This is a genomic window from Agromyces sp. NPDC058484, from assembly GCF_042720415.1.
GTDB lineage: Bacteria > Actinomycetota > Actinomycetes > Actinomycetales > Microbacteriaceae > Agromyces.
Genome location: NZ_JBHXMP010000010.1, coordinates 1 through 56,311, shown reverse-complemented (window position 1 = coordinate 56,311; position 56,311 = coordinate 1). Strand labels below are relative to the sequence as shown.

Genomic DNA, 56,311 nt, shown 5'->3' with positions numbered 1-56,311 from the left:
CGCGCGGGGGTCTCGATCCGGTGCGGACACTGCAGAAGTACGGCGAACGGGTCGCGATGGTGCACCTCAAGGACTATCGCATCGGGCAGCTCGCGCCCGACGCGTTCGCCGCGCTGTCCCGGGGCGACTTCGCCGCCTTCCAGGCCGCGTTCGCCGGGGTCGTGCAGTTCGCCGAGGTGGGGGAGGGCAATCTCGACTTCGCCGCGATCATCCCTGAAGCGGTTCGGATCGGCGCCCGCTACCTGTTCGTCGAACAGGATGACCTGTATGGGCGCACGCCGCTGGAATGCCTGCAGACCTCGTACGACAACCTCGTGGCGCTGGGCTTCGGAGAGTTGTTCCGACCGCAGGAGCTGGGCGCGGGGTGACCCGATCTCCCCAGCGCTCTGCCCGAGACCGACTTCAGGAGACTTGATGCATCTTCAGCTCGACCCAGACCGGCTGCTTCCCGTCGATCCAGAGACGAGGGCGATCGCTCGGGATCTCTACGAAAGCGTGGAGCACCTGCCGATCCTCTCGCCGCACGGGCACGTCGCGCCGTCACTGCTGTGGGATGATGCACCGTTCAGCGACCCGGCGAGCCTCTTCATCACCTACGACCACTACGTGACGCGGCTCCTGCATGCGGCGGGCGTCGACCTCGGGCGGCTCGGCGTGGGAACGGCGCAGGGCGCAGACCCGCGCACGGCCTGGCGGTTGTTCTGCGAGAACTGGCACCTCTATCTCGGAACGGCTTCCGGGTACTGGCTGGCTCACGAACTCGTCACCCTGTTCGGCATCTCGACCGAGCCGTCCGCGGAGTCCGCCGACGTCATCTACGACCTGATCGCGGGCCGGCTGGACGATGACGACTTCCGCCCCCGGGCGCTGTTCGACCGGTTCGGAATCGAGGTGCTCGCGACGACGGACGATCCCATGGACGACCTCGAGGTGCACGCCGCGCTGGCTGCGGACCCGACGTTCACCGCACGTGTGCTGCCGACCTTCCGTCCCGATGCCTACCTGGATCCGACCTCGCCGGCCTTCCCCGGCAGCGTCGAGCGTCTCACCGCATCCGCCGGGGCGGCTATGGACGACTTCGCAGGCTACCTCGCCGCGCTGCGGGAGCGCCGGGCGCACTTCATCCGGCACGGTGCGGTGTCGGCCGATCACGGCGTGCGTGAACCCCTCACGCTCGCCCTCGACGCATCCGATGCGGCGGCGCTGTACCGCGGGGCGGTCGCGGGCACGCTCGACGCTGATCAATCGCGCGCGTTCACCGCGCACATGCTGTTCCAGATGGCGCGGATGAGCGTGGACGACGGCCTGGTGATGACGATCCATCCGGGGGTGCAGCGCAATCACTCCACCTCGACGTTCGATCGTTTCGGGCCCGACACGGGGCACGACATCCCGATTGCGACGGAGTACACGAACAACCTCCGTCCGCTGCTGGAAGCGTTCGGCCTGGAGAAGGACTTCCAGCTCATCCTGTTCGGCATCGACGAGACGGTGTTCTCGAGGGAGGTTGCGCCGCTGGCCGGCTTCTACCCCAGTGTCTTCATCGGCGCACCCTGGTGGTTCCTGGATGCTCCGGATGCCGTGCACCGCTTCCGCTCGGCGGTCACCGAGACCGCCGGTTTCTACCGCGGGTCCGGGTTCATCGACGACACGCGAGCCTTCCTCTCCATACCCGCTCGGCACGACATGGCGCGCCGACTCGACGCCGGGTTCCTCGCGCGGCTGACCCGCGAGGGGCGGCTGACGCATGCCCAGGCCGAACGCATCGTCGTCGACCTCGTCGACGCCATTCCGCGGAAGGCGTTCAAGCTATGAGAACGACTCAGGAATTCCGCACGACCCGGCTGTCGCGGGCGGCGCTCGCCGGCACGGGTGCCGCTGCGTCTTCCGCGCCCGTGCGCATCGTGCACGTCGGCCTCGGCGCGTTCGCGCGAGCACACCAGGCCTGGTACACCGCGCAGGTCGACGAGCGCGGCGAGTGGGGCGTGGCGGCGTTCACCGGCCGCAGCGCCACCGTCGCCCGGCAGCTGGCCCCGCAAGACGGTCTCTACAGCGTCATCGAGCGGTCCGCCGACGGTGACGACATCCACATCGTGACCAGCGTCGTCGAGGTCGACGACGGCGCCCGGGTCGACCGGTTCGTCGAGCTGGTGACGGCGCCCGACACGGCGATCGTGACGCTCACCGTCACCGAGCCGGGATACCGACTGCTGGCAGACGGAACACCCGATCCCGACGACAGTGCTCTCGCCGCAGACGTTCAGATGCTCCGGAAGGCCCTGGCACGCCCGGAACCGACGAACGTCGACCTCGGCAGCGCCCCGACGACGGCCCTCGGCCGCCTGGTGCTCGGGCTCGCCGCGAGGCGACGCGCAGGATCGGGCGCGATCGCCGTCGTGCCGTGCGACAACATGCCCGACAACGGTCCGTTCGTGCGCCGCGGCGTCGTCGAGCTCGCCCGCGCCGCGAGCGCCGATGACGCGGCGTGGATCGAGGAGAACGTCTCGTTCGTCTCGACCTCGGTCGACCGGATCACGCCGCGCACCACCGACGCAGACATGGCCGCGGTGACGGACCGGACCGGGTGGATCGACGCCTCGCCCGTGGTCACGGAGCCGTTCCACGACTGGATCCTCAGCGGGAAGTTCCCGGCGGGACGGCCCGAATGGGAGCGGGCCGGAGCGCGCTTCGTCGACGACATCGAGCCGTTCGAGCGTCGCAAGCTGTGGCTGCTCAACGGCTCGCACAGCCTGATGGCGTACACGGGTCTCGTGCGGGGCCATGCCACGGTTGCCGAGGCCATCGCCGATGAGGTCACGCGCAGCGAGGTGCTCGCGCTGTGGGGCGAAGCCGCACGCCACCTTCCGCGCGAACTCCTGGATCTCGATTCGTATCAGAGAGCCCTGCTGGAGCGGTACGAGAATGCGCGCATCGAGCACCGACTCGAGCAGATCGGGATGGAAGGCGTGGCGAAGCTGCGGGTGCGGATCGTGCCGGTGGCTCGGGCCGAGCGCGACGCAGGTCGCGGCGCAGAGGCATCCGCTGTCGCCATCGGAGCCTGGATCGCGCTGATCCTCGCTGGTCGTGACCTGCCCGATGCGCAGCGCGACACCGTCCTCCGCGCCGCTGCGGCGGAGGATCCCGTGCATGGTCTCGTCACCGTGCTCGACCCGCAGCTCGCCGACGACGTGATGTTCCTCGATGCGGTACGCGCGGTCGTGAGCGAGTTGTCATGAATATCGTCGTGAACAGAAATGGCAATCGCTTGCCAAGAAGGCCTGCGCATGGTTGGATGAAACCTCGAGCGAACCTTCCGACGCTCGCCGCATCATCGCCCTGAGGAGAGAATTCAATGCTGAAGCCCCGCTCCACCGCCACGCGCGAACTCGTCCGCCTCGACGGCCTATGGCGTTTCGCGCTCGACTCGAACGTCGGGAAGACGCCATGGACGGCGATCCTCGACACGACGCTCGAGGCGCCGGTGCCGGCGAGCTACAACGACCTCTTCACGGATGCCGCGATCCACGACCACGTCGGGTGGGTGTGGTACCAGCGCCCTGTGCGTGTGCCGCGCGGATGGGCCGGGGAGCGGGTGTTCGTGCGGCTGGACGCGGCGACCCACGAGGGACGCGTGTACGTCGACGATCAGCTCGTCGCGGAGCACGTCGGCGGCTACACGCCGTTCGAGGCCGACATCACCGACCTCGTGCGTCCGGGCGAGGAATTCCGCCTCACCGTCGGGGTGAACAACGTGCTGACGAACGAGACGATCCCACCGGGCAGCGTGAAGGTCGACGAGAAGGGCCGCAGGAAGCAGACCTACCTGCACGACTTTTACAACTACGCGGGCCTCGCCCGATCCGTCTGGCTCTACAGCGCGCCGGCCACCCGGGTCGACGACATCACCGTCGTGACCGACGTCGAGGGCTCGACCGGTCTGGTTCGCTATGACATCGTCACCACGACCGATGCAGACGTGCGGGTGCGGATCCTGGATGCCGAGGGCGTCGAGGTAGTCACCGCCGAGGGTGCGACCGGCGTCGTTCGCATCGACGACGTGAGGCTCTGGCAACCCGGCGCAGCGTACCTCTACGAGCTGGTCGCCGAGGTGCTCGAGGGCGCTGAGGTGGTCGACAGCTACCCGCTGGCGATCGGCGTGCGCACCGTGCAGGTCCGGGGCAACCAATTCCTCATCAACGGCGAGCCCTTCTACTTCACCGGCTTCGGCAAGCACGAGGACACCGCCGTGCGGGGCAAGGGCCATGACGACGCCTATCTCGTGCACGACATCGAGCTGATGAAGTGGATGGGGGCGAACTCGTTCCGCACCTCGCACTACCCCTATGCGGAAGAGGTGCTCGAGTACGCCGACCGCCAGGGCATCGTGGTCATCGACGAAACCGCGGCCGTCGGACTCAACTACTCGATCGTCGGCGGATTCCTCGGGGGGCCCGTCGTGCCGACATTCGGCCCCGACTCGGTCAACGAGAAGACGGGCGAGGCGCACGCTCAGGCCATCCGCGAACTTGTCGCCCGCGACAAGAATCACCCCAGCGTCGTGATGTGGTCGATCGCCAACGAGCCCGACTCGAGCGTCGACGAGGCCCGCGAATACTTCGAGCCGTTGGCCGCTCTCACACGCGAACTCGACCCCACACGCCCGGTCACCTTCGTCAATGTCATGCTGGCTACGGTCGGCAAGGACAAGATCGCGGATCTCTTCGACGTGCTGTGCCTGAACCGCTACTACGGCTGGTACATCGACACCGGCGACCTCGAGGCCGCCGAAGCCCACCTGGAGGCCGAACTTCGAGGCTGGGAGGCCATGTACGGCAAGCCGATCATCATGACCGAGTACGGCGCCGACACCGTCGCCGGCCTGCACTCCGTTCTCGATCAGCCCTGGACGGAGGAGTACCAGGTCGCGTACCTGGACATGAACCACCGCGTGTTCGACCGGATCGAGTCGTTCGTCGGCGAGCAGGTGTGGAACTTCGCCGACTTCCAGACCGCGGCGGGAATCATTCGCGTCGACGGAAACAAGAAGGGCGTGTTCACGAGGGACCGCAAGCCCAAGGCCGCTGCGCACGCGCTGCGCGCCCGTTGGACCAAGCTCGAGAAGTAGCATCCGCACAGCACGATCACCTGGAGCATCATGATCATCGACAAAGCCGACGTCATCGTTACGAGTCCCGACCGCAACTTCGTCACGTTGAAGCTCACGACCGATGACGGTCTCACCGGCCTGGGCGATGCCACTTTGAATGGTCGGGAGCTGGCCGTGGTCGCCTACCTGACCGAGCATGTGGTGCCGCTGCTGATCGGGCGCGACGCGCATCGGATCGAGGACACGTGGCAGTTCCTGTACCGCAGCGCGTACTGGCGGCGCGGGCCGGTGACGATGGCGGCGATCGCCGCGGTCGACATGGCGCTGTGGGATCTGAAGGGCAAGGCGGCCGGCCTGCCGGTGTACCAGCTGCTGGGCGGTGCATCGCGGACCGGGCTGCTGGCGTACGGGCACGCATCGGGCAAGGATCTCGACGAGCTGTTCGACAGTGTGCGCGAGCATCAGGAACAGGGGTACAAGGCGATCCGGATCCAGACCGGGGTTCCGGGGCTGAAGTCGATCTACGGTATCGCGTCGAACGCGACGTACGAGGCGAACACGGGCGTGCGGTACGACCACGAGCCCGCGCAGCGGGGGGCGCTGCCGAACGAGGAGGACTGGGACACCCGCAGCTATCTGCGGCACGTGCCCACGGTGTTCGAGGCCGTTCGGAACGAGTTCGGTCCCGAGCTTCCGCTGCTGCACGACGGCCACCACCGGATGACGCCGATCCAGGCCGCCCAGCTGGGCAAGTCGCTCGAGCCGTACGACCTGTTCTGGCTGGAGGACTGCACGCCCGCCGAGAACCAGGAGGCGCTGCGGCTGGTGCGCCAGCACACCACCACGCCGCTCGCGCTCGGCGAGATCTTCAACACGGTGTGGGATTACCAACAGGTCATCCGCGAGCAGCTGATCGACTACGTGCGTAGCGCGGTGACGCACACCGGTGGCATCACGCACCTGAAGAAGGTGCTCGATTACGCGTCGCAGTACCAGATCAAGTCGGGTATGCACGGCCCGACCGACATCTCGCCGGTGGGCATGGCCGCGGCGATGCACCTGGGCCTGGCGATCCACAACTTCGGCATCCAGGAGTACATGAAGCACGGGCAGAAGACCGACCAGGTCTTCCAGCAGTCGTTCACCTGGCAGGACGGCATGCTCCACCCCGGCGACAACCCCGGCCTCGGCGTCGAGCTGAACCAGGACGAAGCCGGCAAGTACCCGTACGAGAAGGCGTACCTGCCGTACAACCGACTCGCCGACGGCACCGTCCACGACTGGTGAGACCGTGCCTGACGACAAGAACGTGAGCCCGGCACCACGGGTCGTGGTGATGGGCGTCTCGGCGTCGGGCAAGTCGTCGGTGGGCAGGGCGCTGGCAGAGCGGCTGAATGCGTCGTTCGTCGATGCGGACGATCTGCATCCGCGGGCGAACGTCGAGAAGATGACGGCGGGCATCCCGCTGGACGACGCCGACCGGGCGCCGTGGCTGGAGGTCGTCGCCGAGCGGCTGGCATCGACCACCGGCGGAAGGGGAACCGTCGTCGCCTGCTCCGCCCTGAAGCGCGCCTATCGCGACCGGCTCCGCCAGTCGGCACCCGACACGGTCTTCGTGCATCTGACGGGATCCGCCGCGATGCTCGGTCTCCGTGCCGGCGACCGCAACGGTCATTTCATGCCGATGAGCCTGCTGCAGTCGCAGTTGGATACGCTCGAAGCTCTCGGTGACGATGAGGCCGGGTTCGCGCTCGATGTCGCCGAATCGGTGGCCGAACTCGCACGCGAGGCGGCGGAGCGGATCGCATGAAGGGGCGCAACAGATGCTTTCGGACACGATGACCGGTCCGGCGTTCGACAAGGCCGACGAGATCCTCGCGCGGATCCGCGAACGCGGCGGTGCAGCGACGATCTACGACATCGCCGAACTGGCGGGGGTGAACCCGTCCACCGTGTCCCGGGCGCTCGGCAAGCCCGGCCGTATCAGCGCCGCCACCGCGGAGAAGGTGCACAAGGCTGCGGCGCGACTCGAGTTCCGTGCGAACCCCATGGCGCGGGCACTGCAGACCGGCCGGACCCGCATGCTGGGACTGGTCGTCGCCGACATCACCAACCCCGTCGTGTTCGACATCGTCCGAGGTGCCGAGGCCGAAGCGGCCGCCGCCGGCTACACGCTCGTGATCGCCGAGTCGCAGGAATCGAGCCTGAACGAGGCCGAGGCGGTCGAACGGCTGCTGCCCAGCGTCGACGGCCTCGTGCTCGCCACCACCCGCATGGCGGCGGACAGCATCGACGAGGTCGCCCAGCGCAAGCCCGTGGTGCTCATCAACCGAGCCCTCGACGGAGTCGAGAGCGTGCTGCCGGATGTCGAGACCGGAGTGGAGGAGATCCTCGACCATCTCGCCTCGCTCGGGCATCGGTCGGTCGCCTACCTCGCCGGCCCCTCGACGTCGTGGATCAGCGCTCGGCGCTGGTCGGCCATCCTCGCCGCCGCTGAGCGGCGCGACGTCGCCATCGTCGAGATCGGTCCGAATGCGCCGACGATCGCGGGCGGGCGCGAAGTGCTGCGCCGCGTGATCGCCTCGCGCACGACCGCCGTCATCGCGTTCAACGACCTCATCGCAATCGGCCTCATGCAGGAGGCCGCGACACAGGGGATCGTGGTGCCCGACCGCCTCAGCGTCATCGGCTTCGACGACATCTTCGGAAGCGAGCTGATCGTGCCGGCGCTCACGACGGTGCGCACCGACCTCGTGACGGCCGGACGATGGGCCGTGAAGCTGGCCCTCGACGGCGTGACCACGACGGCGAGCGACGACTCGCACGTGCCGCCGCTCGGCCTCCTGCCGACGGAACTGGTCGTGCGGGGATCGAGCGGCGCCGCGCCGACGCACCGATGACGCTGCCAGGATGCCGCCAGGCCTGATGCGGCCCGTCGCGGCCCGCCGCCGTACCGCAGGCGTGATCTCGCGACGACGCCAGACGATGACGTTCGCCCGGTCGAAGCCGCGGCGGCAGAGGCCGCAGCTCAGGAGGCGCCGAGGTTCGCGGTGGCGGAAGTGCTCGTGCGCCGCGGGGCAGCGACCCACGACACCGAGATGCGCCTCGCGGTGTAGTTGCACAGCCCGGCCCGCTTCTTGGCGTTGTCGAAGCCGAAGCTCCACACGTCGGGATCGAGATGCAGCGCGATCAGGGGTTCCGGCGCACCTGAAGCGTCGGCCGGCGAACTCGCCTCAGCGGCCCGGGACCCGTTGTGCGACGTCGCCACGCAGGCGGGCTCGCCACCGTCTCCGCCGTGGTTCGCCGAGATCGATCAGCCGTCGATCGCTCAGTGCTTCGTGAGGAAGACCGAGCGCGCTGGCGGCGGGGAGGGCACCGCCGTGGCATCCGTCACCACCGGGGCACCCGCGACGAAGCGGCGAAGCTCGTCGCCGTCGACGAGCTTCGCCGGTGCGGGATCGCTCGCGAGGCGCCGCGGCATCCCGGCGAACGGCGGTTCGTCGTGCGAGGCGTACATGACGACGTTGCCGAAACGCCGGCCCTTCAGCATCGACGTGTCGGCGGCGATGGCGACGTGCTCGAAGACGTGCGAGAGCGTCGCCACCTGCGATCGGGCGAACGCGAGCCCCGCGCCGTCGGCGACGTTCACCGCGGCGATGCCGCCGGGTGCGAGCCGCGGCGACACGAGCTCGTAGAACTCCACGCTCGTCACGTGCGCGGGTGTGCGCGCCCCCGAGAAGATGTCGACGACGGCGACGTCGACCGCGCCGTCCAGGCCGTGCGGCAGCTTCTGCAGCACCTCGCGCGCGTCGCCATGACGCACCCGCACCTGCGTGCCGCGCGGCAGCGGGAGGTGCTCGCGCACGAGATCGACGAGTTCGGACTCGAGCTCGACCACCTGCTGGCGTGATCCCGGGCGGGTCGCCGCGACGTAGCGGGGCAGGGTCAGCGCGCCGCCGCCGAGGTGCACCGCGGTGATCGGCTCGCCCGCGGGCCGCACGAGATCGATCGCGTGGCCGATGCGCCGGACGTACTCGAAGCCGAGCCAGTCGGGGCGGTCGAGTTCGACGTGCGACTGCGGCGTGCCGTCGACGTAGAGGGTCCACGAGCCCGGAGCCTGTCGCGACTCCTCGAGGCGCGCGAGGTGGCCGCTCACGGCGAGTCGGCGTTCGAGGTCTGACACGGATGCCACGCTACCCGCGCCCTGGGCGGTCACGCGCCATCCACCCGTGCCGTGCCGAGGGTGCACGTCTCGCCCTCCTTCGGGCGGCGAGTGCACTCTCGGTGACGGCCACGGCCCGTGCCCGCCGTGTCAGGCGCGCCGGCACGGGTGCCCCGGCGTGCGGGGTCGAGGCTCCTCAGCACGCGCCCCGCAGCGCCGCGTCGAGTCGGTGCCCGGTGAGCACGGCAGCCGGGAACGGACCCGCTTCGGCGAGCTTATCGGCAAGCCCGACCGGCAGGCCACCGGGCGCGGCGACGAGGATCGCGTTGCCCTCCTCCGCGCCCGAGAGCACCGAGGGGTCGCTGGCGACGAGCAGCTCGGCGGACGGGTCGGCGCGGGCGAGGGCGCGTGCCTGCGCCCGCAACCGCGTGAGTCCGGGCGCGTCGGCCACGTTCACCACGACGAGTCCGCGGGGAGCGAGGAGCCCGAGGCATCCGCTCATGAACGACACCTCGTCGACGAAGGCCGGAGCCTCGAGGCGCGCGTAGAGGTCGACGATGACGACGTCGACGGGCGGTCGCGTTGCAAGTGGTGCGAGCACGTCACGGGCGTCGGCGACCAGCACCTCGATTCCGGATGCCGCGGCCAGCGGCAGCCGCGAGAGCACCGCCCCGACGAGCTCGGCATCGTGGTCGACGACGACCTGCCGGGATCCGGGCCGGGTGGCGGCGATGTACCGGGCGAGGGTGAACGCGCCGCCGCCGAGATGCACCGCCGCGACCGGCTCGCCCGCCGGCCGCATCGCGTCGATCACGTGGCCGATGCGCCGGACGTACTCGAAGAAGAGCCGGGTCGGATCGGCGGGGTCGACATGCGACTGCGCGGCGCCGTCGACGAGCAGCGTCAGGCCCGACGGCGAGAACACGTCGGCCTCGAACTCGATGCGGGGACGCGCCATGCCTGCATCGTGCCACGCGTCCGCCTCTCGGGGTGCCTTTCGGCCACGAACGCTGGATGTCGGCGCAGATCATGGCCGGAACACACCCTTCGAGCACGCAGCGCGGCCGCAGCGAAGCGAGGTTATACCCGACATTCGCGAAGAGGTCAAGAATCAAGCTGGACATGGCGGGCCGGATGGCATATAGTTGATCTTTGCGCTCCCAGACCCACCATGCCTTCATATTGCGGTCGGCTTCGCGTGCCGGGGTTCATGACCTCGAGCATCCGCATACGTCTGAGGGGTATCACCACTCTCCGCTACCGACAGTGAACCGGCCCGACGGGGCCGATGGAGGTTAATTCACTTGGCTGCTGCGCGCAACGCGACCACGCCCACCCCCAAGAACGGACGCGGTGCAAGCCGCCTCTCGTTCGCAAAGGTCACGGACACCCTCACCGTACCCGACCTGCTCGCCCTTCAGACCGAGAGCTTCGACTGGCTCGTCGGCAACGATGCGTGGAAGGCGCGCGTCGAGGCGGCGGCCGAAGCGGGTCGGAAGGACCTGCACGAGACCACTGGCCTTGAAGAGATCTTCGAGGAGATCTCCCCGATCGAGGACCTCGGCGAGACCATGCAACTCTCGTTCACGAACCCCGAGCTCGAGCCGCCGAAGTACACGATCGACGAGTGCAAGGAGAAGAGCAAGACCTTCTCCGCCCCGCTCTACGTGAACGCCGAGTTCATGAACCACCTCACCGGTGAGATCAAGACGCAGACGGTGTTCATGGGCGACTTCCCCCTGATGACCCCCAAGGGCACGTTCGTCATCAACGGCACCGAGCGCGTCGTCGTGTCGCAGCTCGTGCGTTCGCCGGGCGTCTACTTCGAGCGCACCCCCGAGAAGACCAGCGACAAGGACATCTACTCGGCCCGCGTCATCCCGAGCCGTGGGGCATGGCTCGAGTTCGAGATCGACAAGCGCGACCAGGTCGGCGTGCGCATCGACCGCAAGCGCAAGCAGTCGGTCACCGTGTTCCTGAAGGCCCTCGGCCTCACGAGCGAAGAGATCCTGGAGGAGTTCGCCGGCTACGAGTCGATCGCGCTCACCCTCGAGAAGGACAACATCCTCACCAAGGAAGAGGCGCTGAAGGACATCTACCGGAAGCTCCGTCCGGGCGAGCAGGTCGCCGCCGAGGCCGCTCGTGCGCTCCTCGACAACTTCTACTTCAACCCGAAGCGCTACGACCTCGCCAAGGTCGGCCGGTACAAGATCAACAACAAGCTCGGCCTCGAGGCGCCGCTCACCGACTCGGTGCTGACCGTGCAGGACATCGTCGCCACGATCAAGTACCTCGTCGCCCTGCACGACGAGCGCGACACGCTTCCGGGCCGTCGCGGCGGCAAGGCGGTCGACATCCGCCTCGATGTCGACGACATCGACAACTTCGGCAACCGTCGCATCCGCGCGGTCGGCGAGCTCATCCAGAACCAGGTGCGCACCGGCCTCAGCCGCATGGAGCGCGTCGTGCGCGAGCGCATGACCACGCAGGACATCGAGGCGATCACGCCGCAGACCCTGATCAACGTGCGACCCGTCGTCGCGGCGATCAAGGAGTTCTTCGGCACCTCGCAGCTGTCGCAGTTCATGGACCAGAACAACCCGCTCGCGGGCCTGACCCACAAGCGCCGCCTCTCGGCGCTCGGCCCCGGCGGCCTCTCGCGCGACCGCGCCGGCGTCGAGGTGCGAGACGTGCACCCCTCGCACTACGGCCGCATGTGCCCGATCGAGACGCCGGAAGGCCCGAACATCGGCCTCATCGGCTCGCTCGCGTCGTTCGCCCGCATCAACTCGTTCGGCTTCATCGAGACGCCGTACCGCAAGGTCGTGAAGGGCAAGGTCACCGACCAGATCGACTACCTCACCGCGATGGAGGAGGACGACTACATCGTCGCCCAGGCCAACGCGCCGCTGAAGGCCGACGGCCACTTCGTCGAAGACCGCGTCCTCGCCCGCAAGAAGGGCGGCGAGGTCGACCTGTTCCCCGCCGACGAGATCGGCTACATGGACGTCTCGCCGCGCCAGATGGTGTCGGTCGCGACATCCCTCATCCCGTTCCTCGAGCACGACGACGCGAACCGCGCCCTCATGGGTGCGAACATGCAGCGCCAGGCGGTCCCGCTGCTCCGCAGCGACTCGCCGTTCGTCGGCACCGGCATGGAGGGCTACGCCGCCATCGACGCGGGTGACGTGATCACCGCCGACAAGGCGGGCGTCGTCGCCGAGGTCTCGGCCGACTCGGTCACCGTGCAGCTCGACGAGGGCGGCACGCAGACCTACTACCTGCGCAAGTTCGACCGCTCGAACCAGGGCACGTCGTACAACAACCGCGTCGTGGTCAGTGCGGGCGACCGCATCGAGACCGGCGAGGTCGTCGCAGACGGTCCCGCGACCGACAACGGCGAACTCGCACTCGGCAAGAACCTGCTCGTCGCGTTCATGCCGTGGGAGGGCCACAACTTCGAGGACGCGATCATCCTCAGCCAGAACCTCGTGAAGGACGACGTGCTCAGCTCGATCCACATCGAGGAGTACGAGGTCGACGCGCGCGACACCAAGCTCGGCAAGGAGGAGATCACGCGTGATCTCCCCAACGTGAGCCCCGACCTGCTGGCCGACCTCGACGAGCGCGGCATCATCCGCATCGGGGCAGAGGTTCGCCCCGGCGACATCCTCGTCGGCAAGGTCACCCCGAAGGGTGAGACCGAGCTCTCGGCCGAAGAGCGTCTGCTCCGCGCGATCTTCAACGAGAAGAGCCGCGAGGTGCGCGACACGTCGCTGAAGGTGCCCCACGGTGAGCAGGGCACGATCATCGGCGTCAAGGTGTTCGACGCGCAAGACGGCGACGACGAGCTCGGCTCGGGCGTCAACCAGCGCGTGGTCGTCTACATCGCCCAGAAGCGCAAGATCACCGAGGGTGACAAGCTCGCCGGCCGCCACGGCAACAAGGGCGTCATCTCGAAGATCCTGCCGGTGGAGGACATGCCGTTCCTTGCCGACGGCACTCCGGTCGACGTCATCCTGAACCCGCTCGGCATCCCCGGTCGCATGAACTTCGGCCAGGTGCTCGAGACCCACCTCGGGTGGGTCGCCAAGCAGGGCTGGAAGGTCGAGGGCAACCCGGCCTGGGCCAAGAAGCTCCCGAAGGGCGCGCACGAGGCGGCGCCCGGCACGAAGGTCGCAACCCCGGTGTTCGACGGCGCGCTCGAGGAGGAGATCGCGGGCCTGCTCGACTCGACGCTCCCCAACCGCGACGGCGAGCGACTCATCGACTCGAGCGGCAAGACGCAGCTCTTCGACGGCCGCTCGGGTGAGCCCTTCCCGTACCCGGTCTCGGTCGGCTACATGTACATCCTGAAGCTGCACCACCTCGTCGACGACAAGATCCACGCTCGCTCGACCGGCCCGTACTCGATGATCACCCAGCAGCCGCTCGGTGGAAAGGCGCAGTTCGGCGGCCAGCGCTTCGGCGAGATGGAGGTGTGGGCCCTCGAGGCCTACGGCGCCGCATACGCGCTGCAGGAGCTCCTCACGATCAAGTCCGACGACATCCTCGGCCGCGTCAAGGTGTACGAGGCGATCGTCAAGGGCGAGAACATCCAGGAGCCCGGCATCCCCGAGTCCTTCAAGGTGCTCATGAAGGAGATGCAGTCGCTGTGCCTGAACGTCGAGGTGCTCTCGGCCGACGGCACGGCCGTGAGCCTGCGGGACACCGATGACGAGGCCTTCCGCGCGGCGGAGGAGCTCGGCATCAACATCTCCGCGCGCTTCGAGTCGTCGAACATCGACGAGATCTGAACCCGGCCAGAACGACGACAGAGACTTTCTAGGAGAGAAATTGCTCGACGCAACCACTTTTGACGAGCTTCGCATCGGTCTGGCCACCGCCGACGACATCCGTCGCTGGTCCTACGGCGAGGTCAAGAAGCCCGAGACCATCAACTACCGCACGCTCAAGCCCGAGAAGGACGGCCTCTTCGGCGAGCAGATCTTCGGACCCTCCCGCGACTGGGAGTGCGCCTGCGGCAAGTACAAGCGCGTGCGCTTCAAGGGCATCGTCTGCGAGCGCTGCGGTGTCGAGGTCACGAAGTCCTCGGTGCGCCGTGAGCGGATGGGCCACATCGAGCTCGCCGCCCCCGTCACGCACATCTGGTACTTCAAGGGCGTGCCCTCGCGGCTCGGCTACCTGCTCGACATGGCGCCGAAGGACCTCGAGAAGGTCATCTACTTCGCGGCGTACATGGTGATCGACGTCGACGACGAGGGTCGTCACGCCGACATGCCGGGTCTCGAGAACGAGCTCCGCCTCGAGATCAAGACGATCGGCGACCAGCGTGACGCGCGCATCGCCGAGCTCATGGCGCGCAAGGAGGCCGAGCTCGAGCAGCTCGAGGCCGACGGCGCCAAGAGCGACCAGCGCAAGCGCGCCGAGACCGCCGCAGACAAGGAGATGACCGGCGTCCGCAAGTCCGCAGACGAGCAGATCGCGCATCTCGAGCGCGTGTGGGAGGACTTCCGCACCCTCAAGGTCGGCGACCTGAAGCCCGAGGACTCCGTCTTCCATGAGCTCCAGGACCGCTTCGGCATGTACTTCGACGCCTACATGGGCGCCGAGGCCATCAAGAAGCGCCTCGAGGCGTTCGACCTGGCTGCCGAGGCCGAAGACCTGCGCCTGCAGATCGCCGAGGGCAAGGGTCAGAAGAAGATCCGCGCCATCAAGCGCCTGCGCGTGGTCAGCTCCTTCCTGCAGACCGGCAACTCGCCGGCGGCGATGGTGCTCGACGTCGTACCGGTGATCCCGCCGGAGCTCCGCCCGATGGTGCAGCTCGACGGTGGCCGCTTCGCGACATCCGACCTCAACGACCTCTACCGTCGTGTGATCAACCGCAACAACCGCCTTCGTCGGCTGCTCGACCTCGGTGCTCCCGAGATCATCGTGAACAACGAGAAGCGGATGCTGCAGGAGGCCGTCGACGCGCTGTTCGACAACGGTCGTCGCGGCCGCCCGGTCACGGGCACGGGCAACCGCGCCCTGAAGTCCCTGAGCGACATGCTCAAGGGAAAGCAGGGCCGGTTCCGCCAGAACCTGCTCGGCAAGCGCGTCGACTACTCGGGCCGTTCGGTCATCGTGGTCGGCCCGCAGCTGAAGCTGCACCAGTGCGGTCTGCCCAAGCAGATGGCGCTGGAGCTGTTCAAGCCGTTCGTCATCAAGCGCCTCATCGACCTAAGCCACGCGCAGAACATCAAGGCGGCCAAGCGCATGGTCGAGCGTTCGCGTCCGCAGGTGTGGGACGTGCTCGAGGAGATCATCCGCGAGCGCCCCGTGCTGCTGAACCGTGCGCCCACCCTGCACCGCCTCGGCATCCAGGCGTTCGAGCCGCAGCTCGTCGAGGGCAAGGCCATCCAGCTCCACCCGCTCGTGTGTGCCGCGTTCAACGCGGACTTCGACGGCGACCAGATGGCCGTGCACCTGCCGCTGTCGGTCGAGGCGCAGGCCGAGGCCCGCATCCTGATGCTCGCGTCGAACAACATCCTGAAGCCGTCGGACGGCCGCCCGGTGACCCTGCCCTCGCAGGACATGATCATCGGTCTGCACCACCTGACGACGCAGAAGGACGGCGCCGCGGGTGAGGGTCGTGCGTTCTCGTCGATCGCCGAGGCGATCCTCGCGTTCGACCAGAACCGCCCGGGTGAGATCGCGCTCGACCTGAACGCCAAGGTGAGGATCCGCCTCGAGGGGCTCCGCTTCGCCGAGGGCGAGGAGCCCGAGGGCTTCGAGCTGGGCAAGCCGTACCTCCTCGAGACCACGCTCGGTCGCGCCCTCTTCAACGAGGCGCTGCCCGCCGACTACCCCTTCTTCAACCAGCAGGCCGGCAAGGGCCAGATCTCGGCGATCGTCAACGACCTCGCCGAGCGCTACCCGAAGACGGAGGTCGCCGCCACCCTCGACCGCATCAAGGACGCCGGCTTCCGCTGGGCGACCCGCTCGGGCGTGACCGTCGCGCTCTCCGACATCATCACGCCCCCAGCCAAGGGCGAGATCGTCGGCCGCTACGAGAAGCAGGCCGCCAAGGTGCAGTCGCAGTTCGAGAAGGGCCTCACGACCGACCTCGAGCGTCGCCAGGAGCTCATCCAGATCTGGACCAAGGCCACCGACGAGGTCGCCAGGGCCATGCAGGAGAACTTCCCGACCGACAACACCATCAACCGCATGGTGACGTCGGGCGCTCGAGGCAACTGGCTGCAGGTGCGCAACATCGCCGGCATGCGCGGTCTCGTGAACAACCCGAAGGGCGAGATCATCCCGCGCCCGATCATCTCCTCGTACCGCGAGGGCCTGTCGGTGGCGGAGTACTTCATCGCCACGCACGGTGCCCGCAAGGGTCTGGCCGACACGGCACTCCGCACGGCGGACTCGGGCTATCTGACGCGTCGTCTCGTCGACGTCTCGCAGGACGTCATCATCCGCGAGGACGACTGCGGCACGACCAAGGGCCTCGATCTGCCGATCGCGACGACGGATGCCGCGGGCAAGCTCGTGCGCGACCCGAACGTCGAGAACGCGGTCTACGCCCGCAGCCTCGCCGCCGACGCGGTGGACGCGAAGGGCGAGGTCGTGGCCGAGGCCGGCGAGGACGTCGGCGACGTGCTCATCGACAAGCTCATCGCGGCGGGCGTCGAGACCATCAAGGTCCGTTCGGTGCTCACCTGCGAGTCGGCGGTCGGCGTCTGCGCGAAGTGCTACGGCCGTTCGCTCGCGACCGGCAAGCTGGTCGACATCGGCGAGGCCGTCGGCATCATCGCGGCCCAGTCGATCGGCGAGCCGGGCACGCAGCTCACGATGCGCACCTTCCACACCGGTGGTTCGGCCTCGGCCGACGACATCACGCAGGGTCTTCCCCGTGTGCAGGAGCTCTTCGAGGCCCGCACCCCCAAGGGTGCGTCGCCCATCGTCGAGGCCGCCGGCCGCATCACGATCGACGAGACCGAGCGTCAGCGCAAGGTCATCCTCACGCCCGACAACGGCGACGAGCCCATCGCGTACAACGTGCTCAAGCGTTCGACGCTGCTCGTGGAGGACGGCCAGCACGTCGAGCTCGGCCAGCAGCTGATCGTCGGCACCGTCGACCCGAAGGAGGTCCTCCGGGTCAAGGGCGTGCGCGAGGTGCAGAAGCACCTCGTCGAGGGCGTGCAGGACGTGTACCGCTCGCAGGGCGTGCCGATCCACGACAAGCACATCGAGGTCATCGTGCGCCAGATGCTACGCAAGGTCACCGTCGTCGACCACGGCGACACCGACCTGCTGCCCGGCGAGCTCGTCGATCGCTCGAAGTACAACGAGATCAACCGTGCGACGCTCACCGAGGGCAGGAAGACGGCTTCGGCCCGCCAGGAGGTCATGGGCATCACCAAGGCCTCCCTCGCGACCGAGTCGTGGCTGTCGGCCGCGTCCTTCCAGGAGACGACCCGCGTGCTCACGCAGGCCGCCATGGAGGGCAAGTCCGACCCGCTCGTCGGCCTCAAGGAGAACGTGATCATCGGAAAGCTGATCCCCGCCGGCACCGGTCTGAACAAGTACCGGAGCGTCACGGTCGATGCCACCGAGGAGGCGAAGGCGGAACGCTACCCGAACCGCATCTTCGCCGACGATGCGGCCTTCGCCGAGGGCGACCTCAGCTTCGTCGACTTCGACGCGTTCTCGAGCGACGACTTCACCCCCGGCAACTACAGCTGACGGTGGTCGAATAGGCGCTTGCACCGCATCGAGACCTGAAGGGCTCCGGAGCGATCCGGGGCCCTTCGTCGTTCCACGGGCGATCTCAGGGTAGGTCCGGATGGAGCGGGCGGACTCGCGGGCGATACCATCCATCAACATTCCCCGAGTGAGAGGCACCGCGTTGTCGCAGGTCACGCCAGATCCCCTCCCGTCCATAGTGCGTCGCCCGCCCTTCTGGCTCATCGTCGCCGCGGCACTGCTCCTCGTCGCCATCGCCGTGGTGATCGGCAACGCGCTCGGCTCGGTGCGCGGCACCGACCCCGCTGCGTCGGGCACGCCCACACCGAGTGCGACGATCCCGGACGGTGCGACGGACACCGCGACCACGCAGCCCGCCGAGAGCGAGGCGCCGCCCGCCGAGGCGGGCGTGGTGATCCCCGCATCATGCGAGGGCATCTATACGCGCGACTGGACGCCCGACTTCGAGGGGCTCGTGCTCAACCCCGCGTGGACGAACGAACCGAACAGCGGCGTGCGCTTCGGATCGCGCGACGAGGTCGCCGTCCATGTGCTCGAGACGACGACGAAGGTCACCTGCAAGTGGGGCAATCCGAAGGGTGGCTCCGACCGCGGCCTCACGACGAACGTCGCGGTCGTCGATGTCGCGCAGGCGACGGCCATGCGGGAGCATTTCGAGACCGTCGGATACTCCTGCTACGACGAGCTCGAGGGCACTCGTTGCGTGATCGAGACCGAACCCACGCCGGACGGGCAGTCCGGTGAGTCCCACTTCCTCCGTGACGACGTCTGGGTCGCAACCCTGTGGGTGAATGCGGGTCCAGACGGCTACACCCACGACATCGTGACCGCGATCTTCGGCTGATATGTAGGTCGTTTTGTCAAGTGGCAGGGTGAAGCGCCGTCGGGCTGGCTGCTCGGCGGCGCTTCTTCATTCGTCCCGGGGTTCCGGGGTGCGGCGTGTCTTTCGACGCGTGGTTAGTCTGAAATGCGCGGGTTGATGACCGCATGACCCTTGTTTCGGTGAGAGCGTTCAGGCTGGTCTGAGGTCGAGCGTGGCCGCCGGGGGCGGTTGCTCACAGCCGAATCGCTGGTGTGCTCCTCACGCTGCATGCTCCCCGTGACGCGCGGGGACGAACGAGTTCCGGGTCAGTCCATGACGGCCAGGGACCAGCACCAGCCGGCGAGCTCGCGGGCGATCGCGGTATTCGCGATCGTGTGCTTCTTGTGTTTCGCTGCCAGCACCATCCACCTGTGATGCAGCCTCCGGTTGCCGGCATCACCTCGGGCGGCGGCAGCGGCAGGCGCCTGCGCCCGCCGGTCGGTCATCGTCTTGCCTGCCCGGTAGAGGGGTTTGTGGTGCCAGGCTGCTTCGATCAGCAGCCTGCGGGCGTGGCTGTTGCCGGTCTTGGTGATCGGGCCCAGGCTCCGCGACCCGCCCGACGAGTACTCGGAGGGCACCAGCCCCAGGTACGCCGCGATTGTGGACCCGGTGAACCGGTGCCAGTCACCGATCTCGACGGCAAGGGCGAACCCGGTCAGGGTTGAGATCCCGCGCAGGCAGGACTCGCACCGCGACCAGCTCGTTCATCCGCAGCAGCCGCGCCAGCAGTAACGCGTCCCGCGCGTCGGTCTTGACCTTGTCCCCGGCCGGCCGGATGATCTTCGACGGCGCCGCGACCCGTGCACCCGATCCCGGCCGCCAGCAGTTTCCTCGCGAGCCCGAACCCGGTCGGTCCGGCCTCATACGCCGCATGGACCGGGCCGTGCTGCTGCGCGATCCCGGCCACCCAGTCGACGATCTCGACACTGTCAGGCGGAAGCTTCGCTTCGATCACCTCACCGGTGATCGTGTCCAGCACCGCCGCCCGCACAGATCGTGCGTGCACATCCAGACCAATCGCCGTAGGCTCGTTGAACACCAGGGCCTCCAATGCATGTCGGCACCCTCGGGCCTACTCCCGGGGATGATCCACGAATCTGCATCGCGAGGCCCTGGGCCACAAGCCCCAAGACCCCGCCACCCTCATAGGGTCTGAGCGAAGCGCCGCGCCGTTCCGCGGAACGGCGGTGGCCCGTTGCTACAGTGGCCCCATCGCGGGTGCGAGGGCGCCCGGAAGGAGCGCGATCATGAGCAGCACGACTCCCGGATCCGACCCGGAACGCCCGCACGACGACGCCGACGAGCGCGAGCCGGCCGCGACCGAGCCCGACAGCGCCTCGCACGACGAACCCGACGCCGTCCACGAGGAGCCCGAGCGGTCGGCGGCATCCGACGCTGCTCCGGATGCTGCGGAGAGGCGCCCGCCCGTCGAGCCCGAGCCCGCGCCCGCGCCCGAGCCCGTGTCCGCCCAACCCGAGGAGCCCGAAGCGCCCGCCGCACCGCTCGAGCCCGGTCTCTCGTCCGCAGGTCCCGCAGGGCCCGCAGGGCCCGCCGCCGCTGCGCCCGCGCAGCCGGTCGAGACCGTCGAGCCGGTCGAATCGTCCGACGCGACGGCCCGTCTCGACGCGGCGGTCGAACGTGCGAAGGCCACGCCCGTGGCATCCGACACCGATGACGCCGCCCGCACCGGCGACACCGGGATCACCGGCGAGCCGCGTCCCGAGCCCGTGGCCGCCGACTCCGCCCCGCGCGACACGTACGTGCCGGCAGCGACCGTGGCGGCCGGAACGGCGGCGGGCGCCGCGACGCTCGGACCCGAGCCGACGCCCTACATCGCGCCGCAAGCCGTGCCGCAGACCATCTACGTGCAGGCGCCCGCCGCCCCCAAACCCCGCGGCAACCGCGGATTCGGCGTCCTCGTCGCCCTCATCGGCACCGTGCTCTTCGCCCTGCTCTATGCCGGTGTCGCGTACCTGCTGCTGCTCAGCCGGGGCGTCCCGGCCGCGGCGACCGCCGTGTTCACGCAGTTCGTCGTCAGCCCGGTCTTCTGGGTTCCGGTGGTCGCGTTCTTCATCGGCTTCGCGCTCCTCGCCGTGATCGTGAACCGTGGGGCGTGGTGGTACTACGCGGTGTTCGGCCTGCTGGTCGCGGCGCTCGTGTACTTCTCGTACCTCGGCGGCTCCCTTTTGACGGTCGAGGCGTGGACCCTCTCGGTCGACGAGACGGCCGACTTCATCAACCAGCGCTGGCTCGACCCGTTCGCGATCGTGGCGTTCATCGTCGCCCGCGAGATCCCGGTCTGGCTGGGCGGATGGATCGCCGCACACGGGCGCACGGTCGCCGAGCGCAACCGCCTCGCAGACGAGGCGTACGAGCGCGAACTCGCTGCCGGCCCGCAGCCGATCCGCGCCGACTAGGGTCCCCGCGTCGCGGCTCACCCCCGCCCCTCCCGCGACCCTCGCGGGCGGGGACCTGTGTGCGTGCCTATAGGCTGCTGTGTCGGGATGGTGACCCCTCCCCATCGACATCCCGTGCCCGATCGTGATCGGGTGGCGAGACAGTCTTCCCACGCAAGGAGCCGGAGTGAGCGTCACCCTCGACGTCGACGACGAGCCGATTCCCGGCATCGACGCCGACGGTCGGCCCGATCCCGCCTACGCCGCGCGCCTCGGCCTCATCCCCGCTCCGGGCGGACGGCGCGCGGCGGCGTTCACGCTGGATGCCGCCGCCTGGGCGCTGCTCGCGGTGCCGGGCATCATCGGCGTCGCGATGCTCACCTCGGCGCTCGCAGCGTCGAGTTTCTCGCCGAGTGTGCTCCTCGCGGGGTCGTCGACCCTTCCATTCGTGCTCGTCATAGTGAGCCAGGCGTTCATCACCGCCCTGGGTCTGACGCAGCTCATCCTGCACGGGCGCCGAGGGGTCACGCTCGGCAAGGCCGCATTCGGCATCCGCTCGGTGAACGTCGCGACGTTCCGGCGGCCGGGCTTCTGGCGCGTGACCCTGCGCGCACTCGTGCTGTGGAGCTCGCAGGCGGTGCTGCCGCTCGTCGGGCCGGCGGTGATGTTCACCTCGTCGAGCTGGGACCCGGCGTCCCGCGGTCGCAGCTGGCTGGACCGGATCGGCGGATGCTACGCGGTCGACGCACGGCGGGGCCTCGACCCCCTCGACGCCAAGGCGCTGCGCCACGCGCGTCGCGCGCTCGACGCACCGCCCGTCGCCCCGCCGCCGCCCCTGCCGTCGCTCGCGAGCGACAGGGTTCCCGCCGAGGAGCTGTTCATCCCGTCGGCACGCTCGAGTTCGGGCGTCGTGTCGGCCGCGCCCGACGGCGCCGGCCCGTGGGTCCCGCCCGCGCTCGTGCCGGCGACCGCGGAACCCGCGCCGACCGCCACCCGGACCCCAGCGCCGACCGCCGCCCCGTTCGTGCTCGAGTTCGACGACGGCACGCGCGTCGCGGCATCCGTCACCGGCCTGCTCGGACGCAATCCCGCCGCCGCACCGGGCGAACCGCAGGCCCACCTCGTCCCGCTCTCCGACGACAGCATGCGCATCTCGAAGACGCATGCGGCGTTCGGCATCGACGACACCGGGTTCTGGGTGGCCGACCGCTCCTCGAAGAACGGCACCACGGTGCATCGGCCCGACGGCGACGCGCTCCGACTGCCGCCAGGCGTCCGCACGCCCGTGCCCGCGGGCTCGCGGGTGATCCTCGGAGGCCGCAGCTTCACCGTCGTCGCCGGAAGGACCGAATGAGACTCAAGCTCGGGCTGCGTCGCCAGACGGGGGCGCCCGTCGACGTCGTCGTGACGGCTGACTCGACGGCAACCGTCGAAGACCTCGCGCGCACGGTCGCCGACGCGGATCCTGCGTCGGCGCACGTCGCCCGCGGCTCGCGTCGCAGCCTCACGCTCGCGGTCGCGCCCCCGACCTCGAGCGAACCCGTCGTGCTCGAGCCCGACCTCCTCATCGGCGATGCGCCGATCGGTTCGGGCTTCAACGTGGCGGTCGTCGCGCACGCGCCCACGCGCAGCGGCGCGAACCCCTCGGCGGCGGCCGTGATGCGAATCCTCAACGGGCCGGAGTCGGGTCGGGAGGTGCCGCTGCGTCGCGGCAACAGCATCATCGGCCGGGCGGCAGGCGTCGACGTCGTGCTCGCCGATGCGCTCGTCTCGAAGCGGCACGCGCGTGTCGAGATCGATCAGGGCGTCGAACTCGTGGACCTCAATTCGGCGAACGGCCTGCTCGTCGACGGCGGCCTCGTGCAGCGCGTGCGCGCCATCCCCGGGCAGGTCATCACGATCGGTGAGACGGCGGTCTCGTTCTCGCTCGTCGCGGGCACCGACGACGCCGTCGATCCCGTGCTCGAGCGCGGCGGCGCCGTGATGTTCAACCGGTCGCCGCGGGTCGAGGTGCGGTATCCCGGCACGGAGCACCGGCATCCGGTGATCCCCTCCGAGGCGGATCCGCGGCTCTTCCCGTGGCCCATGATCGTCGCCCCGATGATGCTCGGCCTCGCGATGTTCTTCATCACGAAGAACCCGTACTCGCTCTCGATCGTCGCGATGTCGCCCCTCATGATGCTCGGCAACTTCGTCGGCCAGCGCACCCAGCAGGGCAAGAAGCTCCGGCTCGAGATCGACACGTTCGAATCCCAGGTCGAGGAACTCGAGGAGACGCTCGCACGCGAGACGGTGGTCGAGCGGGCGAGACGGCATGCCGAGGGGCCGGCCGTCGCGACCGTGTACGAGGAGGCGATGCGACTCGGTCCGCTGCTCTGGACCCGGCGGCCCGAGCATTGGAACTTCCTCGCGCTCCGGCTCGGCGTGGGCCGCGCGAAGAGCCGGAACACGATCCAGCACTCGAACGAGCAGAAGGGGATCGCCCGTTACGCGCGCCAGGTCGACAGGCTGCGGGCTCGGCACGAGTTCATCGACGCCGTGCCGCTTGTCGAGATGCTGCCGCACTCGGGTGCCCTCGGAGTCGCGGGGCCGCGCCACCTCGCCGCCGACGTGCTGCGCGGGCTCGGTGTCCAGCTGTTCGGCCTGCACGCCCCGAACGAGGTCGTCACGGCCGCGATCGTCGATCCGGCGTGGGCGCGCGAGCTCGAGTGGATGAAGTGGCTCCCGCACACGACCAGCCCGCGATCGCCGTTCGCCGAACTCGCCCTGGCCGACAGCCAGTCCGCCGGCACCGCCCTGCTGAACGGCCTCGAGGAGACGATCCTGGGTCGGCTGTCGGGAACACCGAGCCGACGAGGCCCACTCCGCGACACCGACACGACGATGGCGCTGGGCGCGCGCGTCGGCGACGCCGTGGACCGGGGCGGGGCGCTCGACGGCGACCTCGCGCTCGTGCTCATCGCGTCGAACGATGCGCCCGTCGACCGGCCGCGGCTCACGCAGGTCATCGAGCGGGGCGCCGATGCCGGCGTCTTCACGATCTTCCTCGCCCCGACGGTCGAGTCCCTCCCCGCCGCGTGCCGAACGTACATCGACGCCACCGACGGCATCGACCGTGCCTCGGTCGGCTTCGTGCGGGCAGGGGAGCGGTTCGACGACGTGGGCGTCGAGGGCGTCTCCCGGCAGTACGCGGAGGTCTTCGCGAAGCGACTCGCGCCCGTGGCCGATTCGAGCTCGGTCGCGGCCGACTCGAGCGACCTGCCGCGCAGCGTGTCGCTGCTGAAGCTCATCGGCACCGACATCGCCGCAGAGCCCGCCGCCGCGGTGGAACGGTGGCGGCAGAACAACTCGATCCTCGACCGGTCGCGCGGCGTGCGGCCGCGCCTGAAGCGCGCCGGAACCCTGAAGGCCTTCGTCGGCCAGGGCAGCCCCGATGCGATGTCCCTCGACCTGCGCACCCAGGGTCCGCACGCGCTCGTCGGCGGCACGACCGGTTCGGGCAAGTCGGAGTTCCTGCAGGCGTGGGTGCTCGGCATGGCCGCCGAGTACAGCCCGGATCGGGTCACGTTCCTGTTCGTGGACTACAAGGGCGGCTCGGCCTTCGCCGACTGCGTCGACCTGCCGCACTGCGTGGGACTCGTGACCGACCTCAGCCCGCACCTCGTGCGGCGCGCCCTGACCAGCCTGCGCGCAGAGCTCCACCATCGCGAGCACCTCTTCAACCGCAAGAAGGCCAAGGACCTGCTCGAGCTCGAGAAACGCCAGGACCCCGAGACCCCGCCCGCGCTCGTGCTCGTCATCGACGAGTTCGCGGCGCTCGCGGGGGAGGTGCCCGAGTTCGTCGACGGCGTCGTCGACATCGCGCAGCGCGGCCGCTCGCTCGGCATCCACCTCATCATGGCGACGCAGCGCCCGGCGGGCGTCATCAAGGACAACCTGCGCGCCAACACCAACCTGCGCGTCGCACTTCGAATGGCGGATGCCGCGGACTCGAACGACGTCGTCGGCGACCCCGTCGCGGGCACCTTCGACCCTTCGATCCCGGGGCGCGGCATCGCGAAGACCGGACCCGGACGCCTGGTGCCGTTCCAGTCGGGCTACGCGGGTGGCTGGACGAGCGATGCTCCGGATGTCGCGCAGGTGCGCGTGGCAGAGCTCCGGTTCGGCTCCACGGTGGTCTGGGAGTCCGACGCGAAGGACGGAGCCGACGTGCACGAGGCGGACCTGGGCCCGAACGACCAGAAGCGCATGGTCGCGAACCTCGTCGAGGCGGCGCGCGTCGCAGCCATCCCGGCACCACGGCGCCCGTGGCTCGACGACCTCGCCTCGACGGTCGACCTGCGCCGCCTGCCGCTCGACGGCGACGGCCGGATCCCGCTCGGCGTCGCCGACGTTCCCGAGCGCCAGTCGCAGACGCCGGTGTACTTCGAACCCGACACCGACGGGCACCTGCTCGTCTACGGCACGAGCGGCGCGGGCAAGACCGCAGCCCTCCGTACCATCGCCACGGCGGTCGGAGCGCGGCCCGACCTCGGCGGCGCCGAGGTGTACGGGCTCGACTTCGGCACGGGATCGCTGCGGTCGATCGAGGCGCTGCCGCACGTGGGGTCGATCGTCGCCGGCGACGACGCGGAACGCATCCAGCGGCTGCTCCGCACCCTGCGCGGCATGCTCGACGACCGCGCCAAGCGGTTCTCGAGCGTGAACGCCGCGAGCCTCACGGAGTATCGCGAGCTCGCAGGACGCCCGCACGAGCCGCGCGTCCTGCTCCTCATCGACGGCTTCGGCACGTTCAAGCAGGAGTGGGAGGCCACCTCGGCCCGCTCTCCGTTCTACAACATCTTCATGCGGGTGCTGGGCGAGGGGCGCCCCCTCGGCATCCACGCCGTCGCGAGCGCCGACCGGTACGGCGCGGTGCCCACGGCGGTCAGCGCGAACGTGAGCCGGCGCATCGTGCTCCGGATGTCCGATGAGGGTGCATACTCCATCCTCGGCGCGCCGAAGGACGTGCTGAACGAACGCAGCGCGCCCGGACGCGCGATCGTCGACGGCTTGGAGACGCAGCTCGCCGTCATGGGCGGCACCGCGAACGTCGCCCGGCAGACCGCCGAGCTGCAGGCCTTCGCCGATGAGTTGCGCGCCGGGGGAGCGACCGAGGTCCGAGAGATCGGCTCGCTTCCGACCGAGCTCGCGATCGACCAGCTCCCGGCCTCGGTCGACGGTCGGCCGGTGATCGGCATCTCCGAGGATCTCCTCGGTCCGAGGGGCTTCGAGCCCGTCGGCACGTTCGTCGTCGCCGGGCCGCCGCGCAGCGGCAAGTCCAACGCGCTGCGAGCGCTCATGACGTCGATGTCGCGCTTCGATCCCGAAGCGAGGTTCTTCCACTTCGGAGGCCGCCGTGCGGTGCTCCGCGCATTCCGGTCGTGGACGGGATCGGCCTCGAACGTCGACGACGCCCGCGCCCTCGCCAAGGAGCTCACCGGCATCGTCGGTGACGAGACCGTTCCCGGGCGACTCGTCGTGGTCGTCGAGAACGTGACCGAGTTCGCCGACTCCGACGCCGAGCGTCCGCTCAAGGAACTCTTCCAGGCGATCAACCGCAGCGATCACTTCCTCATGGGCGACGGCGACGTGAGCCAGCTCGGCTCGGGGTACGGCTTCATCGGAGATTTCAAGGGCGGCCGTCGCGGCATCGTACTGAAGCCCGACACGTATGACGGCGATTCGCTGTTCAAGGTGCCGTTCCCGCGCGTGCAACGCCACGAGTTCCCCGAGGGCCGCGGCCTGTTCGTCGAGGACGGTCGCGCCGTCGCGGTGCAGGTGCCGCTCGTCGCCGGCTGAGCAGGGTGGGCACTCCTCCCCATTTGCACCCACGCGGGCGTTGCCTACCGTGGAACACGAGAGGTCCGCAGAGGGCCGAAACGGAAAGGAATGGCCGACATGGCTGACTTCAAGGCTTCATACGGCGAGATGGAATCGATGGCCGGCAAGCTCGAGCAGGGCCGCGAGGACATCGCCGACGTCCTCCGCCAGCTCAAGCAGGGCGTCGACACCCTCCTCGGCGACGACTTCAAGACCGAGCATGCCTCGGGCAAGTTCGGCGAGGGATACACCGAGCTCACGAACGGACTCGAGACGGCGATCGACGGCATCCGCGACATGGGCGAGTCGCTCCGCAAGATGATGCAGGCGATCAAGGACACCGACGCCGCACTCGCCGGCCAGTAGGTCCGGCTTCTCCGGGGGAGGGCGAACGGCGCCCTCCCCCGACCCGGCCCCTGCGGGCCTTCCGCTGCAGAACACCGGTGAACAGGAATCGCCATGCCCGACGTGTACGTCAAGGTCGATCACCTCAACAGGCTGAACGGCTCCCTCAAGCAGATCCTCGTGGAGTTCCACGACGCGGCGGCGCGCACCGACGCGCTCCAGGACATGATCGGCCGGCCCGACGGGCGGAGCGGCCTGCGCGATCGCACGCACGAGTTCGAGGGCGGCTGGGACGACCGCCGCAACGCCCTGATCCAGAAGTTGTCCGGCATCCAGGCCGCCGTCGAGAGCACGTGCCAGGGCTGGCAGGACTTCGACCTCGAGGCCGCAGACAGCCTCAAGCTGCAGGAGAACGACGGCGCGAACCTCCCGGTTCGCTGAACGAGACGATGAGATGACAGAGCTGCGCACGCACAAGGGCCACCCGGTCGAGGTGCTCGAGGGCGACGCCCACGGCATCGTCGCCCGTGGCACGGAGATCGAAGACCTGGGGGAGCAGATGATCGGCGCCGCCGACATCCTCCGCGAGGTCGACGGTGGGGCGACGGAGGAGCGGGGACGCTCGATCGAGAAGATCCGCACGGAGGTGGGTGACGCCCACGAGGAGCTCCGCAAGGCCGGCGACCGATACAAGCCGACCGGCACGGTGATGAAGACCTACGGCGAGAAGCTCGCCGATGTGCAGGCGGCGATGCGCACGATCGTGCGGGACGCGGCCGACGCCAAGGACACCCTCGACCAGAAGCGATCCGCGGCGGCCACCGCGGCATCCGCGGCCGGGAACGCGCCCGATGCCGATCCGGCGGATGCGGCGGCCGCCCTGCGCAACCGGCAACTGCAGGAGACCGCCACGAGCGCGCAGACCGCCGCCGGCGACGCGGAAGACGCACTCGACGCCCAGTACGCCCTGTTCGACACCCAGTGGGACCTGTGGGATGACGCCTATGAGACGGCGCTTCGCGGCATCAACGACGCCACCGAGGGCAATGTCAGCGACAAGTGGAGCGACAACATCGCGGGCATCGTGGAGGTCGTGCTCGAGGTGCTCGCGTGGGCCGGCGTCGTGCTCGCCATCGCGGCGCTCGTCATCGGCGGTCCGTTCATCGCGCTCATCGCCGCGATCGCGGGCGTGATCGCCCTCATCGGCACGGTCTTCCTCTACGCGAAGGGCCGCAAGGGACTCGGCGACGTGGCGTGGGCCATCGTCGGCGTGCTGCCGTTCGGCAAGCTCGGCAAGCTCTTCCAGTCCGGCAAGCGGCTCACGGGGCTGAAGGAGTTCGTCAAAGGCCCCTACCTCGAGATCGCGACGCCGCTGCGCCGGATGACGGCCCTCAGGGGCCTCACCGACCCAGCCGCCCTGCGCACCGGCGGCGGTCTCGGCCAGCGCGCGGCGAGCGGGCTCGCGTCGCGCCTCGGCCGGGACTTCTCGGCGTTCCAGGGCGCCGGGCCCCGCAACATCCTGAACCGCATCATCGGCGGTTCCAGCCGCGGGTACTCGCTCGCGCTCGCCGACAACTTCGCGAGCCTGTCCGCGCACCACCAGCGGGTCGTGACGCCGCACCTCGGGGCGCTCGCGGAGGTCATCAGCGGCGGCGCGAAGTCGGTGCCGGCGAGCGAGGCGATCGCGAACGTGAGCGAGTTCGCGGTGAAACGCACGCGCATGGTCGACGGTCGCATCAACGCGGTCCAGGCGCAGACGGCGCCGAGCCCCGTCGACGCCTGGCGCGTGCAGCTGGCCTCGTGACGGCCCACGGGCGCGGGTTCCAGAGCGGATAGGGTGATCACGATGACCACGACCGAGACGTTCCCCGTGCCTCCGTTCCGGCTCCTGCTTCCCGCCGGGTGGGAGGAGGTCCCGGCCGACGAGGCGGCCGTGCGGGCGCTGGTCGAACGATCCAGCGAGGTGTTCCGGGCCGCGCACCGCCCCGATCTCGACGCGCAGTTCCGCCGGCTCCTGCAGGCCGCGGCGCGCAAGATGACACAGGGGCGGGTGTTCGCGCTCTACCTGCAGACCGAGGTGCCCGAGGATCGGATCCTGCCGCTGTCGATCACCGCGGCCGTGGCCGACGGGCAACTCGGCGGCACCCTCGACCGCCAGGTCACCGAACTCTTCCGCGAACGCGGCGCCGGGTTCCTGCGCGACGACAACGCGATCGTGCGGTGGGAGGCCGACACCACCGCGGGAGGCGAACTCGAGGGCACCGCCGCACGGGTGCTCAACTACCTCATCGCAGTCCCCGGCACCGGCCGCCGCACGGCTCTGCTGTTCACGACGACCATTCCGCACCCCACCGAGGAGGACGACGGGTTCCGCGATCGCTTCATCGACGAGCTGTGCCTGCTCAGCGACACGATCGTGAGCACGTTCGCGTGGGAGAGCGACGAGGCGTGAAGTACGAGATCACGTACGACGAGGGCGTCTGGTACCCCGCGCCCGAACAGTTCCCGTCGGCGGCATGGCCGGATGAGGCATCCTGGGCCGCGGCGCTCGTCGACGCATTCGAGGCGGACCTCGGCGCGCTCAGCGAGGACGCCCGCGCAGCGGTGCGCGAGTTCGCGGTGATGGCCCGGCTCGGGCGCACGCCGCTCGCCACCGAGTGCCTGCTGTTCTGCCCTCGCGGCATTCCGGCGCTGGGCGTGGCGCACGTCTTCATCGGCGAGCACGGCGGCGGACCCCTCGACCTCGATCACGAGACCGCCGGCGACGAGCGGGCGCTCCTGCCCCCCGCCGTGATCGACTTCCCGTCCGAGCACCTCGGCCTCGGACGCCGCGCGGCGATCGTGCTTCCGTCGAGCGATCCCGGCATCGCCGCCGGCCGCCTCAACTACGTGTTCGACGTCGACGGCCTCGCCGTGGCGGTCAGCGGCACCGCCGACAGCGCGCGCGACGCGGGATTCATGGCGCCGTTCCTCGACGAGCTCGTGCGGGGCATCCGCATCGAGGCCGCGTGAGCCGGCCGGTGACGGATGCCGCGGCCGCGGCGTCCGAACGCGCGCGATCGATGCCGCTCACGCCCGTCGACCCACCCGCCGCCGTGATCCGTGCGCTCGAGGACGCCGCGCTGCCCCGCATCGACCCCGAGACCGCGCGCCGGTTCCTGGACCTCGACCGCCGCTTCGATCGCACCGTGAGCGCCCTGCGCCAGGAGCTGGCGCGGCGCCAGGAGCACGCCGCCGACGAGCCGGTGGCCCAGCCCGCATCGGGCTGGGACATGACGGGCTTCGTGATCGCGCTGGTCGCGGCGCCGCTGCTCCTCGTGGCAGGCGGACGCGCGGGCGGAGCCGGCTCGGCGCTGCCGACGGCGGCCGCCGTCTGGGCGAGCACGGCACTCGTGGTCGTCGCGGGAGGCGCGCACGCGATCGGTGCCGTCCGGGCGCGGCGGGCCGGCAGGAGTGTCGCCTCGTCGCGGCACCTCGTCCTGCTGACGGCGGCGATCTCGCTCGCGGTCGCCGGTCTCATCGTGTGGCGGGCCGGCGGCGAGCCCGCCGCGGCCATCGTCGTGGCGTGCGTGCTCGCGGTGCTCGCGGCGGGAGCCTGCGTCATCCTGTTCGTGCCCGCAGCGCGCGAGGCCGGATCGGAGGCGAGAACGCGTCGGGCCGCGCTCGATGCGGAGCGCGCGCGCAGGGTCGACCTCGAGGCCGGGCTCGCCGCCGCGATCGAGACCGCGCGGTCCGAGTCGTGGGAACTGCTCGGCAGCCTCACCGCCGCCCAACGCGAAGAGCTGCGCGCCGCCACGACGCGGGCGGTGGCCGCGCTCGGCCGTCGGCAACTGCTCGAGCCCGATGTGCTCAGGGACCTGCGCGCGGCCGATGCCGGACAGCTCCGCTACTCGGTCGGCCTCTGACCGGCCGGACACCCGGGCGTACGCTCGGAGGATGGATGACGAGCCGCGGCGGTCCGCGTGGGTCGTCGCGGGCTTCGCGGCGGCGCTCGATCTCGCCGGCGTCGTGTGTGCGTGGGGGTTCGTGAGCCTGCTCACCGATGCCGAGGTCATCGCCGCTCCCGACGCGGGACGGCTCGTCGGGCCGGCGGCGGTCGGGGCATCCGTGGGCGCCGTGCTGCTCACGCTCGCGCACACCCTGCGCCGCCCCGAGCGGCAGTGGCCCAGCGTGGTGTTCTCCGCGCTGTGGAGCTGGGTCGCCCTCGTCGCCGTCGCGGCGGTGGGCTATGCGCTCGCGACGGGCACGATCCTCGCCGCCCCGCTCTTCGGCGTGGGCCTCGGCGTCGGATGGTTCGGCCTGCTGGTCCCGGCGCTCGCGGCCGTCGTCGCCTCGTTCGCCGTGCTCGTCGCGCGAGGCCGATCGAGCGGCATGGAGCGCCCGCGCTGGCCGTGGGAGCGCGACGACGACGGGTGACGGCGTTCCCTGAGCCGGCCGGACGGGGCGCGCCGCGCCAGTCGACCCGCTGATCGGCGGCCGCGACACGCCTGGCAGTATCGTGAACCGCGTGGAGGGATCGATCGAGGCGCGCGTGAGCAACGAGGTCGACCGGTGGCTCGCCTGGCTGCCCAGATGGCGGCCCGGCACCCATCGCGCCCGCGTGCGGCTCTGCACGCGCTGCTTCGGGTCGCCGATCCTCACCGCCGCCGGTCTCGACCTCGACGTGCCGCATCCGGTGCAGCATGCGTTCTCGATGCGCATGAAGGCCATCATCGACGTGGCGGTCGACGACTACACGGCGCGCAATCTCCCGATGCTCCACCACGAGATCCGTCTGGCCGAGGAGCGCAAGGCACGCCGCCCGTACCGCGCCGGGGAGGGGCTCGACCCCGAGTTCCTGGGCCTCGACCTCGACCCCGAGCCGGCGCCGGACCAACCGTTCCTGTTCACCCTGAGCGGCCTCGAGGCGGATGCCGCAGCCGAGGCGAACGAGCCGGCGCCCCGCCCGTTCACGATGGACGAGAAGGAGGCGCTGCGCGAGGAGGTGCGCCTCGCCGACGAGTTCGCGAAGCAGCTGGGCCGCCGCATCTGCGTCGAGCTCGCCCAGCACCGCGAACGGATCGGCCACGCCGTCGTCGAATACGTCGAGCCGCAGGTGGAGGAGCTCCTCGCCGACCTCGACCGGGAGCTCGACTCACCGAGCTGGCCGGGCTGAGCGCCGGGGCGCGGGCCCGTACCGAGAGCCATTTGACCGCAACGTTACGCGGCATTACCATTGACCGGGTGTGCGCGTTGACGCGCGCTCGAACCGTGCCTGCCCGAGCGTCGAGAGATCGCCCCCGGCCGGCGCACTCGGGCTCGCGGCAGGCGCACATTCCAAGGGCACCTCGATGGTCGCCCCCACGGCATACCCATCATTCCAAGGCGCCGCAGCTCTGCGGTGCCGGTGGGTCGTGATGTGAATTCCATCAGACGCTGTCACCGTGCAGCACAACAAGGAGAAGCAGTGCCAACGATTCAGCAGTTGGTCCGCAAGGGTCGCTCGCCGAAGGTCACCAAGACCAAGGCTCCCGCCCTGAAGGCCAACCCCCAGCAGCGCGGCGTGTGCACGCGTGTGTACACCACCACCCCGAAGAAGCCGAACTCCGCGCTCCGCAAGGTCGCCCGCGTGAAGCTCTCGAACGGCACCGAGGTCACCGCCTACATCCCCGGTGAGGGCCACAACCTGCAGGAGCACTCGATGGTGCTCATCCGTGGCGGTCGTGTGAAGGACCTTCCGGGCGTGCGGTACAAGATCGTGCGCGGCGCGCTCGACACCCAGGCAGTGAAGAACCGCAAGCAGGCTCGCAGCAAGTACGGCGCGAAGATGGAGAAGAAGTAATGCCTCGCAAGGGACCCGCTCCGAAGCGCCCCGTCGTCGCCGACCCGGTGTACGGCTCGCCCGTGGTCAGCCAGCTCGTCAACAAGATCCTCATCGACGGCAAGAAGGACCTCGCCCAGCGCATCGTCTACGAGGCGCTCGAGAACGTCGCCGCGAAGTCCGGCCAGGACGCCGTCGCCACGCTCAAGAAGGCGCTCGACAACGTCCGCCCCACCCTCGAGGTGCGTTCGCGTCGCGTCGGCGGCTCGACCTACCAGGTCCCCGTCGAGGTCAAGCCGCACCGTGCGAACACGCTGGCGCTGCGCTGGCTCACCAGTTACGCCAAGGCCCGCCGCGAGAAGACCATGACCGAGCGTCTCACCAACGAGATCCTCGACGCCTCGAACAGCCTCGGCGCCGCGGTCAAGCGCCGCGAGGACACCCACAAGATGGCCGAGTCGAACCGCGCCTTCGCCCACTACCGCTGGTAGCAGGTGAGCGGATGCCGCGGCCAGACGGTCCCTGAGCCCGTCGAAGGCGGTCCCTGAGCCCGTCGAAGGCGGTCCCTGAGCCCGTCGAAGGGCGGCATCCGCTCGACCAGTACTTTCCGATCCTGAACTCCACCGGAGGAACCCCGTGGCACTTGACGTGCTCACCGACCTGAACAAGGTCCGCAACATCGGCATCATGGCGCACATCGATGCCGGCAAGACCACCACCACTGAGCGCATCCTGTTCTACACGGGCGTCAACCACAAGCTCGGCGAGACGCACGACGGCGCCTCGACGACCGACTGGATGGAGCAGGAGAAGGAGCGCGGCATCACGATCACGTCTGCCGCCGTGACCTGCTTCTGGAACAAGAACCAGATCAACATCATCGACACGCCCGGCCACGTCGACTTCACGGTCGAGGTCGAGCGCTCGCTCCGCGTGCTCGACGGCGCCGTCGCCGTCTTCGACGGCAAGGAGGGCGTCGAGCCCCAGTCCGAGACCGTGTGGCGGCAGGCCGACAAGTACAACGTGCCGCGCATCTGCTTCGTCAACAAGATGGACAAGCTCGGTGCGGACTTCTACTTCACGGTCGACACCATCGTCAGCCGCCTGGGCGCCAAGCCGCTCGTGCTGCAGCTGCCGATCGGCGCCGAGAACGACTTCGTCGGCGTCGTCGACCTCATCGAGATGCGGGCCCTGGTGTGGCCCGGCGACGCCAAGGGCGACGTGACGATGGGTGCGAAGTACGAGGTGCAGGAGATCCCCGCCGACCTCAGGGAGAAGGCCGACCAGTACCGTCACACGCTGCTCGAGACCGTCGCCGAGACCGACGACGCGCTGCTCGAGAAGTACTTCGGCGGCGAGGAGCTCACGGTCGCCGAGATCAAGGGCGCCATCCGCAAGATGGTCGTGAACTCCGAGATCTACCCGGTGCTCTGCGGCTCGGCGTTCAAGAACCGCGGCGTGCAGCCGATGCTCGACGCGGTCGTCGACTTCCTCCCGTCGCCGCTGGACGTGCCCGCCATCGAAGGCCGCGACCCCCGCGACGAGGAGAAGGTCATCGAGCGCCACCCCGACGCGAACGACCCCTTCGCCGCGCTCGCCTTCAAGGTCGCCGTGCACCCCTTCTTCGGCCGCCTCACCTACGTGCGCGTCTACTCGGGTCACCTCGACTCGGGTGCCCAGGTCATCAACTCGACCAAGGGCAAGAAGGAGCGCATCGGCAAGATCTTCCAGATGCACGCCAACAAGGAGAACCCGGTCGACTCGGTGACCGCGGGCAACATCTACGCCGTCATCGGCCTGAAGGACACGACCACGGGCGACACGCTGTGCGACCCCGACAACCAGGTCGTGCTCGAGTCGATGACCTTCCCCGAGCCGGTCATCGAGGTGGCCATCGAGCCGAAGACCAAGGCCGACCAGGAGAAGCTCGGCACCGCGATCCAGAAGCTCGCCGAGGAGGACCCGACCTTCCGCACCGAGCTCAACCAGGAGACCGGCCAGACCGTCATCAAGGGCATGGGCGAGCTGCACCTCGACATCCTCGTCGACCGCATGAAGCGGGAGTTCAAGGTCGAGGCGAACGTCGGCAAGCCGCAGGTGGCGTACCGCGAGACGATCAAGCGCGCGGTCGAGAAGCACGACTACACCCACAAGAAGCAGACGGGTGGCTCGGGCCAGTTCGCGAAGATCCAGTTCGCGCTCGAGCCCCTCGAGATCACGGGCGAGAAGACGTACGAGTTCGAGAACAAGGTCACCGGTGGCCGCGTTCCGCGCGAGTACATCCCCTCGGTCGATGCCGGCTTCCAGGACGCGATGCAGTACGGCATCCTGGCCGGCTACCCGATGGTCGGCGTCAAGGGCATCCTGCTCGACGGCGCGGCCCACGACGTCGACTCCTCGGAGATGGCGTTCAAGATCGCCGGCTCGATGGGCTTCAAGGAAGCCGCTCGGAAGGCGAACCCGGTTCTGCTCGAGCCGCTCATGTCCGTCGAGGTGCGCACCCCTGAGGAGTACATGGGTGACGTCATCGGCGACCTGAACTCGCGTCGCGGTCAGATCCAGTCGATGGAGGATGCCGCCGGCGTGAAGGTCGTGCGCGCGCACGTCCCGCTCTCGGAGATGTTCGGCTACATCGGCGACCTGCGGTCGAAGACCTCGGGCCGCGCGGTGTACTCGATGGAGTTCGAGAGCTACGCGGAGGTCCCGAAGGCAGTCGCCGACGAGATCGTCCAGAAGAACAAGGGCGAGTGAGCTTCCTGGAGGGAGCTCGGGCCCTGCCCGCACGAGCCGCACGGTTCGCGTAACATAACAACACAACCCCCGTAGCACTCCGGTCGCAATCCAGCGCCCGGCGTAGCTACACGAGTCCTGAGGAGGACCCACAGTGGCTAAGGCCAAGTTCGAGCGGACCAAGCCGCACGTCAACATCGGAACGATCGGTCACGTCGACCACGGCAAGACGACGCTCACCGCGGCGATCTCGAAGGTGCTCGCCGACAAGTACCCGTCGGCCACCAACGTGCAGCGCGACTTCGCGTCGATCGACTCGGCTCCCGAGGAGCGCCAGCGCGGCATCACGATCAACATCTCGCACGTCGAGTACGAGACGCCGAAGCGCCACTACGCGCACGTCGACGCCCCGGGTCACGCCGACTACATCAAGAACATGATCACCGGTGCGGCCCAGATGGACGGCGCGATCCTCGTGGTCGCGGCGACCGACGGTCCCATGGCGCAGACGCGTGAGCACGTGCTGCTCGCCAAGCAGGTCGGCGTGCCCTACCTGCTCGTCGCGCTGAACAAGGCCGACATGGTCGACGACGAGGAGATCCTGGAGCTCGTCGAACTCGAGGTCCGCGAGCTGCTCTCGAGCCAGGGCTTCCCCGGCGACGACGCTCCGGTCGTGCGCGTCTCGGGCCTCAAGGCGCTCGAGGGTGACGAGAAGTGGGTCAACTCCGTTCTCGAGCTCATGGAGGCGGTCGACGACTCGATCCCGGACCCCGTGCGCGACAAGGACAAGCCGTTCCTCATGCCGATCGAGGACGTCTTCACCATCACCGGCCGTGGCACGGTCGTCACGGGCCGCGCCGAGCGCGGCACGCTGAAGATCAACTCCGAGGTCGAGATCGTCGGCATCCGCCCGACGCAGAAGACCACGGTCACCGGCATCGAGATGTTCCACAAGCAGCTCGACGAGGCATGGGCCGGCGAGAACTGCGGCCTCCTCCTCCGCGGCACCAAGCGCGAGGACGTGGAGCGCGGCCAGGTCGTCGTCGCCCCCGGCTCGGTCACCCCGCACACGAACTTCGAGGGCACCGCGTACATCCTCTCCAAGGAGGAGGGCGGGCGTCACAACCCGTTCTACGCGAACTACCGTCCGCAGTTCTACTTCCGCACCACCGACGTCACCGGCGTCATCACGCTGCCCGAGGGCACCGAGATGGTCATGCCCGGCGACACCACCGACATGACGGTCGAGCTCATCCAGCCGATCGCCATGGAGGAGGGCCTCGGCTTCGCCATCCGTGAGGGCGGCCGCACCGTCGGCGCCGGCACGGTCACGAAGATCATCAAGTAGCACCCCGTCCCGTCAGGGGATGGATCCGACAGGGGTCGGGACCGCGGATGTCGCGGGCCCGGCCCCTTCGTCGTGCTTCGCGTCAGTGCACCGCCGTGCCGTCGATCTCGGTGTCGACGTCGATGGCGCCCTCGACACTGCGGCCCACCGTGCAGACGCGGTCGATCGCCTTGCCCATGACGTCGACGAGCCTCGCCCGATCGTCTGGCTCCAGGGCCGACAGGTCGAGCAGCACCTCCTCGACGATGTGCGTGTAGCGGTTGGACTCCTCGTCGGAACGGCCGTGCGCCCACACGGTCATCGCGACATCGTCGCCGAGGCGCCGGGCGGCGACCCGGTCGGTGCTGAGCCCGACGCAACCCGCGAGCGCCAGCTTCAGCAGCTCGCCCGGTGTGAAATGCTCGCCCTCGAGCTCGGCGCCGCCGATGGCCACGGTCGCGCCGCGCTCGTTCAGTCCTTCGAACCGTCTCGGTGCGATCCGCGTCGCCGAGACGCTTCCCGGTCCGATCCGCTCGCTCACGGCGTGCGGGTGCTCGGTCGTCTCGTCGGTCATGTGCGTCTCTCCCTCGGTCGTGGGTCGATTCCATCACGCCGGCGGATGCCGCGACATCCGCTTGACTGGGAGGATCGTGCGAGCGCAGTCGGCGCGACACGCCCGGGTTGCATGAACGTGCCGACTGTGGCAAACTCGTTGAGTTCAACATTTCGAACGGCGTGCCTTGCTGCGTGCCGTTCGAATCACTGCCAGGCAGTGCATAGCCACCGCAAGCTCTCGAGAGCCCCACGGGTCAGGCTAGGCCGCGGGCAGCAGAACGCATACCGACATCACTTCGAGCATGGGTCCGCCATGCCCGTTTCGCGAGGGCGACACACCCGAGCACCGGGTCGGTGGGGCTCACGGGTCGAGCGTGCCGAGGCCACCGCGAACGGGGTGGTTTCGACAGGCTCGATCACGGCCTTTGACAGAAGAACAGTGGTGCTTCACACGGAGTAGCACGGTGTGACTACACCCAGGCGTCCGATGCCCTCGGAAGGGGTACGACGCCTTGACAGAGAGAGAGTCCGAGATGGCGGGACAGAAGATCCGCATTCGACTGAAGTCGTATGACCACGAGGTCATCGACACCTCGGCGCGCAAGATCGTCGACACGGTGACCCGCGCGGGCGCCACGGTCGTCGGCCCCGTGCCGCTTCCGACCGAGAAGAACGTGGTGTGCGTCATCCGCTCGCCCCACAAGTACAAGGACAGCCGCGAGCACTTCGAGATGCGCACCCACAAGCGTCTCATCGACATCGTGGACCCGACGCCCAAGGCCGTCGACTCGCTCATGCGCCTCGACCTCCCGGCCGACGTCAACATCGAGATCAAGCTCTGAGGTAAGAGATGTCCACCGCTACCAAGAACGTGAAGGGACTGCTGGGCACCAAGCTCGGCATGACCCAGGTGTGGGACGAGAACAACAAGCTCGTTCCGGTCACCGTCATCGAGATCGCTCCGAACGTGGTCACCCAGGTGCGCACCCCCGAGAAGGACGGCTACCAGGCCGTGCAGATCGCCGCGGGCGCCATCGACCCGCGCAAGGTGAACCAGCCCGCCGCCGGTCACTTCAAGACTGCCGGCGTCACCCCGCGCCGTCACCTCGCCGAGGTCCGCACCGCGGATGCCTCGAGCTACGAGCTCGGCCAGGAGCTCACGGTCGACGCCACCTTCGAAGCCGGCCAGCTCGTCGACGTCGTCGGCACCAGCAAGGGCAAGGGCTTCGCCGGTGTCATGAAGCGCCACAACTTCAAGGGCGTCTCCGCCTCGCACGGTGCGCACCGTAACCACCGCAAGCCCGGCTCGATCGGCGCCTCCTCGACCCCCAGCCGTGTCTTCAAGGGCATGCGCATGGCAGGTCGCATGGGTGGCGAGCGCGTGACCGTGCTCAACCTCCGCGTGCACGCCGTCGACGCCGAGAAGGGCCTGCTGCTCGTCAAGGGCGCCGTCCCCGGTGCGCGCGGCCGTCTCGTTTTCGTCCGCAACGCAGTGAAGGGGGCGTAGTCCATGCCTAACGCAGAGAACACTGACGCGACCAACACCATCGACGTCCTCGACGTCACCGGCAAGAAGTCCGGCACGACCGAGCTCCCTGCTGAGCTGTTCGACCTGCAGACCAACGTGCCGCTGATCCACCAGGTCGTCGTCGCCCAGCTCGCCGCCGCGCGCCAGGGGACCCACAAGACCAAGACCCGCGGCGAGGTCTCCGGTGCCGGCCGCAAGCCCTTCAAGCAGAAGGGCACGGGCCGCGCCCGTCAGGGCTCGATCCGCGCGCCGCAGATGACCGGCGGTGGCATCGTCCACGGGCCGCAGCCGCGGGACTACTCGCAGCGCACCCCCAAGAAGATGATCGCCGCCGCCCTGCTCGGCGCGCTCTCCGACCGCGCCCGCGGCGGCCGCATCCACGCCGTCGAGACGTTCTCGGCCGGCGAGACCCCGAAGACGAAGGACGCCGTCGCGCTCCTCGGCGGGATCGCCCCGGCCAAGCACTTCCTCGTCGTGCTCACGCGTGACGAGGACCTCAGCGAGCGTGCGGTGCGCAACATCCCGACCGTGCACGTGCTGCGGGTCGACCAGCTCAACGCCTACGACGTGCTCGTCGCCGACGACATCGTCTTCAGCACCGCCGCGCTCGAGGCGTTCATCACCGCGAAGTCGCCCACCCTTCGACAGGCTCAGGGACCGGAGGTTCTCGCATAATGTCTGCAGCCCACAACAAGGACCCGCGCGACATCATCCTCGCGCCCGTCGTCTCGGAGAAGAGCTACGGCCTGATCGACGAGGGCAAGTACACGTTCACCGTGGACCCCCGTGCGAACAAGACCGAGATCAAGCTCGCCATCGAGAAGATCTTCAACGTCCAGGTGGCGTCGATCAACACCCTGAACCGTCAGGGCAAGACCCGTCGCACGCGTTTCGGCATGGGCAAGCGCAAGGACACCAAGCGCGCGATCGTCACCCTCAAGTCCGGCTCGATCGACATCTTCACGGCTGTCGGCTAGGGAGCAGAGGAAACCAACCATGGCTATTCGCAAGTACAAGCCCACGACCCCGGGTCGTCGCGGTTCATCGGTCGCCGACTTCGCGGAGATCACCCGCTCGACGCCCGAGAAGTCGCTGCTCCGCCCGCTCTCGAAGACCGGCGGCCGCAACAACCAGGGCCGCATCACGACGCGTCACATCGGTGGCGGCCACAAGCGCCAGTACCGCGTGATCGACTTCCGTCGCAACGACAAGGACGGCGTGCCCGCCAAGGTCGCGCACATCGAGTACGACCCGAACCGCACGGCTCGCATCGCGCTCATCCACTTCGTCGACGGCACCAAGCGCTACATCCTGGCGCCGAACAAGCTCCAGCAGGGCGACCCCATCGAGTCGGGCCCCGGCGCCGACATCAAGCCCGGCAACAACCTGCCGCTGCGCAACATCCCCACGGGTACCGTGGTGCACGCCATCGAGCTCCGCCCCGGCGGCGGCGCGAAGATGGCCCGCTCCGCCGGCGCTTCGGTGCGCCTCGTGGCGAAGGACGGCCCCTACGCCCAGCTGCGTCTGCCCTCGGGCGAGATCCGCAACGTCGACGCGCGCTGCCGCGCGACGGTCGGCGAGGTCGGCAACGCCGAGCAGTCGAACATCAACTGGGGCAAGGCCGGCCGCAAGCGCTGGAAGGGCGTCCGCCCGACCGTTCGCGGTGTCGCCATGAACCCGGTCGACCACCCCCACGGCGGTGGTGAGGGCAAGACCTCCGGTGGTCGCCACCCGGTCAGCCCGTGGGGCCAGTCCGAGGGACGCACCCGTCGCCCCAACAAGGAGAGCGACAAGCTCATCGTCCGTCGTCGCACCGTCGGCAAGAAGCGCAAGTAGGAGTAGAAGAAGATGCCGCGCAGTCTCAAGAAGGGCCCCTTCGTCGACGACCACCTGCTTCGCAAGGTCGTCACCCAGAACGAAGCCGGTTCCAAGAACGTCATCAAGACGTGGTCGCGTCGCTCGATGATCATCCCCGCCATGCTGGGGCACACGATCGCCGTGCACGACGGCCGCAAGCACATCCCGGTGTTCGTCACCGAGACCATGGTGGGTCACAAGCTCGGCGAGTTCGCCCCCACCCGCACCTTCCGTGGACACGTGAAGGACGACAAGAAGGGCCGTCGCCGCTGACGCGGTGACGTGAAGGAGGAGAAGAAATGGTGGAGTCGATCGCACGCGTGCGACACATCCGCGTCACCCCCCAGAAGGCTCGTCGCGTCGTCAACCTGATCCGCGGCAAGCAGGCACAGGAGGCGCTCGCCATCCTGAAGTTCGCACCCCAGGGTGCGAGCGAGCCGGTGTACAAGCTCGTCGCCTCGGCCATCGCGAACGCTCGCGTCAAGGCCGACGCCTCGAACACCTACCTGGACGAGCAGGACCTCTACATCAGCCGCGCATTCGTCGACGAGGGCACCACCCTCAAGCGATTCCAGCCGCGCGCCCAGGGTCGTGCCTTCCGCATCAACAAGCGAACGAGCCACATCACCGTTGTGCTCGCCACGCCCGAGGAGGGAACGAAGTAATGGGTCAGAAGGTCAACCCGTACGGCTTCCGTCTGGGCATCACCACCGACCACGTGTCGCGGTGGTTCTCCGACTCGACGAAGCCCGGACAGCGCTACGCCGACTACCTCGCCGAGGACGTCAAGATCCGTCGCCTGCTCCAGACGTCGCTCGACCGCGCGGGTGTCTCGCGCATCGAGATCGAGCGCACCCGCGACCGCGTCCGCGTGGACATCCACACGGCGCGTCCCGGCATCGTGATCGGCCGCCGCGGCGCCGAGGCCGAGCGCATCCGCGCCGACCTCGAGAAGCTCACCGGCAAGCAGATCCAGCTGAACATCCTCGAGGTCAAGAACCCCGAGGCCGACGCCCAGCTCGTCGCGCAGGGCATCGCCGAGCAGCTCTCCGCCCGCGTGGCCTTCCGCCGCGCGATGCGCAAGGGCCTGCAGGGCGCGCAGCGCGCCGGCGCCAAGGGTGTTCGCATCCAGGTGTCGGGCCGCCTCGGCGGCGCCGAGATGAGCCGCTCGGAGTTCTACCGCGAGGGCCGCGTGCCCCTGCACACGCTCCGCGCGAACATCGACTACGGCTTCTACGAGGCGAAGACCACCTTCGGCCGCATCGGCGTGAAGGTCTGGATATACAAGGGCGACATCACCAACAAGGAGCTCGCCCGCGAGCAGGCTTCGCAGAAGCCCTCGCGCGGCGACCGCAGTGACCGTCCCCGCCGTGCGCCCAAGGCGCAGGAGCCGGTGGCAGCAGGAGTTGAGGCATAACCATGTTGATTCCCCGTCGAGTCAAGTACCGCAAGCAGCACCACCCCGGCCGTTCCGGCCAGGCCACGGGCGGCACGAAGGTCACCTTCGGTGAGTACGGCATCCAGGCCCTGACGCCCGCCTACGTGACGAACCGTCAGATCGAGTCCGCTCGTATCGCGATGACCCGTCACATCAAGCGTGGCGGCAAGGTGTGGATCAACATCTACCCCGACCGTCCGCTCACGAAGAAGCCGGCCGAGACCCGCATGGGTTCCGGCAAGGGCTCGCCCGAGTGGTGGGTCGCCAACGTCAAGCCGGGTCGCGTCCTCTTCGAGGTCTCGGGCGTCGACGAGCAGCTCGCTCGCGAGGCCATGACCCGTGCCATCCACAAGCTGCCCCTCAAGGCACGCATCATCAAGCGCGAGGAGGGCGACGCATAATGGCCGTCGGAACCAAGGAGCTCAGCCCCGCAGAGCTCGACACGTTTGAAGACGAGCGACTCGTCGACGAGCTGAAGAAGGCCAAGGAGGAGCTGTTCAACCTGCGCTTCCAGTCGGCCACCGGCCAGCTCGAGAGCCACGGCCGCCTCCGCGCGGTCAAGCGCGACATCGCCCGCATCTACACGGTGATCCGTGAGCGCGAGCTCGGCATCCGGGCCACGCCCGCACCGGTCGAGGCGCCGGCCAAGGCCGAGAAGCGCCGTGCTGAGCGTGCCGAAGTAAAGACGAAGAAGGCCAAGGCCGAGGCATCCGCGGATGCTTCGACCGAGGCAGAGACGAAGGAGGCCTGATCATGGCTGAGACCAACAAGCCTGAAGAGGCCGAGGTCGCCGAGACGGCCTCGCAGCGCCCGTACCGCAAGGTGCGCCGCGGCTACGTCGTCAGCGACAAGATGGAGAAGACCATCGTCGTCGAGGTCGAGGACCGCGTGAAGCACCCGCTCTACGGAAAGGTCATGCGTCGCTCCTCGAAGGTCAAGGCGCACGACGAGCAGAACACCGCCGGCATCGGCGACCTCGTCGTGATCAGCGAGACGCGTCCGCTCAGCGCCACGAAGCGCTGGCGCCTCGTCGAGATCGTCGAGAAGGCCAAGTAAGCCTCGGGCTTGCTTGAAAGAAGGAGTTCGAAGTGCTTCAGCAGGAATCACGAGTCAAGGTGGCCGACAACACCGGCGCCAAGGAGCTGCTCACGATCCGCGTCCTCGGTGGCTCGAAGCGCCGGTACGCCGGCCTCGGCGACACCATCGTCGCCACCGTCAAGGACGCCATCCCCGGCGGCAACGTCAAGAAGGGCGATGTGGTCAAGGCCGTCATCGTCCGCACCGTCAAGGAGACCCGTCGTCCCGACGGCTCGTACATCAAGTTCGACGAGAACGCGGCGGTGATCCTCAAGAACGACGGTGACCCCCGTGGCACACGCATCTTCGGTCCGGTCGGTCGCGAGCTGCGCGACAAGAAGTTCATGAAGATCATCTCGCTCGCACCGGAGGTTATCTAGTCATGGCCAACATCAAGAAGGGCGACCTCGTCCAGGTCATCTCCGGCCGCAGCCAGGCCCGCGGCGGAGACCGCGGCAAGCAGGGCAAGGTCATCGAGGTGCTCGTCGCCGAGAACCGGGTCGTGGTGCAGGGCGTGAACTTCGTCACGAAGCACGTGCGCGTCGGCCAGACGCAGCGCGGCACCAAGACGGGCGGCATCGAGACGCACGAGGCGCCGATCCACGTTTCGAACGTCGCTCTCGTCGACCCCGAGACGAAGAAGCCGACCCGCGTCGGCTTCCGCAACGAGACCGTGACGAAGGACGGCGTCCAGAAGACCGTCCGCGTCCGCTACGCCAAGAAGTCAGGTAAGGACCTCTGATGACCGACACCGCGACTGCCGCGCCGGCTGGCAAGATCCAGCCGCGCCTCAAGCAGAAGTACAAGACCGAGATCACGAAGACCCTCACCGAGGCCAGCGGGTACACCAACCCGCACCAGGTCCCGGGGCTCGTGAAGATCGTCGTGAACATGGGCGTCGGCGAGGCGGCCCGCGATGGCAAGATCATCGACGGTGCCATCGCCGACCTCATCAAGATCACCGGCCAGAAGCCGCAGGTCACCAAGGCCCGCAAGTCCATCGCGCAGTTCAAGCTGCGCGAGGGTCAGCCGATCGGTGCGCACGTGACGCTGCGCGGCGACCGCATGTGGGAGTTCCTCGACCGCCTGCTCTCGCTCGCGCTGCCGCGCATCCGCGACTTCCGCGGACTCTCGGACGCCCAGTTCGACGGCAACGGCAACTACACCTTCGGTCTCACGGAGCAGTCCGTGTTCCACGAGATCGACCAGGACAAGATCGACCGCGTCCGCGGCATGGACATCACCGTGGTGACCACCGCCAAGGACGACGAAGAGGGTCGCGCGCTGCTCAAGGCGCTCGGCTTCCCCTTCCGGTCGAACGCGACCGCCAACTGAACGCCCGGATGCCGCGTCCGGTCCCTGAGCTCGTCGAAGGGCCGGTCCCTGAGCTCGTCGAAGGGCGCGGCATCCGACCCGGTCGGGGCATCCGCCCAGGCCCTCCCACCACAGGTCATCACTCGTGTAACGGGTGCTGAAACCTGGTGAACGTAAGGAACCGATCGTCATGACGATGACCGACCCGGTCGCTGACATGCTGACCCGACTGCGGAACGCCAACTCCGCACACCACGACACCGTGTCGATGCCGAACTCGAAGCTCAAGGCGCACATCGCCGAGATCCTGAAGAACGAGGGCTACATCGCCGGCTTCGAGGTCACCGACGCGCGCGTCGGGAAGACCCTCACGCTGCAGCTGAAGTTCGGCCCGAACCGCGAGCGCTCGATCGCGGGCATCAAGCGGGTCTCGAAGCCCGGCCTGCGCGTCTACGCGAAGTCGACCGAGCTCCCCAAGGTGCTCGGCGGCCTCGGCGTCGCGATCCTGTCCACCTCCAGCGGTCTGCTCACCGACCGCCAGGCCGAGAAGAAGGGCGTGGGTGGGGAAGTCCTCGCCTACGTGTGGTAGCTACTGATGTCGCGTATTGGACGACTCCCCATTGACATCCCCGCCGGCGTCACCGTGACGATCGACGGCCAGGCCGTGTCGGTCAAGGGCCCGAAGGGCGAGCTCGCGCTCGTCGTCGCAGCCCCGATCGAGGCCAAGGTCGAGGAGAACCAGGTTCTCGTCAGCCGCCCCGACGACGAGCGCGCCTCGCGTTCGCTGCACGGCCTCACCCGCACGCTGATCGCCAACCAGATCATCGGCGTCACGCAGGGCTACTCCAAGGGCCTCGAGATCGTCGGCACCGGGTACCGCGTCGCCCAGAAGGGCTCGTCGATCGAGTTCGCGCTCGGCTTCTCGCACCCCGTGACCGTCGAGGCCCCGGCCGGCATCACGCTGACCGTGGAGGGCAACAACAAGATCACGGTCGCCGGCATCGACAAGCAGGCCGTGGGCGAGACCGCCGCCAACATCCGCAAGATCAAGAAGCCCGAGCCGTACAAGGGCAAGGGCATCCGCTACGCCGGCGAGGTCGTGCGTCGCAAGGCCGGAAAGGCTGGTAAGTAATCATGGCCGTGAAGACCAAGACGGCTGCGCGTTCGCGCCGCCACACCCGCCTTCGCAAGAAGATCGTGGGCACCGAGCTTCGTCCGCGCCTCGTCGTCACCCGTTCGGCCCGTCACGTGTTCGTGCAGGTCGTCGACGACGCCGCGGGCCGCACGCTGGCATCCGCGTCCACCATGGAGGCCGACCTCCGCGCCTTCGACGGTGACAAGACCGCCAAGGCCAGGAAGGTCGGCGAGCTCGTCGCCGGGCGTGCGAAGCAGGCAGGCATCGAGTCGGTCGTGTTCGACCGCGGAGGCAACAAGTACGCCGGTCGCGTCGCCGCCATCGCCGATGGTGCGCGAGAGGCGGGGCTGAGCCTGTGACCGACAACAAGAAGGAGAACGAGGTGGCTGCAGTGGCAGAGGCACCCGTGGAGACCGCCGCCGCGAGCGAGGCTCCCCAGAACGAGCCGCGCGAGGCCCGTCGTGGCAGCCGCGACCGTGGCCCGAGCCGTGACCGCGGCGGCCGCGATGCCGAGAAGAGCCAGTTCCTCGAGCGCGTCGTGACCATCAACCGCGTGTCGAAGGTCGTCAAGGGCGGCCGGCGCTTCAGCTTCACGGCGCTCGTCGTCGTGGGCGACGGCAACGGCCTCGTCGGCGTCGGCTACGGCAAGGCCCGCGAAGTGCCGACCGCGATCTCGAAGGGCGTCGAGGAGGCGAAGAAGAACTTCTTCCGCGTGCCTCGCGTCGGAGCGACCATCCCGCACCCCGTGCAGGGTGAGGCCGCGGCCGGCGTCGTCCTGCTGCGTCCCGCATCGCCCGGTACCGGCGTCATCGCCGGCGGCCCGGTGCGTGCCGTGCTCGAGTGCGCCGGCATCCACGACGTCCTGAGCAAGTCGCTCGGCTCGTCGAACACCATCAACATCGTGCACGCCACGGTCGAGGCCCTCACCCAGCTCGAGGAGCCGCGTGCCGTCGCCGCCCGTCGTGGTCTGGACTACGACGAGGTCGCACCGGCCCGTCTGCTGCGTGCCGAGGCCCAGGCGGCCGAGGCCGCCGCGGCAGCGAAGGCAGGTGCCTGATGGCCAAGCAGCTCAAGGTGACCCAGATCAAGTCCAAGGTGAGCGAGAAGCAGTACCAGCGCGACACGCTGCGCAGCCTCGGACTGAAGCGCATCGGCGACTCGGTCGTTCGCGACGACACTCCGCAGAACCGCGGCTACGTCAAGACCGTCGCCCACCTCGTGAAGGTTGAGGAGATCGACTAATGGCAGAGAACGAGAAGGCGGCCGAGGCCGCCGAGCCGAAGAAGGCACCGGCGAAGAAGGCGGCCGAGAAGCCCGCCGCAGAGAAGAAGGCGCCGGCCAAGGCCGCTGCCGCCAAGGCGCCCGCGAAGGCCGACGCCAAGGCCGACGACGCGAAGGCGGAGAAGGCCCCCGCCAAGAAGGCCCCCGCGAAGAAGGCCCCCGCGAAGAAGGCCGCCGCGAAGGACGCCGTCGAGGCCAAGCGCGAGCCCGTGCTGAAGGTGCACCACCTGCGCCCGGCGCCCGGCGCCAAGAAGGACAAGACCCGCGTCGGACGCGGTGAGGGTTCGAAGGGCAAGACCGCCGGTCGCGGCACCAAGGGTTCGAAGGCCCGGGGCAACATCCGTCCCGGCTTCGAGGGCGGCCAGCTTCCGTACCACATGCGTGCGCCGAAGCTCCGCGGCTTCAAGAATCCGTTCCGCGTCGAGTACCAGGTGGTCAACCTGGACAAGCTCGCAGAGCTCTACCCCAAGGGTGGCGACGTCACCGTCGCCGACCTGGTCGAGAAGGGCGCCGTGCGCAAGAACGAGCGCGTCAAGGTGCTCGGCAACGGCGATCTCCAGGTGAAGCTCACCGTCGAGGTCGACAAGGTCTCCGGCTCCGCGGAGCAGAAGATCGTCGCCGCCGGCGGCTCGGTCAAGTAGGCCGCAGCACACCCCGCTTGTTCGAGCCTGTCGGGACCTCGCGTATGATTCACGGGGGTCTCGACAGGCTCGAGCCGCATCAGGACTGACTCCACGACGGAGCAACAGGACTCCACGACGGAGCAACAGGAGGACGAGTGTTCAACGCCATCGGGCGGATCTTCCGCACGCCGGATCTTCGCCGCAAGCTCGGGTTCACGCTGGGCATCGTGGCCCTGTTCCGGCTCGGGTCCTTCATCCCGGCGCCGTTCGTGGACTTCGGGAACGTGCAGCAGTGCCTCGCCGCCAGCCAAGGGGCATCCGGCCTGTACGAGCTCGTCAACCTGTTCTCGGGCGGTGCGCTGCTGCAGCTGTCGATCTTCGCGCTCGGCATCATGCCGTACATCACCGCGTCGATCATCGTGCAGCTGCTGCGCGTGGTCATCCCTCACTTCGAGACCCTCTACAAGGAGGGCCAGGCGGGCCAGAGCCGGCTCACGCAGTACACCCGCTACCTCACCATCGCGCTCGGCGTGCTGCAGTCGACGACGCTCATCACCGTGGCACGCTCGGGCGCGCTGTTCCCGTCGGGCGACCCCGCGTGCGCGCAGCTCATCACGAACGACGCGTGGTACGCGATCCTGCTCATGGTGGTCACGATGACCGCCGGCACCGGCCTCATCATGTGGATGGGCGAGCTCATCACCGAGCGCGGCATCGGCAACGGGATGTCGCTGCTCATCTTCACCTCGATCGCGGCGACCTTCCCCGGATCGCTCTGGGCGATCGGCGTCGCGCGCGGCTGGGACATCTTCGCCCTCGTGCTCGCGGTGGGCCTGCTCATCGTGGTCGCCGTCGTCTTCGTCGAGCAGTCGCAGCGACGCATCCCGGTGCAGTACGCGAAGCGCATGGTCGGTCGCCGCACCTACGGCGGCAACAACACCTACATCCCGATCAAGGTGAACATGGCGGGCGTCATCCCGGTCATCTTCGCCTCGTCGCTGCTGTACCTGCCGGCGCTCATCGCGCAGTTCAACCAGCCCCAGGCCGGCGAGGACCCGCAGCCGTGGGTCGTGTGGATCACGAACTACCTCACGCAGGGCGACCACCCGCTGTACATGCTCATCTACTTCCTGCTCATCGTCGGGTTCACCTACTTCTACGTGGCGATCACGTTCAACCCCGACGAGGTCGCCGAGAACATGAAGAAGTACGGCGGCTTCATCCCCGGCATCCGCGCCGGCCGGCCTACCGCGGAGTACCTCGACTACGTGCTCACCCGCGTCACGCTCCCCGGTTCGCTCTACCTCGGCCTCGTCGCGCTCATCCCGCTCATCGCGCTCGGGCTCGTCGGCGCCAACGCGAACTTCCCGTTCGGCGGCGCGTCGATCCTCATCATCGTGGGCGTCGGCCTCGAGACGGTGAAGCAGATCGATGCCCAACTCCAGCAGCGGCACTACGAAGGGCTTCTCCGATGACGCGGCCGAACTCGGCCCGCCTCCTGATCGTGGGTCCCCAGGGGTCGGGCAAGGGAACGCAGGGCGTGCTCGTCGCTGAGGCCTTCGGGGCGCCCCAGATCGCCACGGGCGACATCTTCCGTGCGAACATCACGGGCGGCACCGAGCTCGGCAAGCGCGTGCAGGCGATCATCGAGGCCGGCGACCTCGTCTCGGACGAGCTGACCTGCGAGCTCGTGCGCGATCGCCTCGCTCAGCCGGATGCCGCACACGGGTTCCTCCTCGACGGATTCCCCCGCAACCTGGCCCAGGTCGACGACCTCGCCGAGTTCCTCGATTCGCGCGGCGAGGCGCTCGACGCAGTGATCGAGCTCCGCGTGCCGCAGGATGAGAGCATCGCCCGCCTACGGCAGCGTGCAATCGACCAGGGCCGCACCGACGACACCGAAGAGGTCATCGCCAATCGTCTCGCGATCTACGAGCGCGAGACCGCGCCGATCCTCGACGTGTACCGCGAACGGGGCCTCGCCCTGCAGATCGACGGCGTCGGCACCCTCGACGAGGTCACCGATCGCATCTTCGCCTCGCTGGCCCGGCGGGGACTGACGCCCGACGCCGACGAGAACGGCGACAACGGCGACAACGGCGCCGCGGCCTGACGCGCGCGTGTTCCGCCGCTCGATCTACAAGTCCGCTGCCGAGCTCCGCTCGATGCGTGCGGCCGGCGCCGCGACCGCGGCCGCCCTCGCCGAGGCGCGACGCCTGCTGAGACCGGGTGCGACGCCCCTCGAGCTCGACGCGGCGGCGGAGCGCGTGATCCGCGACCTCGGCGGGCGCCCGAACTTCCAGCTCGTGCCGGGATACCGGCACACGCTCTGCGTGTCGGTCGACGACGATGTCGTGCACGGCATCCCGGGTGATCGCCCGTTCCGCGCGGGCGACATCGTGTCGGTCGACGGCGGCGCCGACGTCGACGGCTGGAACGGCGACGCGGCGTTCACCGTGGTGCTGTCCGACCCCGCGCGGCCCGACGTCGTGGCGGCGCGCGAGACGCTCTCCGCCGTCACCGAGCAGTCGCTCTGGCACGGCATCGCCGCGCTGGCCGGCGCACGGCACCTCAACGAGGTCGGCGCGGCCATCGAGGACTACGTCCGCGGCGAAGGCGACCCTTCGGCCGGCTCAGGGCCCAGGTACGGGATCCTCACCGACTACGTCGGCCACGGCATCGGACGCACGATGCACGAGGAGCCGCCGGTCTTCAACTATCGCGTCGATCGCAAGGGCCCGGCCGTGAAGCCCGGCCTGGTCGTCGCGATCGAGCCGATGATCGTCGCGGGGGCGATCGACACGTTCGTGCGCGACGACGAGTGGACCGTGACGACCGCCGACGGTTCGGACTCGGCGCACTGGGAGCACACCGTTGCGGTGCACGACGACGGCATCTGGGTGCTCACCGCGGAGGACGGCGGCGCCGCCCGGCTCGCGCCGCTCGGCGTGACACCCATCCCCCTTCCGTAGCGGGACAGGTGTCGCCATTCCCGCGCGCGTCCGGGCTAGGGTGAAACGGCGGAGGGTGAGGATGGAGATCACGGGCACGGGCATCGGACAGGGTGTCGCGGTCGGAACGGTCGTGCGGATGGCCGAACGGCTTCCCGAGCCCGTCGACCGGCCGAGCCGCCTTGACCCCGAGCGCGAACTCGAGCGGGCCCGGGCGTCGCTGTCGGTCGTCGCCGACGAACTGGCGGGCCGCGGCGCGAAGGCCGGGGGCGCGGCGAAGGACGTGCTCGAGGCGCAGGCGATGATGGCCGAGGACCCGAGCCTCGCGGGCGAGGTGGCGAAGCTGCTCGCCACGGGGAAGACGGCCGAGCGCGCCGTCTTCGAGGCGTTCGCCGCCTACCGCGACGTGCTCGCGAGCATCGGCGGGTACATGGGCGAGCGCGCGGCCGACCTCGACGACATCTCCCAGCGCGTCATCGCGCACCTCTTGAAGCTGCCGGCGCCCGGCGTGCCGGATCCAGGGCATCCGTTCGTGCTCGTCGCCCGCGACCTCGCACCGGCCGACACCGCGACGCTCGACCTCGACCGCGTGCTCGGACTCGTGACGATCGACGGCGGGCCCACGTCGCACACCGCGATCCTCGCCCGCGAGAAGTCCATCGTCGCGGTGGTCGGGGCGACGGATGCCGCGAGCCTCGCCGACGGCGACACGGTCGTGGTCGACGCGGCCAACGACCTCGTGGTCGCAGCCCCGACCGACGAGCAGGTGGCCCACGCGAACGCCCGCATCGCCGAACGCGCGGCGCTCGAGCCCGCGCCGGCGACCCCGGGTGTGCTCGCCGACGGAACCCCGGTGCCGCTGCTCGCGAACCTCGGCTCGGCCGACGGCGCCGCCGAGGCCCTGCAGCTCGGCGCCGAGGGCGTGGGCCTGTTCCGCACGGAGTTCCTCTTCCTCGACGCCGGCACCGCGCCGAGCGTCACCGAGCAGCAGGAGCAGTACACCCGGCTCCTCACGGCCTTCGCTGGGCGGAAGGTCGTCGTGCGCGTGCTCGACGCCGGCGCCGACAAGCCGCTCTCCTTCCTCAACGACACGCCCGAGGAGAACCCGGCGCTCGGGCTCCGCGGCATCCGTGCCCTGCGTCACTCCGAGGTCGTCCTGCGCGAGCAGCTCACCGCGCTCGCGGCTGCGGATGCCGCCACCGATGCCGAGCTCTGGGTGATGGCGCCGATGATCGCCACGGTCGACGAGACCCGCTACTTCACGGAGCTCGCCAGGGAGCTCGGCATCAAGGTCGCGGGCGTCATGGTCGAGACGCCGTCGGCCGCGCTCATCGCCGACCGCGTGCTCGATGCGTGCGACTTCGCCTCGATCGGCACGAACGACCTGACCCAGTACACGATGGCCGCCGACCGGCTGCTCGGCACCGTCGCGAACCTCCAGAGCCCGTGGCATCCGGCCGTGCTCCGCCTCATCGCCGAGGTCGGCGCCGCCGGAGCCGAGCTCGGCAAGCCCGTCGGCATCTGCGGCGAGGCCGCCGCCGACCCGCTGCTCGCCGTCGTGCTCGTCGGGCTCGGCGCCACCAGCCTGTCGATGTCGCCGTCGGCACTCGCAGACGTCCGCGCCTCCCTCGCGCGGTACAGCCCGGATGACGCGAAGACGCTCGCCCGGGCGGCCCTGGCCGCTGAGGGAGCGGCCGAGGCCGAGCAGGCGGCCAGGGCCGCCGCGATCACCGCGGCCCCGGATGCCGCCTCGTGACGGTCGCCCACGTCGCGGCATCCGGGCTCGACCGGCTCGACTGGCGCAGCGTCCCGGGATCGCCTATAGTTGACCCTTGGTGTTCTGCACGCCTGCTTCGGCGTGCCCGACGAGCGATCGCCGGTCGAACCCATCGCACGACCAGCATCCCAAACTCCAAGCGATAGTGAGGCTATGGCCAAGAAAGACGGCGTCATCGAGATCGAAGGCTCGGTCATCGAGGCCCTTCCGAACGCGATGTTCCGGGTGGAACTCACGAACGGGCACAAGGTCCTCGCGCACATCTCAGGCAAGATGCGCCAGCACTACATCCGCATTCTTCCTGAAGACCGCGTGATCGTCGAGCTGAGCCCCTACGACCTGACGCGCGGCCGCATCGTCTACCGCTACAAGTAAGGGCTGTTCGGAAAGTAACGGCCCGCGGCACCCCGCGGGCACGAGGACAGCGAAATCAAGGAACCACCATGAAGGTCAACCCCAGCGTCAAGCGCATCTGCGACAAGTGCAAGGTCATCCGCCGCCACGGCCGCGTGATGGTCATCTGCGAGAACCCGCGCCACAAGCAGCGCCAGGGCTAGTCGTACCCGGTCCCTGAGCTCGTCGAAGGGCCGGTCCCTGAGCTCGCCGAAGGGACACAACTGAACACCGCATCGGCAGCGCCAGAACCGCCGGCATCACGGATGCCGCGGGGACACCTCGGGACGGAGGCCCGGGCACCGGCGCTGCTCCACACCTCCACTTCGAAACAGGAGAAGCCACAACATGGCACGTCTGGCAGGAGTCGACATCCCGCGCGAGAAGCGCGTGGAGATCGCACTGACGTACATCTACGGCGTCGGCCGCACGCGAGCGCTCACCACGCTCGCCGAGACCGGCATCGACGGGAACATCCGCGTGAGGGACCTCAGCGACGAGCAGCTCGTCGCCCTCCGCGACTACATCGAGGGCAACTTCAAGGTCGAGGGCGACCTCCGCCGCGAGGTCGCCGCCGACATCCGCCGCAAGGTCGAGATCGGATCGTACGAGGGCCTGCGCCACCGTCGCGGCCTCCCGGTCCGCGGCCAGCGCACCAAGACCAACGCCCGTACCCGCAAGGGCCCGAAGCGCACCGTCGCCGGCAAGAAGAAGCCCGGCCGCAAGTAACCGCTCGTCGCCAGATCTAGGAGATTTCACACATGGCAGCACCCAAGGCGGCTACTCGCAAGCCGCGCAAGAAGGAAAAGAAGAACATCGCCGTGGGCCAGGCCCACATCAAGTCGACGTTCAACAACACGATCGTCTCGATCACCGACACCACCGGTGCGGTGATCAGCTGGGCGTCCTCGGGCGGCGTGGGCTTCAAGGGCTCGCGCAAGTCGACCCCGTTCGCCGCGCAGCTCGCCGCCGAGTCCGCTGCGCGCCAGGCGCAGGAGCACGGCATGAAGAAGGTCGACGTCTTCGTCAAGGGCCCGGGCTCGGGTCGCGAGACGGCGATCCGGTCGCTCCAGGCCGCGGGCCTCGAGGTCGGCAGCATCAACGACGTGACGCCCCAGGCGCACAACGGATGCCGCCCGCCGAAGCGCCGCCGCGTCTAGTCCTCCACCGTCGGTCGAGCGGGGCGCGCCCGCGCCGGCATCGAGACCCCGCGGCATCCGCTGGTCTCGATACGGCCTCGCGGGCCCACTCGACCGCGACTCGTTCTCTGAACAACTCAAGATCCTCGACCTCGCAGGTGTCATATAGCGGACACACTGCCGAAAGGAATCAACAGTGCTGATCGCACAGCGCCCGACGCTCACCGAAGAGAACATCTCGGAGTTCCGTTCGCGTTTCGTGATCGAGCCCCTCGAGCCGGGCTTCGGTTACACCCTGGGCAACTCGCTCCGTCGCACCCTTCTCTCCTCGATCCCCGGTGCGGCTGTGACGAGCATCCGCATCGACGGCGTCCTCCACGAGTTCACGACCGTTCCGGGCGTGAAGGAGGATGTCACCGAGATCATCCTCAACATCAAGAACCTGGTCGTCTCCAGCGAGCACGACGAGCCCATCACCGCCTACCTGCGCAAGCAGGGCACCGGTGAGGTCACCGCCGCCGACATCTCCGCGCCGGCCGGCGTCGAGGTGCACAACCCCGAACTCGTCATCGCGACGCTCAACGACTCGGCGAAGTTCGAGCTCGAGCTCACGATCGAGCGCGGCCGCGGCTACGTCTCGGCCAGCCAGAACCGCAACGAGTATTCCGAGGCCGGCCAGATCCCGGTCGACTCGATCTACTCGCCGGTGCTCAAGGTCACCTACCGCGTCGAGGCGACGCGTGCCGGTGAGCGCACCGACTTCGACCGCCTCGTGGTCGACGTCGAGACGAAGCCCGCCATTACGCCGCGCGACGCGATCGCCTCGGCGGGCCGCACGCTCACCGAGCTGTTCGGTCTCGCGCGCGAGCTGAACGCCGCCGCCGAGGGCATCGAGATCGGCCCCGCGCCGGTCGACGCCGTGCTGTCGAGCGAGCTCTCCATCCCCATCGAGGACCTCGACCTGTCGGTGCGCAGCTACAACTGCCTGAAGCGCGAGGGCATCAACACGGTGTCCGAGCTCGTCGCCCTGTCGGAGTCGCAGCTCATGAACATCCGCAACTTCGGCCAGAAGTCGGTCGATGAGGTCAGGGACAAGCTCACCGAGATGGGTCTTTCCCTGAAGGACTCGGTGCCCGGATTCGACGGCGCCCACTTCTACACGGGCTTCGACGACGAGAACTAGGCGCCTCCGCCCTACCGACCCCCCACCACTGGAGAGAACGAACCATGCCGAAGCCCACCAAGGGCCCCCGCCTCGGAGGCGGACCCGCGCACGAGCGACTCCTGCTCGCGAACCTCGCCGCCGCGCTCTACACGCACGAGCGGATCACCACAACCGAGACGAAGGCCAAGCGACTCCGTCCGCTCGCCGAGCGTCTCATCACCTTCGCGAAGCGCGGCGACCTGCACGCTCGTCGTCGTGTGCTCGCCGTGATCGGCGACAAGTCGGTCGTGCACAAGCTGTTCACCGAGATCGCACCGCAGGTGGCCGACCGTGAGGGCGGCTACACGCGCATCACGAAGATCGGCAACCGCAAGGGCGACAACGCGCCCATGGCGGTCATCGAGCTCGTGCTCGAGCCCGTGACGCCGAAGAAGCGCGCCGCCAAGCCGGCCGCCGCGCCCGCCGCCGACGAGACGCCGGTCGAGGAGACCGTCGCCCCGGAGACGCCCGCGGAGGTCGTGACCGAGGCCGAGGCCACGGTCGACGAGGCCGCCGGCGCCGAGGCGTCCGGGGAGTCGGCCGAGGCTCCGGCGGAGGAGCCCGCCGAGGTCAAGTAGCCTCGAGACCAGCTCGCGAAGGGGCCCGGAGGGGGGGCCTCCGGGGCCCGGGCGGGTGCTGGGTGTTATAAAAAAAAAACAGCCCCCCCCAACAACAATACTAGGGTTTGGCGGCA

61 protein-coding genes (1 of these 61 cut by a window edge) are annotated in these 56,311 nt (G+C 69.0%); 55 read left to right on the top strand and 6 right to left on the bottom strand.

The genetic code is table 11. The annotated features are described in order from the left end of the window. The 7 genes from ACFWN7_RS09935 to ACFWN7_RS09905 all read left to right on the top strand — a co-directional run. Positions 1-368, top strand: partial view of a sugar phosphate isomerase/epimerase family protein gene (locus ACFWN7_RS09935; protein WP_376938644.1) — the final stretch only. Its footprint begins 517 nt before the window's first position; the window shows 368 of its 885 coding nt (coding positions 518-885); its start codon lies off the left edge, out of view; the stop codon is at positions 366-368. A gap of 46 nt (positions 369-414) precedes the next feature. After that, entirely contained in the window at positions 415-1,815 is a 1,401-nt protein-coding gene (gene uxaC, locus ACFWN7_RS09930; protein ID WP_376938643.1) for a glucuronate isomerase, read from the top strand. After that, positions 1,812-3,236 (top strand): mannitol dehydrogenase family protein, encoded by a 1,425-nt coding sequence (locus tag ACFWN7_RS09925; RefSeq protein ID WP_376938642.1) that lies wholly within the window; start codon positions 1,812-1,814, stop codon positions 3,234-3,236. Before uxaC ends, ACFWN7_RS09925 begins: the two co-directional genes overlap by 4 nt. 116 nt (positions 3,237-3,352) lie before the next feature. After that, positions 3,353-5,125, top strand: a complete 1,773-nt coding sequence (gene uidA / locus ACFWN7_RS09920) for a beta-glucuronidase (RefSeq protein WP_376938641.1) — start codon at positions 3,353-3,355, stop codon at positions 5,123-5,125. 30 nt (positions 5,126-5,155) lie between these two features. Continuing rightward, positions 5,156-6,394, top strand: a complete 1,239-nt coding sequence (manD, locus tag ACFWN7_RS09915; RefSeq protein ID WP_376938640.1) for a D-mannonate dehydratase ManD — start codon at positions 5,156-5,158, stop codon at positions 6,392-6,394. A gap of 4 nt (positions 6,395-6,398) precedes the next feature. Beyond that, on the top strand, positions 6,399-6,917 hold the full coding sequence (locus tag ACFWN7_RS09910; RefSeq protein ID WP_376938639.1) for a gluconokinase: 519 nt from the start codon (positions 6,399-6,401) through the stop codon (positions 6,915-6,917). Between the two features lie 13 nt (positions 6,918-6,930). Beyond that, positions 6,931-8,007 carry a LacI family DNA-binding transcriptional regulator gene (locus ACFWN7_RS09905; RefSeq protein WP_376938638.1) on the top strand — a complete coding sequence of 359 codons (1,077 nt, stop codon included), beginning with the start codon at positions 6,931-6,933 and terminating at the stop codon, positions 8,005-8,007. 128 nt (positions 8,008-8,135) lie between these two features. On the opposite strand, the gene ACFWN7_RS09900 is transcribed toward ACFWN7_RS09905, so the two are convergent. From ACFWN7_RS09900 to ACFWN7_RS09890, 3 genes are all read right to left on the bottom strand, one after another. Further along, positions 8,136-8,375, bottom strand: coding sequence for a hypothetical protein (locus ACFWN7_RS09900; protein ID WP_376938637.1), 240 nt, complete (start codon positions 8,373-8,375; stop codon positions 8,136-8,138). Positions 8,376-8,435: 60 nt separating this feature from the next. Next, positions 8,436-9,290, bottom strand: coding sequence for a spermidine synthase (locus tag ACFWN7_RS09895; protein ID WP_376938636.1), 855 nt, complete (start codon positions 9,288-9,290; stop codon positions 8,436-8,438). A 175-nt stretch (positions 9,291-9,465) separates the two neighbouring features. Further along, on the bottom strand, positions 9,466-10,227 hold the full coding sequence (locus tag ACFWN7_RS09890) for a spermidine synthase (protein ID WP_376938635.1): 762 nt from the start codon (positions 10,225-10,227) through the stop codon (positions 9,466-9,468). 346 nt (positions 10,228-10,573) lie between these two features. On the opposite strand from ACFWN7_RS09890, the gene rpoB reads away from it, so the two are divergent. The 3 genes from rpoB (at position 10,574) to ACFWN7_RS09875 (ending at position 18,867) form a co-directional block, all read left to right on the top strand. Beyond that, complete coding sequence (rpoB, locus tag ACFWN7_RS09885) at positions 10,574-14,065, top strand: DNA-directed RNA polymerase subunit beta (protein ID WP_376938634.1); 3,492 nt, start codon at positions 10,574-10,576, stop codon at positions 14,063-14,065. A gap of 40 nt (positions 14,066-14,105) precedes the next feature. After that, complete coding sequence (gene rpoC / locus ACFWN7_RS09880; protein ID WP_376938633.1) at positions 14,106-18,002, top strand: DNA-directed RNA polymerase subunit beta'; 3,897 nt, start codon at positions 14,106-14,108, stop codon at positions 18,000-18,002. A gap of 199 nt (positions 18,003-18,201) precedes the next feature. Further along, on the top strand, positions 18,202-18,867 hold the full coding sequence (locus ACFWN7_RS09875; RefSeq protein ID WP_376938632.1) for a hypothetical protein: 666 nt from the start codon (positions 18,202-18,204) through the stop codon (positions 18,865-18,867). Between the two features lie 284 nt (positions 18,868-19,151). Here ACFWN7_RS09875 and ACFWN7_RS09870 read toward each other — a convergent pair whose 3' ends face one another. Further along, complete coding sequence (locus tag ACFWN7_RS09870) at positions 19,152-19,517, bottom strand: transposase (protein WP_376938715.1); 366 nt, start codon at positions 19,515-19,517, stop codon at positions 19,152-19,154. A gap of 23 nt (positions 19,518-19,540) precedes the next feature. Beyond that, the gene (locus ACFWN7_RS09865; RefSeq protein ID WP_376938631.1) at positions 19,541-19,924 is read right to left on the bottom strand and encodes a hypothetical protein; all 384 of its coding nucleotides are present in this window, start codon (positions 19,922-19,924) and stop codon (positions 19,541-19,543) included. 208 nt (positions 19,925-20,132) lie between these two features. On the opposite strand from ACFWN7_RS09865, the gene ACFWN7_RS09860 reads away from it, so the two are divergent. From ACFWN7_RS09860 to tuf, 15 genes are all read left to right on the top strand, one after another. Beyond that, positions 20,133-21,302 (top strand): hypothetical protein, encoded by a 1,170-nt coding sequence (locus ACFWN7_RS09860; RefSeq protein WP_376938630.1) that lies wholly within the window; start codon positions 20,133-20,135, stop codon positions 21,300-21,302. Positions 21,303-21,468: 166 nt separating this feature from the next. Continuing rightward, on the top strand, positions 21,469-22,635 hold the full coding sequence (locus ACFWN7_RS09855) for an RDD family protein (protein WP_376938629.1): 1,167 nt from the start codon (positions 21,469-21,471) through the stop codon (positions 22,633-22,635). Beyond that, complete coding sequence (locus ACFWN7_RS09850) at positions 22,632-27,122, top strand: FtsK/SpoIIIE domain-containing protein (RefSeq protein ID WP_376938628.1); 4,491 nt, start codon at positions 22,632-22,634, stop codon at positions 27,120-27,122. Before ACFWN7_RS09855 ends, ACFWN7_RS09850 begins: the two co-directional genes overlap by 4 nt. Positions 27,123-27,221: 99 nt before the next feature. Then, positions 27,222-27,509: a WXG100 family type VII secretion target gene (locus tag ACFWN7_RS09845; RefSeq protein ID WP_376938627.1), complete on the top strand. Its 288-nt coding sequence runs from the start codon at positions 27,222-27,224 to the stop codon at positions 27,507-27,509. Between the two features lie 93 nt (positions 27,510-27,602). After that, entirely contained in the window at positions 27,603-27,929 is a 327-nt protein-coding gene (locus tag ACFWN7_RS09840) for a hypothetical protein (protein ID WP_376938626.1), read from the top strand. A 13-nt stretch (positions 27,930-27,942) separates the two neighbouring features. Further along, a complete protein-coding gene (locus tag ACFWN7_RS09835) occupies positions 27,943-29,292 on the top strand; it encodes a hypothetical protein (RefSeq protein ID WP_376938625.1) in 1,350 nt (449 codons plus the stop codon). Between the two features lie 42 nt (positions 29,293-29,334). Further along, the gene (locus ACFWN7_RS09830; protein WP_376938624.1) at positions 29,335-29,940 is read left to right on the top strand and encodes a hypothetical protein; all 606 of its coding nucleotides are present in this window, start codon (positions 29,335-29,337) and stop codon (positions 29,938-29,940) included. Continuing rightward, complete coding sequence (locus tag ACFWN7_RS09825; protein WP_376938623.1) at positions 29,919-30,500, top strand: hypothetical protein; 582 nt, start codon at positions 29,919-29,921, stop codon at positions 30,498-30,500. Before ACFWN7_RS09830 ends, ACFWN7_RS09825 begins: the two co-directional genes overlap by 22 nt. Continuing rightward, positions 30,497-31,393, top strand: a complete 897-nt coding sequence (locus tag ACFWN7_RS09820; protein ID WP_376938622.1) for a hypothetical protein — start codon at positions 30,497-30,499, stop codon at positions 31,391-31,393. Before ACFWN7_RS09825 ends, ACFWN7_RS09820 begins: the two co-directional genes overlap by 4 nt. A gap of 31 nt (positions 31,394-31,424) precedes the next feature. Beyond that, positions 31,425-31,904, top strand: coding sequence for a DUF6121 family protein (locus tag ACFWN7_RS09815; RefSeq protein WP_376938621.1), 480 nt, complete (start codon positions 31,425-31,427; stop codon positions 31,902-31,904). Between the two features lie 91 nt (positions 31,905-31,995). Continuing rightward, entirely contained in the window at positions 31,996-32,643 is a 648-nt protein-coding gene (locus ACFWN7_RS09810) for a spermidine/putrescine ABC transporter substrate-binding protein (protein ID WP_376938620.1), read from the top strand. Between the two features lie 291 nt (positions 32,644-32,934). Next, positions 32,935-33,309 carry a 30S ribosomal protein S12 gene (rpsL, locus tag ACFWN7_RS09805; protein WP_308797147.1) on the top strand — a complete coding sequence of 125 codons (375 nt, stop codon included), beginning with the start codon at positions 32,935-32,937 and terminating at the stop codon, positions 33,307-33,309. Continuing rightward, on the top strand, positions 33,309-33,779 hold the full coding sequence (gene rpsG, locus ACFWN7_RS09800; protein ID WP_376938619.1) for a 30S ribosomal protein S7: 471 nt from the start codon (positions 33,309-33,311) through the stop codon (positions 33,777-33,779). Before rpsL ends, rpsG begins: the two co-directional genes overlap by 1 nt. Positions 33,780-33,924: 145 nt before the next feature. Beyond that, entirely contained in the window at positions 33,925-36,039 is a 2,115-nt protein-coding gene (fusA, locus tag ACFWN7_RS09795; RefSeq protein ID WP_376938618.1) for an elongation factor G, read from the top strand. 133 nt (positions 36,040-36,172) lie between these two features. Continuing rightward, positions 36,173-37,366, top strand: a complete 1,194-nt coding sequence (tuf, locus tag ACFWN7_RS09790) for an elongation factor Tu (RefSeq protein WP_376938617.1) — start codon at positions 36,173-36,175, stop codon at positions 37,364-37,366. A gap of 82 nt (positions 37,367-37,448) precedes the next feature. Here the strand turns inward: tuf and ACFWN7_RS09785 are convergent, their stop codons facing one another. After that, a complete protein-coding gene (locus ACFWN7_RS09785) occupies positions 37,449-37,919 on the bottom strand; it encodes an OsmC family protein (RefSeq protein WP_376938616.1) in 471 nt (156 codons plus the stop codon). A gap of 514 nt (positions 37,920-38,433) precedes the next feature. Here ACFWN7_RS09785 and rpsJ point away from each other — a divergent pair. The 30 genes from rpsJ to rplQ all read left to right on the top strand — a co-directional run bounded on the left by rpsJ (position 38,434) and on the right by rplQ (position 56,195). After that, entirely contained in the window at positions 38,434-38,742 is a 309-nt protein-coding gene (gene rpsJ, locus ACFWN7_RS09780; protein ID WP_017201594.1) for a 30S ribosomal protein S10, read from the top strand. 8 nt (positions 38,743-38,750) lie between these two features. Next, positions 38,751-39,407, top strand: a complete 657-nt coding sequence (rplC, locus tag ACFWN7_RS09775; protein WP_376938615.1) for a 50S ribosomal protein L3 — start codon at positions 38,751-38,753, stop codon at positions 39,405-39,407. A gap of 3 nt (positions 39,408-39,410) precedes the next feature. Next, entirely contained in the window at positions 39,411-40,103 is a 693-nt protein-coding gene (gene rplD, locus ACFWN7_RS09770; protein WP_376938614.1) for a 50S ribosomal protein L4, read from the top strand. After that, on the top strand, positions 40,103-40,405 hold the full coding sequence (gene rplW, locus ACFWN7_RS09765) for a 50S ribosomal protein L23 (RefSeq protein WP_376938613.1): 303 nt from the start codon (positions 40,103-40,105) through the stop codon (positions 40,403-40,405). Before rplD ends, rplW begins: the two co-directional genes overlap by 1 nt. A 19-nt stretch (positions 40,406-40,424) precedes the next feature. Then, positions 40,425-41,264 carry a 50S ribosomal protein L2 gene (rplB, locus tag ACFWN7_RS09760; RefSeq protein ID WP_376938612.1) on the top strand — a complete coding sequence of 280 codons (840 nt, stop codon included), beginning with the start codon at positions 40,425-40,427 and terminating at the stop codon, positions 41,262-41,264. 12 nt (positions 41,265-41,276) lie between these two features. Continuing rightward, positions 41,277-41,558 carry a 30S ribosomal protein S19 gene (rpsS, locus tag ACFWN7_RS09755; protein WP_056734934.1) on the top strand — a complete coding sequence of 94 codons (282 nt, stop codon included), beginning with the start codon at positions 41,277-41,279 and terminating at the stop codon, positions 41,556-41,558. Between the two features lie 26 nt (positions 41,559-41,584). Beyond that, positions 41,585-41,950 (top strand): 50S ribosomal protein L22, encoded by a 366-nt coding sequence (rplV, locus tag ACFWN7_RS09750; RefSeq protein WP_129520961.1) that lies wholly within the window; start codon positions 41,585-41,587, stop codon positions 41,948-41,950. Continuing rightward, positions 41,950-42,702, top strand: coding sequence for a 30S ribosomal protein S3 (rpsC, locus tag ACFWN7_RS09745; RefSeq protein ID WP_136708474.1), 753 nt, complete (start codon positions 41,950-41,952; stop codon positions 42,700-42,702). Before rplV ends, rpsC begins: the two co-directional genes overlap by 1 nt. Before the next feature lie 2 nt (positions 42,703-42,704). Continuing rightward, positions 42,705-43,124 carry a 50S ribosomal protein L16 gene (gene rplP, locus ACFWN7_RS09740; RefSeq protein WP_376938611.1) on the top strand — a complete coding sequence of 140 codons (420 nt, stop codon included), beginning with the start codon at positions 42,705-42,707 and terminating at the stop codon, positions 43,122-43,124. After that, positions 43,124-43,474 (top strand): 50S ribosomal protein L29, encoded by a 351-nt coding sequence (gene rpmC, locus ACFWN7_RS09735; protein ID WP_376938610.1) that lies wholly within the window; start codon positions 43,124-43,126, stop codon positions 43,472-43,474. The genes rplP and rpmC overlap by 1 nt, the downstream gene beginning before the upstream one ends. A gap of 2 nt (positions 43,475-43,476) precedes the next feature. Beyond that, positions 43,477-43,779, top strand: coding sequence for a 30S ribosomal protein S17 (gene rpsQ / locus ACFWN7_RS09730; protein ID WP_376938609.1), 303 nt, complete (start codon positions 43,477-43,479; stop codon positions 43,777-43,779). A gap of 32 nt (positions 43,780-43,811) precedes the next feature. After that, positions 43,812-44,180, top strand: coding sequence for a 50S ribosomal protein L14 (rplN, locus tag ACFWN7_RS09725; protein ID WP_056652970.1), 369 nt, complete (start codon positions 43,812-43,814; stop codon positions 44,178-44,180). Positions 44,181-44,182: 2 nt separating this feature from the next. Beyond that, a complete protein-coding gene (gene rplX / locus ACFWN7_RS09720; RefSeq protein WP_376938608.1) occupies positions 44,183-44,542 on the top strand; it encodes a 50S ribosomal protein L24 in 360 nt (119 codons plus the stop codon). Beyond that, positions 44,542-45,135, top strand: a complete 594-nt coding sequence (rplE, locus tag ACFWN7_RS09715) for a 50S ribosomal protein L5 (RefSeq protein ID WP_376938607.1) — start codon at positions 44,542-44,544, stop codon at positions 45,133-45,135. The genes rplX and rplE overlap by 1 nt, the downstream gene beginning before the upstream one ends. Before the next feature lie 169 nt (positions 45,136-45,304). Continuing rightward, on the top strand, positions 45,305-45,703 hold the full coding sequence (rpsH, locus tag ACFWN7_RS09710) for a 30S ribosomal protein S8 (protein WP_376938606.1): 399 nt from the start codon (positions 45,305-45,307) through the stop codon (positions 45,701-45,703). A 6-nt stretch (positions 45,704-45,709) separates the two neighbouring features. Beyond that, positions 45,710-46,246, top strand: a complete 537-nt coding sequence (rplF, locus tag ACFWN7_RS09705; RefSeq protein WP_376938605.1) for a 50S ribosomal protein L6 — start codon at positions 45,710-45,712, stop codon at positions 46,244-46,246. Between the two features lie 2 nt (positions 46,247-46,248). Then, entirely contained in the window at positions 46,249-46,608 is a 360-nt protein-coding gene (gene rplR / locus ACFWN7_RS09700; RefSeq protein ID WP_376938604.1) for a 50S ribosomal protein L18, read from the top strand. After that, a complete protein-coding gene (gene rpsE, locus ACFWN7_RS09695) occupies positions 46,605-47,306 on the top strand; it encodes a 30S ribosomal protein S5 (RefSeq protein WP_376938603.1) in 702 nt (233 codons plus the stop codon). The genes rplR and rpsE overlap by 4 nt, the downstream gene beginning before the upstream one ends. Next, positions 47,306-47,491, top strand: coding sequence for a 50S ribosomal protein L30 (rpmD, locus tag ACFWN7_RS09690; protein WP_130353506.1), 186 nt, complete (start codon positions 47,306-47,308; stop codon positions 47,489-47,491). The genes rpsE and rpmD overlap by 1 nt, the downstream gene beginning before the upstream one ends. Beyond that, positions 47,491-48,171 (top strand): 50S ribosomal protein L15, encoded by a 681-nt coding sequence (rplO, locus tag ACFWN7_RS09685; protein ID WP_376938602.1) that lies wholly within the window; start codon positions 47,491-47,493, stop codon positions 48,169-48,171. The genes rpmD and rplO overlap by 1 nt, the downstream gene beginning before the upstream one ends. Positions 48,172-48,308: 137 nt before the next feature. Then, a complete protein-coding gene (gene secY / locus ACFWN7_RS09680; RefSeq protein ID WP_376938601.1) occupies positions 48,309-49,628 on the top strand; it encodes a preprotein translocase subunit SecY in 1,320 nt (439 codons plus the stop codon). After that, a complete protein-coding gene (locus ACFWN7_RS09675) occupies positions 49,625-50,266 on the top strand; it encodes an adenylate kinase (RefSeq protein ID WP_376938600.1) in 642 nt (213 codons plus the stop codon). Before secY ends, ACFWN7_RS09675 begins: the two co-directional genes overlap by 4 nt. A 7-nt stretch (positions 50,267-50,273) precedes the next feature. Next, positions 50,274-51,125 carry a type I methionyl aminopeptidase gene (gene map / locus ACFWN7_RS09670; protein WP_376938599.1) on the top strand — a complete coding sequence of 284 codons (852 nt, stop codon included), beginning with the start codon at positions 50,274-50,276 and terminating at the stop codon, positions 51,123-51,125. Between the two features lie 61 nt (positions 51,126-51,186). Continuing rightward, positions 51,187-52,860: a phosphoenolpyruvate--protein phosphotransferase gene (ptsP, locus tag ACFWN7_RS09665; RefSeq protein ID WP_376938598.1), complete on the top strand. Its 1,674-nt coding sequence runs from the start codon at positions 51,187-51,189 to the stop codon at positions 52,858-52,860. Positions 52,861-53,034: 174 nt separating this feature from the next. After that, positions 53,035-53,256: a translation initiation factor IF-1 gene (gene infA, locus ACFWN7_RS09660; RefSeq protein WP_011186713.1), complete on the top strand. Its 222-nt coding sequence runs from the start codon at positions 53,035-53,037 to the stop codon at positions 53,254-53,256. A 68-nt stretch (positions 53,257-53,324) separates the two neighbouring features. Beyond that, positions 53,325-53,438 (top strand): 50S ribosomal protein L36, encoded by a 114-nt coding sequence (gene rpmJ / locus ACFWN7_RS09655; RefSeq protein ID WP_056734976.1) that lies wholly within the window; start codon positions 53,325-53,327, stop codon positions 53,436-53,438. A gap of 184 nt (positions 53,439-53,622) precedes the next feature. Next, positions 53,623-54,003: a 30S ribosomal protein S13 gene (gene rpsM, locus ACFWN7_RS09650; protein WP_376938597.1), complete on the top strand. Its 381-nt coding sequence runs from the start codon at positions 53,623-53,625 to the stop codon at positions 54,001-54,003. A gap of 32 nt (positions 54,004-54,035) precedes the next feature. Further along, positions 54,036-54,434, top strand: coding sequence for a 30S ribosomal protein S11 (gene rpsK / locus ACFWN7_RS09645; RefSeq protein ID WP_092668574.1), 399 nt, complete (start codon positions 54,036-54,038; stop codon positions 54,432-54,434). Positions 54,435-54,609: 175 nt separating this feature from the next. After that, on the top strand, positions 54,610-55,596 hold the full coding sequence (locus ACFWN7_RS09640) for a DNA-directed RNA polymerase subunit alpha (RefSeq protein WP_376938596.1): 987 nt from the start codon (positions 54,610-54,612) through the stop codon (positions 55,594-55,596). A 44-nt stretch (positions 55,597-55,640) separates the two neighbouring features. Continuing rightward, positions 55,641-56,195, top strand: coding sequence for a 50S ribosomal protein L17 (gene rplQ, locus ACFWN7_RS09635; protein ID WP_376938595.1), 555 nt, complete (start codon positions 55,641-55,643; stop codon positions 56,193-56,195). Positions 56,196-56,311 lie beyond the last annotated feature (116 nt).

What these genes read in the sequence shown, in the direction of transcription:
- ACFWN7_RS09925 (WP_376938642.1), top strand. Translation starts at nt 1,812, where the DNA reads ATGAGAACGACTCAGGAATTCCGCACGACCCGGCTGTCGCGGGCGGCG.
- rplV (WP_129520961.1), top strand. Translation starts at nt 41,585, where the DNA reads ATGGTGGAGTCGATCGCACGCGTGCGACACATCCGCGTCACCCCCCAG.
- rpsM (WP_376938597.1), top strand. Translation starts at nt 53,623, where the DNA reads ATGGCACGTCTGGCAGGAGTCGACATCCCGCGCGAGAAGCGCGTGGAG.
- ACFWN7_RS09845 (WP_376938627.1), top strand. Translation starts at nt 27,222, where the DNA reads ATGGCTGACTTCAAGGCTTCATACGGCGAGATGGAATCGATGGCCGGC.
- rpsS (WP_056734934.1), top strand. Translation starts at nt 41,277, where the DNA reads ATGCCGCGCAGTCTCAAGAAGGGCCCCTTCGTCGACGACCACCTGCTT.
- rpsC (WP_136708474.1), top strand. Translation starts at nt 41,950, where the DNA reads ATGGGTCAGAAGGTCAACCCGTACGGCTTCCGTCTGGGCATCACCACC.
- ACFWN7_RS09675 (WP_376938600.1), top strand. Translation starts at nt 49,625, where the DNA reads ATGACGCGGCCGAACTCGGCCCGCCTCCTGATCGTGGGTCCCCAGGGG.
- ACFWN7_RS09890 (WP_376938635.1), bottom strand. Translation starts at nt 10,227, where the DNA reads ATGGCGCGTCCCCGCATCGAGTTCGAGGCCGACGTGTTCTCGCCGTCG.
- infA (WP_011186713.1), top strand. Translation starts at nt 53,035, where the DNA reads ATGGCCAAGAAAGACGGCGTCATCGAGATCGAAGGCTCGGTCATCGAG.
- rpsJ (WP_017201594.1), top strand. Translation starts at nt 38,434, where the DNA reads ATGGCGGGACAGAAGATCCGCATTCGACTGAAGTCGTATGACCACGAG.
- rplE (WP_376938607.1), top strand. Translation starts at nt 44,542, where the DNA reads ATGACCGACACCGCGACTGCCGCGCCGGCTGGCAAGATCCAGCCGCGC.
- rpsQ (WP_376938609.1), top strand. Translation starts at nt 43,477, where the DNA reads ATGGCTGAGACCAACAAGCCTGAAGAGGCCGAGGTCGCCGAGACGGCC.
- ACFWN7_RS09905 (WP_376938638.1), top strand. Translation starts at nt 6,931, where the DNA reads ATGCTTTCGGACACGATGACCGGTCCGGCGTTCGACAAGGCCGACGAG.
- rpmJ (WP_056734976.1), top strand. Translation starts at nt 53,325, where the DNA reads ATGAAGGTCAACCCCAGCGTCAAGCGCATCTGCGACAAGTGCAAGGTC.
- ACFWN7_RS09835 (WP_376938625.1), top strand. Translation starts at nt 27,943, where the DNA reads ATGACAGAGCTGCGCACGCACAAGGGCCACCCGGTCGAGGTGCTCGAG.
- uidA (WP_376938641.1), top strand. Translation starts at nt 3,353, where the DNA reads ATGCTGAAGCCCCGCTCCACCGCCACGCGCGAACTCGTCCGCCTCGAC.
- rplD (WP_376938614.1), top strand. Translation starts at nt 39,411, where the DNA reads ATGCCTAACGCAGAGAACACTGACGCGACCAACACCATCGACGTCCTC.
- ACFWN7_RS09830 (WP_376938624.1), top strand. Translation starts at nt 29,335, where the DNA reads ATGACCACGACCGAGACGTTCCCCGTGCCTCCGTTCCGGCTCCTGCTT.
- rpmD (WP_130353506.1), top strand. Translation starts at nt 47,306, where the DNA reads ATGGCCAAGCAGCTCAAGGTGACCCAGATCAAGTCCAAGGTGAGCGAG.
- rpmC (WP_376938610.1), top strand. Translation starts at nt 43,124, where the DNA reads ATGGCCGTCGGAACCAAGGAGCTCAGCCCCGCAGAGCTCGACACGTTT.
- ACFWN7_RS09850 (WP_376938628.1), top strand. Translation starts at nt 22,632, where the DNA reads ATGAGACTCAAGCTCGGGCTGCGTCGCCAGACGGGGGCGCCCGTCGAC.
- ACFWN7_RS09785 (WP_376938616.1), bottom strand. Translation starts at nt 37,919, where the DNA reads ATGACCGACGAGACGACCGAGCACCCGCACGCCGTGAGCGAGCGGATC.
- rplF (WP_376938605.1), top strand. Translation starts at nt 45,710, where the DNA reads ATGTCGCGTATTGGACGACTCCCCATTGACATCCCCGCCGGCGTCACC.
- uxaC (WP_376938643.1), top strand. Translation starts at nt 415, where the DNA reads ATGCATCTTCAGCTCGACCCAGACCGGCTGCTTCCCGTCGATCCAGAG.
- rplR (WP_376938604.1), top strand. Translation starts at nt 46,249, where the DNA reads ATGGCCGTGAAGACCAAGACGGCTGCGCGTTCGCGCCGCCACACCCGC.
- manD (WP_376938640.1), top strand. Translation starts at nt 5,156, where the DNA reads ATGATCATCGACAAAGCCGACGTCATCGTTACGAGTCCCGACCGCAAC.
- ACFWN7_RS09840 (WP_376938626.1), top strand. Translation starts at nt 27,603, where the DNA reads ATGCCCGACGTGTACGTCAAGGTCGATCACCTCAACAGGCTGAACGGC.
- rplO (WP_376938602.1), top strand. Translation starts at nt 47,491, where the DNA reads ATGGCAGAGAACGAGAAGGCGGCCGAGGCCGCCGAGCCGAAGAAGGCA.
- rpsG (WP_376938619.1), top strand. Translation starts at nt 33,309, where the DNA reads ATGCCTCGCAAGGGACCCGCTCCGAAGCGCCCCGTCGTCGCCGACCCG.
- rplW (WP_376938613.1), top strand. Translation starts at nt 40,103, where the DNA reads ATGTCTGCAGCCCACAACAAGGACCCGCGCGACATCATCCTCGCGCCC.
- rplB (WP_376938612.1), top strand. Translation starts at nt 40,425, where the DNA reads ATGGCTATTCGCAAGTACAAGCCCACGACCCCGGGTCGTCGCGGTTCA.
- ACFWN7_RS09815 (WP_376938621.1), top strand. Translation starts at nt 31,425, where the DNA reads ATGGATGACGAGCCGCGGCGGTCCGCGTGGGTCGTCGCGGGCTTCGCG.
- rplC (WP_376938615.1), top strand. Translation starts at nt 38,751, where the DNA reads ATGTCCACCGCTACCAAGAACGTGAAGGGACTGCTGGGCACCAAGCTC.
- ptsP (WP_376938598.1), top strand. Translation starts at nt 51,187, where the DNA reads ATGGAGATCACGGGCACGGGCATCGGACAGGGTGTCGCGGTCGGAACG.
- rplX (WP_376938608.1), top strand. Translation starts at nt 44,183, where the DNA reads ATGGCCAACATCAAGAAGGGCGACCTCGTCCAGGTCATCTCCGGCCGC.
- rplP (WP_376938611.1), top strand. Translation starts at nt 42,705, where the DNA reads ATGTTGATTCCCCGTCGAGTCAAGTACCGCAAGCAGCACCACCCCGGC.
- rpsH (WP_376938606.1), top strand. Translation starts at nt 45,305, where the DNA reads ATGACGATGACCGACCCGGTCGCTGACATGCTGACCCGACTGCGGAAC.
- rplQ (WP_376938595.1), top strand. Translation starts at nt 55,641, where the DNA reads ATGCCGAAGCCCACCAAGGGCCCCCGCCTCGGAGGCGGACCCGCGCAC.
- ACFWN7_RS09860 (WP_376938630.1), top strand. Translation starts at nt 20,133, where the DNA reads ATGAGCAGCACGACTCCCGGATCCGACCCGGAACGCCCGCACGACGAC.
- rpsK (WP_092668574.1), top strand. Translation starts at nt 54,036, where the DNA reads ATGGCAGCACCCAAGGCGGCTACTCGCAAGCCGCGCAAGAAGGAAAAG.